Raw genomic sequence first — 57,671 nt, forward strand, 5'->3', positions numbered from 1 at the left:
ATTAGTAAAATCGTTGATGGTGTGGCAGGGACAGCCATGCAGTCGTTTGCCAATCAGTTAACCGATAAAGAAATCGCCGCAGTAATCACTTACCAGCGCAATGCGTGGGGTAACAATACCGGTGATGTGGTTCAGGCATCGGATATCAACAGCTACAAAACTCAGGAAGCGGAGCCAAGCTCCAAGGAGTTATGATGAAAACGGACCCAATGGAAAAAGTGAAAGCATCGGCGGTGACTGATGCGGACATGAGCCGAGCAAATAGCACGGCAGTCATCGAAGACGATCATCATCATGATCACGCGCCATCAGGTTGGCAGCGCTGGGTATACTCCACCAGTCATAAAGACATTGGCACACTCTACCTGTGGTTTAGCTTTATTATGTTCCTAACAGGCGGGGCGATGGCTATGGTCATTCGTGCCGAGCTGTTCCAACCCGGTCTCCAATTGGTCGAACCGAATTTTTTCAACCAAATGACCACAGTTCATGGTTTGATCATGGTATTCGGCGCGGTTATGCCAGCCTTTACGGGATTGGCAAACTGGATGGTACCCTTGATGATTGGCGCGCCAGATATGGCTTTGCCACGAATGAATAACTTAAGCTTCTGGATCTTACCGTTCGCGTTTCTGATCTTAATTGCGTCACTATTTATGCCTGGTGGCGGCCCGAACTTTGGGTGGACATTTTATGCGCCTCTCTCCACGACCTACGCCCCAGACAGTACGGCGCTGTTTGTGTTCTCGGTACATATCATGGGTATTAGCTCCATTATGGGGGCAATCAATGTCATCGTAACTATTTTCAACATGCGCGCGCCGGGCATGACGTTAATGAAAATGCCATTGTTTGTATGGACTTGGCTCATTACTGCTTTCCTACTCATTGCTGTCATGCCTGTGTTGGCGGGGGCGGTGACCATGGTATTGACAGATAAGTACTTTGGAACCAGCTTTTTTGACGCGGCGGGTGGTGGTGACCCAGTGATGTTCCAGCATATTTTCTGGTTCTTTGGGCACCCAGAAGTTTACATTATGATTCTGCCATCCTTCGGTATTGTTTCGGCCATTGTCCCTGCATTTAGTGGCAAAAAACTGTTCGGTTACCATTCGATGGTTTACGCGACGTGCAGTATCGCATTGCTCTCATTCCTCGTGTGGGCACACCACATGTTTACTACAGGTATGCCGGTGTTTGCCGAACTGTTCTTTATGTACTGCACCATGTTGATTGCAGTGCCGACAGGCGTGAAAGTATTTAACTGGGTGGCGACCATGTGGCGCGGTGCGCTCACGTTTGAAACGCCGATGTTGTTTGCTATCGCCTTTATTGTGCTGTTTACCATAGGTGGGTTTTCGGGGCTGATGTTGGCGATTGTGCCGGCGGACTTCCAGTATCACGATACTTACTTTGTAGTTGCGCATTTCCATTATGTATTGGTGTCGGGTGCTGTGTTCTCGATTATGGCAGCGGCCTACTACTGGTTACCGAAGTGGACTGGCAATATGTATGACCACAAGCTCAGTCTGTGGCATTTCTGGTGTTCGGTTATTTCAGTGAATGTGCTGTTCTTCCCTATGCATTTCTTAGGTCTCGCGGGGATGCCGCGCCGTATTCCGGACTACGCTATACAGTTTGCCGACGTGAACCAAATCGTCTCTATCGGTGGCTTTGCGTTTGGATTATCTCAGCTCATTTTTCTTTGGTTGGTCATTAAGTGCATCAAAGGAGGCGACAAAGCCGAAGCTAAGCCTTGGGAGCGTGCAGAAGGCTTAGAGTGGACAGTACCAAGTCCAGCACCACACCATACTTTTACCACACCACCTAAGATTGACTAAAGGTAGGTTGAGATGGATAGCGAAACCAGAAAATCAAACCGCAAACTCGTAGGCTGGCTCGGTGTGGCCGTTGTGGCGATGTTTGGCTTTGGTTTCGCTTTGGTGCCTCTTTACGACATTATGTGCGAAGCGTTAGGCATTAACGGCAAAACCAATACAGAATCAGCGGTTCAACCTATTGGTATGCGGGCAGACATCACGCGCACAATTCGGGTTGAGTTTATGGCGCATGTCAATCCGGATATGCCTTGGTCATTTAAACCAGAGAAAATGTCGTTGGATGTTCACCCTGGTGAGGTTATCCAGACTGTCTACTTTGCACATAACCAATCTAATCAATCACTTATTGGTCAGGCTGTGCCCTCAGTATCTCCGGGAACTGGGGCGACCTATTTCAATAAAATCGAATGTTTCTGTTTTAACCATCAACCATTAGAAGGCAAGGGTAAGGCTGAAATGCCGCTGATCTTTTACATTGAGCCAGACATTCCAGACTCAATTCATACCCTGACCCTTTCTTACACCTTGTATAACATCACGAGCAGCGCCGCTACTGACGGTGCCGTTCTCGATATCTCTCGTGCACAGGTCGGTAGTAGCAGTCGCCCTGCACTCGATTATCCAACATCGGAGATAAGCTATGAGTAAAGCTCAAACTTATTATGTTCCGGCGCAGAGTAGTTGGCCCATCGTTGGGGCTGTGGCGCTGTTTCTTGTCGCAGTCGGCGCGGGGCTGACCGTCCAAAATCTAGATTCTGGCGGGGCAGGCAGTGTCATTGGCGGCGTTGTGCTAGCGCTTGGTGTCGCTGTGCTGATTTATATGTTTTCTGGATGGATGAGCAATGTGATCTCTGAGTCCATGTCTGGACTCTATTCAGACCAACTCTCACGCTCATTCAAACAAGGTATGAGTTGGTTTATTTTCTCTGAAGTGATGTTCTTCGGTGCGTTTTTTGGAGCACTGTTTTATGCACGAATGATTTCAGTTCCTTGGCTCGCTGGCGCCGACAACAATGTGATGACTCATGAAGTTTTGTGGCCGGCTTTTGAAGCGATGTGGCCGCTAACATTAACACCGGATGGAACAACAACTGAAGCAATGCCTTGGCAAGGGCTGCCACTGCAAAACACAGTGATCTTACTTTTGTCTTCTATCACACTGCACATGGCTCATGTCAGTTTAGAGAAAAATCGCCGTACAGCACTCATCGTTTGGCTTGAGCTAACCATAGTGCTTGCTGTGTTTTTCTTGTATTTCCAAGCCGTTGAGTATGCTCATGCCTATCAAGATATGGGGCTAACACTTCAGTCCGGTATCTACGGCAATACCTTCTTTATGCTCACTGGCTTCCACGGACTGCACGTGTTTATTGGAACCGTGTTTTTGATTGTATTGCTGTTCCGAATAGCCAAAGACCATTTCACACCGAAAGATCATTTCGGCTTCCAAGCGGGGAGTTGGTATTGGCACTTCGTTGATGTGGTATGGCTGTGTTTGTTTGTCTTTGTCTACGTATTGTAAAGGCATGAACCCCTGCGCTATATAGCGCTGGGGTAGTAAATACTCACTAATAAGGTCGGGGGTTAGGCGTTAAAAAACCACTTTGAAGCGCGATGATGAGAAGAATAATGACAATCGCGGAGAACAGAACACGGCGGCCAAGATAATAACTCATTGGTTTTTCAGAAGAAGGATCGTCGCGCACCATTCGAATAAGGGCAAGCGCTAAGTTAAAGATGATGAAGAGTAACAGCAGTACTAAAGCAATCTTAAACAACAGTGTGGGTGACATGGATACTCCTCATGTTCGCTTTTACCAAACTACTAAGTTTTGGTTGGGGTTGGTATTAACTGTGGTTGTGTTTTCATCATTGGTCAAATTGGGACTGTGGCAAAAGCAGCGCGGCAATGAAAAAGTAGCGTTAGAACAGTCGCTTGCCTTACGAAATGAGCAGCCTCCTGTCGCTTTATCGTCTCTCGACTTGCCGCTGGCTCACTACGGTGACCATAACTATCAACGTTGGATTGCGATGCCAGTGAGTGCTCACTTAATACCTGAGCCGGTTTTGTTCTTTCTCGATAACCAAATCCTCGATGGAACGGTCGGGTACCTGGTGCTGCAGATGATGCGAGATATTGAGAAGACGAATCAGCGCTATCTGGTAGAGCTCGGTTTTGTGGCAGGCGGTTTAGATCGTCAAACTCTTCCTAGTGTTTCCACCTTATCGGAGCCGGTGACGCTCAGTGGGCGCTTATACAAGAAAATGGAAAGCCCTTTGGGTTCAGAGCTTTACAACGAGCGTTTTGACTTAGAGTCAACACAGCAATATCGAATCCAGCATCTTAATACAGCGCAGATAAGTGCTCTTGTCGATGCCGAGCTATCAGCTTGGGTAGTTCAACCAACGGATACGTTGACGGCTTACCCTCATCCTTGGAAACCAGTATCAATGAACTCAGCCAAACATTTCGGCTATTCATTTCAATGGTTCACTATGGCGACGGTGTTTGCAGTCGTTGTCTCAATGGCATTTTGGCGTAGCAGTTTGCATCGAAATCGTGCTTCTAAAGGAAAGAGAAAGTTGGCTTCAAAGCGTAATTTGTCTTCAAAGCATAAATAGACACATAGCACGACCGGCGAATAAACGAGGTTAGATGATGAGCAGTAAATTAGAGACAACAAGTACAGTATCGTCCAACGCTACACCTAGTGCGTCTTCAGTGAGACGCGGTCGCTTAACTCTCTTGGCGCTAATAGTGTTTTTTGCACTGCCTTTTATCATCGCCAAAGCTATTTTGAGCAACCATTGGTATCAATCGGGGGTAACTAACCATGGTGCGCTAGTTGAGCCAAGGGTGACGTTTGAGTCTCTCGATTTGGTGAACCCACTGCAAACGAAGAGCTGGCAACTTGGATTTATGTTACCCGCGGATTGCAATGATGCGTGTATCAACCGCCTCTACATCATGGGGCAAACCTATTTGGCATTAGGCAAATACAAAGAACGTGTGACACCAGTGGTGTATGTGTTGCCAGATCAAGTGCTGCCAGAGTTACCAGAATCTCTAAGCGTGGTGACGGTCAATGCGGCCTTTGTAGATGTTGTGCCAGAACAAGGATATTTGATTACCGATACTCTTGGTCAGTTGGTGATGTACTTTTCGCCTACCTCAGAAGATAAGCAAGTCGCACACAGTAAGGGGCTGCTTTCGGATCTTAGAAAATTACTGAAATTATCACGAGTCGGTTAGACGCACGAAAGGTGCGCGTTGTTTGCAAATCTAATGGTAGTAATTCGATAGTTACAGCAAGGAGTCGCTATGGGGTTAATCAACTTAGTCAGAGCTTCACTGGTGTTTACGGTCATCGTGATTGCCATGGGTGCTTATACTCGGTTAGCTGATGCCGGGTTAGGTTGCCCGGATTGGCCTGGCTGCTATGGGCAATTGACGGTTCCCAGCTCCAAGGTAGCAGTGGTAGTCGCGAATACGCTTTATCCAGAGAGAGCCGTAGAGCCGTACAAAGCGTGGTTGGAGATGATTCATCGATACTTAGCAGGAGGCTTGGGGTTGATGGTGTTTGCGATCACCGCTATTGGTTTATCAAAGAGGCGTAGGGAGTTAGGCATCGTGCTGCCAATCTCTCTGTCATTAGTGATTGTGTTCCAAGCGGCACTGGGTATGTGGACGGTTACGCTCAAACTCATGCCGATCGTAGTGATGGGGCACCTGCTTGGCGGCTTTACCATGTTCTCTTTGCTGTTTTTTACCTACCTAAAGCTAAGACCTAAGATTGAGGTTCGCCGTGCCAATACTACAGACGAAGCCTGCAACGCTGATATGGCATTTGAACCTAAAGTTGTCGACAAGCCTGCAACACAAACATTGCCGACGCTGGTCAGTTCACGCCTGAAAATACTTGCGTTGGTTGCGCTGTTTGTGACGGTTTTGCAGATCATGTTGGGCGGATGGACATCATCGAATTATGCTGCGGTGGTGTGTACCGCGCTGCCTATCTGTGAAGGGAATTGGGCGCAGTACTTGGATTTCAAAACCGCCTTCACGCCTGTTCATTTCGGGTTTGATGACTATGAGTTTGGAGTACTTGAATATCCTGCAAGGATGACTATTCACGTGACTCATCGAATCGGTGCGATTGTCGTTGCGTTTGTGGTAGGTCTATTGGCATTTCGGTTATGGCGCTATCCACATCCAGCGATACGTAAAGTGGGGGTTACCTTAGCCGTGCTTCTGACACTCCAATTAATGTTGGGGCTGAGCAACGTTGTGTTCCACCTTCCGCTGCCTGTGGCTGTATTACACAACCTTGGCGCGGCCTTTTTACTGCTATCGCTTATTCACACTAACTACGTAGTGCATAGCGCGCGCTATGTGCGAATTGAAAAACCAACATTGACCATTGTTGAAGCCAACAGCCAAGTTACAGCCCTCAAAGTGTCTGGAGACAAGGAGAGTTCTCTATGAGTAAAACGACGATAATCAGCAATCGTGAGGTGAACTCGGCCTCCAAACCTGCAATCAACTGGCGCGTTTATCTGACGTTAACGAAACCGAAAGTAGTCGCCTTGATGATTTTAACTGCCCTAGTAGGGATGTGTCTTGCAGTGCCCGGTGCGTTACCTGTGCAAGCCAGTATCTTGGGTTTAACAGGTATAGCGTTGATGGCGGGTTCTGCAGCCGCGTTCAACCACCTAATTGATCGCCGTATCGACGCAATTATGGCGCGTACCCACAAACGCCCTTTGCCGTCTGGTGACCTAAGTGCGGACAAGGTAATGGCGTTTGCCAGTGGTATAGGTATAGCAGGCTTTGCCGTGTTGGCGCTTGGCGTGAATTGGTTAACGGCTTGGCTAACGTTTGCAAGTTTGCTTGGCTATGCGGTGGTGTATACCTTGTATTTGAAACGGGCAACGCCGCAAAATATCGTTATAGCCGGGATTGCTGGTGCCATGCCGCCGCTATTGGGCTGGACAGCTGTGACCGGAGAGCTGCATGCCAATGCGTGGCTTTTGGTGATGATCATCTTTATTTGGACTCCGCCACATTTTTGGGCACTAGCGATACATCGAAAAGATGACTACGCCAAGGCTGATATTCCAATGCTGCCAGTAACACATGGGGTGGAATACACGAAAACGTCCATCTTGCTGTACACAATTCTATTGGCGTTAGTGTGCTTGATGCCAGCTCTGGTTGGGATGACGGGTTTGGTCTATTTGGCTGGTTCAACCTTTTTGAGTGCTGGGTTTATCTACTATGCGTGGAAGCTTAAAGTCGCCGCAACAGAGAAAACTGCAATGGAGACCTTTAAGTTCTCTATCATTCATTTGATGGTGCTGTTTGTTCTACTGCTTGTTGACCATTACATGCCAGTCTAACCATTAACGATCTACCGTTAACTAGCGAAGCCTATCTCTGCTGGCTTTCAAAGCGTCGAAACAGTAGGGATAGTGCTAGGCAAAGTAAGAAATAGCACAAGCCAACAATGAGCCAGATTTCAAAAATAAGCCCGGAAGAGTTAGCCATTTCAGTGCCGACAAAGGTCATCTCCTGGATGGAGATTAACGAGACGATAGAGGTGTCTTTGACTAGAGAAATCGCTTGTCCTGCCAGTGCTGGCGCGACTGCAGTAAGCACTTGCGGTGCGATGACATCTTTATATTGATACCAAGTTGATAAACCTAACGACTGACCCGCCTCCCACTGCCCTTTTGGGATAGAAGCAAGACCCGCGCGAATGATTTCTGCCACATACGCCGACGATAGAAGACCGATACAGATAACGCCAGAAAGTAGGTTCTCCCATAGCGAGCTAGGACCAAACAAAAACGCCTGCCAAGCTGATATTTCACCGCTATAGCCACGGAGCACATCACTGAGCCCAAGTAATGGGATCAACTGATTCGAAATGAAAAAGTAAAAAATGAAGATAAACACCAGTGGCGGAATATTTCGAACCAACTGGATAAATAGATTGGCGGGGATGCTAAATACGGCCATCGCTGAGTGTTTCGCTAGGCCGAGTAAGGTGCCCAAAGTTACGGCAAGCACCATACCCCACACACTGAGTCTCAGTGTGGCAATGATGCCCTGGACAAAATAGGGTAACCCTCCATTTGCAGTCGGGTTAAACACCAACTCAAACGCCTGACTCCAGCGCCAGTGATAGTTGATTCCAATGGATGAACGGTACGCCAGCCAGACAATAAGTCCCACCACGGCGAGCAGTAATACGCCATCCAGTAGGGTAGGACGCCATCGCTTTGCTGGTGATGATGGTTTTTTATCGGAATTCAATTTGATTGAGTTGGTGTTGCTCATTGTAATTATTGTCCGCCAGCGATTTGGTCTTGCCAATCTAGGGTAGAGAACCAGTATTCATAGCGCTCTTTTAGCCAGCCATCATCGGTTCTTGCTTGGATCCACTCATCGAAGAAGGCTTTTTTGTCCTCTTCACCTAGACGAACAGCGAAAGCTTCGTTTCCTTTAGAGAGACGCTCGCTAAATGGAATAAATAACGCGTCCGCATGTTTAACTGCCTCATGCTCCGGCTTCGGACTTGAGGCGATCACTGCGTGGGCGTTACCGTTCAGTACTTCTTGGAATGCTTGTGCATCATCGTCAAACTGCAGAACTTTTGCCTTCGGGAACGTTTCGCGAGCAACTTGCACGGTGAATGCACCGCGGCGAGCAGCGATTTTAACGCGGCGTGAGTCAAAGTCTTCAATCTTAGAAAAGTCGCCAGCCAGTGCTTTGCTTGCCGCGACTTGAACACCTGAGTGTGAGTAAGGCGAGGTAAACAGCACGCTCTTTGAGCGCTCTGGCGTAACAGACATACCGCCGATAATGACGTCGAATTTTTGAGAAAGCAGAGCAGGGATGATGCCATCCCACGCGGTAGGCACAAACTCAACTTTCCAGCCTGAATCTTCAGCGAGTCGTTTCGCTACATCGATTTCAAAGCCTATCAGTTCGCCCTGTTTGTCACGCATGGCCCACGGTACAAACGTTGACATTCCGACACGCAAAGTGCCGCGCTCGTTTATCTTATCGAGATTAGGTGTCTCACTGGCTGCGGCGCCAAATGAGACCGCAAGGCCAATTGCGACGGAACTGGCTGCTTTTACTAGATGTTTGAGTGTCCTTTTCATGGGGTGACTCCTTGTTAGTAAATCATGGTTAGCATAGAGAGTTATGACCGCTTCTCTTGACTTAAGCGATATTCAAGCCAGGCAGAGAAAGCAGACAAGGTAAGCGTTAACACGAGGTAAATCGCGGCAACAGTAAACCAAATTTCAAATGGCATCGCGGTTTCAGCCACGATGTTACGCCCCTCGGTAGTGAGGTCGAAAATCGCCATCACACTGACGATGGATGAGTTTTTAATTAGCGAGACCACTTCGTTGGTGAGCGGTGGCAGTGTACGTCGTACTACCTGAGGCAATATCACATCATAGTAGGTATAAAAACGAGATAGACCTATTGAACGACAGGCTTCGAATTGACCCTTTGGAACGCTGTTCAGGCCCGCTCGGAGGATTTCAGCCGTGTAGGCGCCTTGGAATAGCGCTAGAGCAAATACAGCGGTAGAAAATCGATCAAGACCGATGATGGGGCCAAAGACAAAATACAGGAGGTAGATCTGCACCAACAGCGGCGTATTTCTTATGGCTTCCACATAGCAATGGGCGATAGCGCGGCCTACGATCGAATTCGAGGTTTTTAACAGCGCAGTGATGAGGCCTAGCAGCAAGGTAAACAGTAACGCCAAAGCGCTCAGCTTTATGGTGACAATCAGGCCTTGTAAAAGCTCTGCAGGCCACCACTCACCATCTTCATAGAATGCTAGATAGTCCGGCACTCGCTCCCATTGCCAGCGATAGCCCATGGCCTCGGCACCACTGTTGAGTAGCCAAGCTAATGCTATCGCAACCAGAGCGATTTGTAGGATTGCTGATAGAACCGGCTTTATAATCTTGAATATCATCAGTGATTTAAGATCTTGTCCAAAAATGCCTTAGTACGCGGGTGCTGAGGGGCGTCGAAGATTTGGCTTGGCGGCGCTGATTCTAAAATTTGCCCTTCATCCATGAAAATAACATTGTGCGCCACTCGCTTGGCAAAGCCCATTTCGTGGGTGACGCATAGCATAGTCATACCTTCTTCAGCCAGCTCAACCATAACGTTGAGCACTTCGCTAATCATCTCAGGATCGAGCGCTGACGTTGGTTCGTCAAAAAGCAGAATATCGGGTTTCATGCATAGAGAGCGGGCAATCGCAACTCGCTGTTGCTGGCCTCCAGAGAGTTGAGAGGGGTACTTGCCAGCTTGTTCGGCAATTTTCACTCGTTCAAGCATCTCCATAGCGCGCGACTCTGCTTGCTGTTTTGAAAGCTTAAGCGTGCGTATTGGCGAAAGTGTTAGATTTTCAAGCACAGTAAGGTGTGGGAAAAGGTTGAAGTGCTGAAAAACCATACCGACTTGACCAGGTTGAATACTCTTGGAGTTCACATCGTGACCGAGTACCTGGATATCACCGGAGTTGTAGGCTTCTAAGCCGTTGATACAACGGATCAGCGTAGATTTACCAGAGCCAGAAGGGCCGCAAATGACGACGATTTCGCCTTGTTTTACTTCCAGTTGGATAGAGTTCAGAGCTTGAAAGTCTCCGAACCATTTATTGACGTCGCTAAATTGTACTGCGTTCACATGGAACCCATTGTTTTTGTTATTTCTCATAACATTAGCAATATCGATACAGCATCTCAATACTCTACTCTAAATAGTAGCAAAGATATCCAATGCTCTCGGATAAACAATTTTAAAATGAAATAGAGTCTTTATGACTCGATGGTTTGTTTTTGATGCGATTTTATGTTGGGTCATTATGACCTTTTATGGTTTGATTTTTTAAATTAGTCCATAAAAAACAGCAAGATAAATTATGGCACAGACTATGCTATAGAGCTGCAGGAAATAATCAGCGCTGGCTACGTACCAAAGCGCGACTTAATATACTGGAGTCCTTATTATGTTCTGTATTCAATGCGAACAAACCATTCAAACCCCTGCTGCTAAGGGTTGTTCATACACACAAGGCATGTGTGGCAAAACATCAGAAGTGTCTGACCTACAAGACGTATTAGTGTATACCCTACAGGGTGTTTCTTTCTGGGCCGATCAAGGTCGTAAATTTGGCATCGTTGACCAAGATATCGATCAATGGGCGCCTAGAGCTTTCTTCTCTACACTGACGAACGTTAACTTCGACCCAGAGCGCATTATTGAGCTCTCTACTCAAGCTGCTGATTATAAAGCGCGACTTCAACAAAAAGTACAAGCGGCATCGCTGGTTAAGGGTATAGCCATTGATGAGCTGTCTCCTGCTGCGAAATTTGAGCTGCCAACAACAAAAGAAGCGTTGTTAGCGTTTGCGCCGACGGCGGCGGTAAACCGTGGTCATGACAGTCTGCATGAAGATGTGATTGGCTTGCGTCTACTTTGCCTATACGGCTTGAAAGGTGCAGCGGCGTATTTAGAGCATGCTCGTGTGCTATCGCAAACGGATGAGGAAGTGTATGGCGAGTATCATCAGATCATGGCGTGGCTCGGTACTGACCCTGTTGACTTAGAGCCGCTTCTAAACACCTCAATGCAGATTGGTCTTATGAACTATAAGATCATGGAGATGCTAGACAAAGGCGAAACGGACACCTTTGGTCACCCAGAGCCAACTCAGGTGAACGTCAAGACTATCAAAGGCAAGTGTATCCTAGTGTCTGGTCACGACCTTCATGATCTTGAGAAGATCCTTCAGCAAACCGAAGGGCTAGGTATCAACGTTTATACCAATGGTGAGATGCTTCCAGCTCACGCTTACCCAGAGCTGAAAAAATACCCACACCTTGCAGGTAACTACGGCAGCGCATGGCAGAATCAACAGAAAGAATTTGCTAATTTCCCTGGCGCCATCGTCATGACTTCAAACTGTTTGCTAAACCCGAATGTTGGTCAATATGCTGATCGTCTATTCACACGTAGCATTGTTGGTTGGCCTGGCGTTGCGCACATCGAGGGTGATGATTTTAAACAAGTGATCGAATGTGCATTGGCTCAAGACGGCTTCCAGCATGATGAGATTGAACAGATGATCACCGTAGGTTTTGGTCGTAATGCATTGATGCAAGCCGCACCTGCGGTTGTGGAGCAAGTGAAAGCAGGCGCAATCAAGCACTTCTTCCTAGTCGGTGGCTGTGATGGCGATAAGTCTGAACGTAGCTACTACACAGACTTTACGGCTCAAGCTCCAGAAGACAGCGTCATCTTGACCCTGGCTTGTGGTAAGTTCCGCTTCAACAAAAATCAGTTTGGTGACATCAACGGCATTCCTCGTCTATTGGATGTTGGCCAATGTAATGATGCTTATTCTGCAATCCAGTTGGCGCTTGCACTGGCAGAGGAATTTGATTGTGGTATCAATGAACTGCCTTTGACTTTAGTCCTGTCTTGGTTTGAGCAAAAAGCGATTGTGATTCTACTTACCCTGTTTGCGCTTGGCGTAAAAGGTATCTACACAGGACCAACGGCGCCGGCTTTCCTAACGGATAACTTGCTAAGTATTCTGCAACAGAAATTCGATATGCGTGGTATCTCCACGGTTGAAAACGATTTAAAAACTATTCTGGCAGCATAATCAGCAGTGATTGAAATGGCGCTTTGGTGCGCCATTTCATGTTTTAGGAGAAGCAGAAAATGGCTTGGTACCATTCAGAAACAATCCAATTAACCTGTACCAAAAAATGGTTTGAGACGCCGGATTCGGTATCGTTTGAGCTGTCGAGTGATTCAGCGAGTGACTCATTTCAATTCAAAGCAGGGCAATTCTCCTCGCTTGGTTTTGATATCGAAGGTAACACAGCGTTTCGTGCCTACTCAATTAGTTCTATCCCGGGTGACAGTCGACTGAAATTTACCGTTAAGCGCGTCCCCGATGGTCTGGTATCAAATCACATTGTCGATACGTTGTCGGTTGGCCAAAAAGTGCAAGCTCAAGCGCCTGTGGGTCAGTTCAATAATGTCGATTGTACGCCAAAGCAAAAAGTGCTGATGATCAGCGCTGGTTGTGGTGTGACGCCTGTGATGTCAATGGTTGACCAATGGCTAGCTGAGGGGGCAAATATCGATATTGAGTTTTTGCATCTGGCGAAAAGCAAACTCGATGCGATTTACTTTGATAGGTTGATGGAGCTAAATCAGAGCGTAGAGAGTTTTCATCTCAATATGTTGCTTGAAGACAATGCGGGAACAGATTTTCCTCAAGGTTTGATCAGTCTTGAGTGGTTAAAAGCTTTGGTTTCAGACTTTCAGCAGCGCACAATTTATTTGTGTGGACCAACTGGTTTTATGGAAGCGGTTAAGTCGGCTCTGGAAGAGGTGCAGTTTGACATGTCTCAGTTTCACCAAGAGAGCTTTACGCCAGCTCAAGTTGCAGCAGAAGCGGGTGAGGGAACAGTCAAAATAGCTGTGCCAGACTTTGGCGTAGAAGTCGAAGCAGACGAAGGTAGCTTGCTCATTGATGCTTTAGAGAAAGGCGGCGTGCCAGTCATTGCAGCTTGTCGAAGTGGCATCTGTGGCTCTTGTAAATGTAAGGTAAAAGTTGGCCAAGTAGAGTCGTCGAGCTATGAAACTCTGTCTGATGAAGAGAGAGAAAGCGGTTATGTTCTTGCTTGCTCTAGCACCATCAAGTCTGATGTAGAAGTGAGCCTAAACTGAGTCGCAATGGATGGGTAGCTCATCTTCCTAAAGAGGCACAATCAGGCAAAAAAACGGAACAACCAAAAAGGCGCGATGTGCGCCTTTTGTGTTCTTGTATCCGATTTAGCTTCGCCAGCCATTATCGAAAGTTAAACAGCTCAGCATGGAAAGCGGTTGTTTTCATGTTGAGTGCCTTCAACTGACCTTGTAGAGCATTTTTGAATCCGACGGGGCCACAAAACCAGATGCTGTGTTCTGACAGATCTGGATGTTGCTGCAAGATCTGCTCAATCGATAAAAACGGGGTAAGCCTATTATCGATAAGGTGAAACTCTATATTAGCGCTCAGTGCGGCTAGCTTCATTTCCTGTATTAGTAACGGTGACGGCGCTTGAGTACAGTAATAAAACACCACTTTTTGATCTCTTGGTTGTTTTGCTAACTGCTCCAGTCTGGCCTTAAACGCTGCGCAACCAATACCTCCGGCAATCCACACTTGTTTCTTGTTGTCCTCGAAATCGAATTGGCCATAAGGTCCTTCTACTTCAACGGCCTGACCTACTGTCACGCGGTTTTGGATATCGGCAGTAAAATCCCCAAGTGCTTTGATAAGAAAGCTAACTTGGTGACTATGGTCATCGTATGAGGCAATGGTAAATGGATGAGGTTCTTCATCACCAAGCTTGAGAAACGCGAATTGCCCAGCCTTGTGTCCACGCCAATTAGGAAGCTCAGCCACAACTTTGGTTGTCTGGTTTTCTTTGTTGTATTCAACACTAGTCACTACGCCTGTGTGTTTGCGGCGATGACCAATCCTGCCTACAAGACTCCAAACGGCCGCGATAATACCTGCGACAACGACGATCACCGTGACGGGTGTGATTAAGTTGCCCCAGTAAGCGTGTTTGAGCAGCACCAAAGAGTGGTAACCAATCGCAACAAAAGCGATAGCCATGAGCTTGTGTGTCCACTTAAATAGCTTGTACTTAATTGGGACAAAAAGCGCTAGCAGTGTTAGGCCGATAAACAGATACAGCGTCCACTCCCCTAAGCTTTCTGCACCACTTCTAAGTGGCTGAATGATTGCGTAAAGCGAGTCCGGATCGATAGGTACACCTACCCCTCGTTGTGGGCGTTCCATAACACCGGCACTAACCAGTTGTTTTGGGACAATTGCAAGTAACCAATGGATCGCACCAATAACGACGCCATAAATGGCCGTCCATTTATGTAAGCGATAAGATTTGTCCAGACCTCGAGTAAGACGCTCAAACAGCGGCAATCTCATTGCCAGAAGCATGGTCATCGTTAACAGCAACACAGACACAATGCCCGTCAGTTGAAGTAAAGCACTGCGCCAAGGCATAAAGGTCTCATAAGTAAACAATGGGGGTTCGGCTTGAAGCCATATCAAGATGACAGCCAGTACGAGGGTGAGCACCATAAAATAGAGTTTTTTCATCATAACGCTCCTATTGAGCTTTAACTCTACTCCTTGCAATGTAACCTTACGTCAGTGTTAGTAAATCAATGTAAATTCATGAGCCAGTTTGGGTTTTCACCAAGCTTATACGCCATATCGTACTCAGTCGGGTAGGATAGAGTGATATCAATGAATGTGCATAATAATGAAAAAACTGATTTCAATTCAAAGCGCCATGATTGTCGGCTGCTTATCGCTTACTTTGATCCCGTTATTCTACAAAGTCGATGTACCAGGAATGAAGATCCCAGACTGCACGATGGAAGAGGTGATCGAAACCCCTATTTTCTTCTTCGTTTCCAAAATGGTTGTAGATAAATATGGCCTTGAAGAGGTCAATACTGAGTTAGATAAGTCGGTTCGTAAAAGCAATGTGATAATGAGAAACTCGTGCATTCCCATGAAGCGAACATTGGCGACGGTAGAAACCGTCGATTTTAACTCGGCGTCGTTGTTTGATATCGACCAAATAAGACGCCAACTGACGAAGCGCGTTGGTGAAGAAAAGGTACGCAACATTGAACGGCTTCCTAATCAGTTTTATGGCGTGATCCTCGCCGATGAGGATGGCTATTTTGAATATGACACTATTGGTACCACCAACCCGGATGAAAATAGTCAATTCTTTATGCTGTCTGAGTATGCCGATGAATACACGTTAGAGCATGAATTAGGCCATCTTTCTTGGGCTTGGCATGACGATCGCTCATGGTTCAAAGTTCTTGATGAAACGTTAGAGCAGCATACTTCGGAAATGAACAAAGATAGGCTCAAACCTTATGCGAGAGGTTATCAGTGCGGCGGTGCAGGTACTATTATGAGTTACGAATCAGAACTGCTGTCGATTTATTCGAGCCCTGATATAACCAATAACGGTAGAGTTTGCGGCGATGAGCAGTATGCTGATAACGCGCGGCAGCTTCGAGAGTTTGCTCGTGATCTCAAACGGAAAATGCAGCTACAGAAAGCCGCTACCCTTTGATATTTGTTACCGTCAACAAAAAGTGGTGAGTGACGCTAGGCCAACCCACCACTTCTCCGAACTACGCTTGATGCAACCTGAAAGGCGAGTTACACCAACTGGCTAAGCGCTTCCAATGCAGAGGCTCTATTTTCAGCCGCTGGTTCATCACCCATGTTCAGCGCTTCCGCATAGACAAACTCTACGTCTGTCATACCCAAGAAGCCAAGAATCGTCGCTAAGTAATCATGCATGCTATCTCTTTGCGTATCTTTGTGAATGCCACCGCGAGTAGTCAAAACAACGACTTTTTTGTTGTCGATAAGACCAACAGGGCCTGTCTCTGTGTATTTAAAGGTGACGCCTGCACGAGCAATAAGATCGAAGTAATTCTTAAGCTGCGTTGGGATCATGAAGTTATACATTGGCGCAGCAATCACGACGGTATCTGCCTGCTTAAGCTCAGTAATCAATGAATCAGACAGTTCAACGATCTGTTTTAGCTCGTCTGATAGATCGTCACCGGCGCTGCGAAGGGCTGTTGCTACTGCCATGTCCAAAACCGGCACTGGCTCAGCAGCAAGATCGCGTGTTGTTACGTTTGGCTTACCTTCGATTGCTTGTGCAATGATTTGATTAGACTGTGAATAGTCGCCAAGAATGCTGGATTTTAAAACAAGTGTATTCGACATGGGGTTATCCTCTCTATCAGAAGCAACGTCTGCTTCTCAATCTATGGGGTCAGTTTAGACACTGGGGTGATGTTGTATAAGGCGGTTTGTTTGAGCATCTAGTTCGAAAAATTTGAACACATCTATGCCCATACAAAAAGTGGCACTATTTGTGCTCGGTTACACATAGCATTTGTAACTTAATTCAACTTTTTGGAGGTTCCCATGACGAAATGGTTTCCACTTATTACCGTGATTTCTTTGAGCCTAGCTTTAATTCTAGGAGTGATGATCTACTTTTTTGGTATGCAAGCTATTGTAATTACGGCATCTGAATGGAAAAACGCATGGTTCGTGATCATGATGCACGTACTCTGGTTTTTCTCATGTTTGTTTGTCGCGATCTATAGCATTGAGTCATTCCTTACCAAGGTGAAGATGCACTTCACCCGTGCAGTGTGACCATTTTAGGGCAACGATGCTGTGTGGTACGTCTGTTAGAAGCGCTTTGATGGAATGGATTACGACTCCTCGTTCGATTGCGCGAGACGCATTTTAATGTAATCGAGAAACAGTTTGGTTCGCGTGTGGTCGTAGTCGAGTTTGGGGTAGTAGGCGTAGACTGTCGAGTCCATGGCTTGGATCTCTGGCAGTACGCGAATCAAGGCGCCAGATTTGACATCTTCTTTGATCATGATGTCATTGCTAATGAGCACACCCATGCCGCTTTTGGCCGCGTAAAACAGCGCTTCTGGATTGGTGGTCGCAAAGTTTCCAGAAAGCATGATGCGCTGGTTCTTGGAAATTTTGTATTCTCGTTGCGGGCGCTCTCCCCAAATCAAAATGTTGTGCTGCTTGAGTGATTCCACCGTTTGTGGCTCACCAAACTTAGCAATGTAGGAAGGGGCGGCGTAAAAGCCAATTCTTTGCTCAAACAGTGGGGTTTGTTTAATACTGAGAGTATTGAGGGTGTCGAGCTCTCGGCTGATGAATACATCCAGGTTGCTGTCAGGCATCGCACCAGGAACCGTAGTGGTGAGCTGGATCCGAATGTCTGGATATTGGATAAGAAAATCGTTGAGATATTGAACTAGGAATTTAGATCCAACGGCAATGGTTGCGCCGATTTTTAGAAGTCCTGCTGGCGTCTCATTGACGGATCGAGTTTCATCGATAATGGACTGAAATCGGTCAAGCGAGTCCTTGGCGCGCTGGTAGAAAAGGGCACCCGCTTCGGTTTGGGTCACTGAGCGAGTAGTGCGTTTGAGAAGCTGTACCCCAATGCGTTCTTCAAGCCAGTGGACCCGCTTGCTGATGGCTGAGCTGGTGGTATTGAGACGGCGAGCTGCGCCGTTGAAGCTTCCTTCTTCGACTACTCGAATGTAAGTGTTGATACACGAAATCCAATCCATATTCAGCCTCTTATTATTTCCTAACAGGACGTATTCTGTTTCCTTTATGGTGTATTATCAATGATTCATACGCAATATAGAATGTGTGTATGAATAAAACAAAGCCAAAATCATTCAATAAAACACCAATGCTGCTTGCGATGATGATCATTGCAACGGGGCAAGTTGGTGTCAGTATTTATCTGCCTTCACTGCCTCTCATTAGTGAGTCACTTGCGGTGGGTCATGCCGACGTTCAAATGCTGGTGACCTTGTTTTTGGTCGGGTTTGGTCTGTCACAACTCTTCTATGGGCCTTTGTCAGATGCTATCGGCCGACGCCCAGTCTTCATTCTGGGGCAAGGTGTTTATTTGCTGGGTACCTTGCTGTGTATCGTCTTCAGTGATCACTTCGCTGTGCTTGAGTTTGGTAGGCTGTTGCAAGGCTTAGGTGCAGGCAGTGCCTCGGTGCTAGGGCGGAGTGTGCTGCGTGATAGTTATGACGGAAAGCAGCTCACCAAAGCTTTGTCTTACATCTCAGTAACGGCGTCGGTGATGCCTATTATTGCCCCAATGTTTGGCGGTTGGATCGCATTTCATTTAGATTGGGAAGCGGTGTTTGTCTTTGTGTTGGTGTACTTGGTGGCAATCTTTAGTTTGGGCTGGTTTATCCTGCCAGAAACCTTACCTTATGCACCGCGTGCCTTTAAACCTAAACAAGTCATGCAGACGTACGCTAAATTGATTGTAAACCCTCAAGTCATTGGAAGTGCGAGCTATAACTGGATCAGCTACCTTACTGCCGTGGTATCACTCAGCCTGTTTCCGTTTTTAATGCAGCACGAACTGGGTCTGACTGCAGCGGAATATGGGTCGATCATGATTATCCCATCGGCAGGCTTAATGATGGGAAGTGTCTCGCTCAATATTCTGAACCGTTACTTTTCAAACAGCTGGATCTTATTTCTAGCGATTGCCTTGTCCGCAATGGCTGGGCTTTGGCTGCTAATGGTAGAGATGACCGTATTCAATCTACTGCTATCATTCACTGTGTTGACAATTGCTCAAGGATTGTCGTTTCCAATCTCTATTGCTCTGTTACTAGGCCCACATAAGACTCAGGCGGGTTCGGTTTCGGCACTTTCAGGATCGATACAAATGGTTGTTGCAGGCGTGCTTGGTGGATTTTTAGTGGAGTATTGGGTTACTAATCAGCTGGCATTGGGACGTTTCTATCTAATGTCTGCGTTACTAATGGCGGTAGTATTGCTGATGAGCCAGGTTCGACGTTTTGGACGCAGCGTTACACCCTTAGACAACTAGCTTTGCCAGTGAGCCTCTAGGTTACAGAGCTTCTATGTCACAGAGCTTCGATGTCGCAGAGATTTGTGGTCTTTGCTCAAACCTGTCATTGAACCATTAAAGCGAAAGCGGGCCTAAATTGTTCATTTGCGTTACTACCCAGTGCGTTCGTTTGTTCACGTAATCAGACATAGGGGTAGGGCGAATTCGATAAGGGTTTGGCAGTACAACAGCAAGCTGTGCTGCCTGAATCGCGGTTAATTGAGAAGACGGTACTTTGAAAAATTGCTGACTAGCGGCCTCCACGCCATAGATCCCAGGGCCGAATTCAATGACATTAAGATACACCTCCATAATGCGCTGCTTGCCCCAAATCACTTCTAACAGTAGCGCGATATACAGTTCATAGGCTTTTCGGATATACGTTTGACTCGGAAACAGGAATACGTTTTTGGCCGTTTGTTGGGTAATGGTACTTGCCCCACGACTCGGACCTGCCGCACCGCTGTTAGATATGACATTCCACAGTGCAACAACATCGATACCGTTGTGATCGGGAAATCGTTGGTCTTCGGATGCTATCACCGCTTTAGGCATATTCGATGAGATGTTTTCTAGTGGCGTCCATGTTTGATGGACTTGAGCGGGGTAACCCTCCGGTGGTGACACAGTACGGGCAATCTTCCATCCCCAAATAGGTGGGTTTATGAACTTAAAGAAGATCACCAATAGCAGCGGTACGCCAAGCAGAATGCAGGTGATATTGACTAATAGCTTCTTTATCATAGTTTTCATTATGTTATGAATTGTCTAGGCTATTGCTTAGTGTAGAGCTGATTCTTGTTGGGTGCAAAAGAGCGGCTTCAATTTGTGGTGCCGAGTTGAACTAACCGCAAGGCATGTCGTCTAAAAACTCAGTTTAGCTTTGACGTAATACCGACCTTAAACAAGGAAATCATATGTTAGTAAAGGCCACACCCTATTTTCTTGCCGCCTGTTTGGCACTCTCCCCTAACGCATTTGCAGCAGAAGAAACGACCTCAGAGGAAAAAGCACAAGATACAAGTCATGACAGCAATTCAAAGGGTGCTGAATCAAGTAGCAAATATGAGGCGACACTCAATAAGTTCAAACAAGCCCCAGCAACCTTACCATTTTTTGAAAACGCTTACGGCTACGCGGTATTCCCGACTGTCGGCAAGGGCGGCTTCGGTATTGGCGGTTCCTATGGTGAAGGGCAAGTGTACCAACAAGGTATGCATGTGGGCGATTCAACATTGGCGCAGCTAAGTATTGGATTGCAACTTGGAGCCCAGGCTTACAGCGAAATTATTTTCTTTGAGAGCAAGGCGGATTACTACGCATTCACCAGCGGCAGCTTTGAATTTGGCGCGCAAGCTTCCGCTGTGGCTCTGACATTAGGCGCGAGTGCGCAAGCGGGTTCTACTGGTGCTGGAGCACAAGCGGGCGATAAGCAAAGTCAGGCGACTTACATTAATGGGATGGCGGTGTTTACTATGACCAAGGGCGGTCTAATGTATGAAGCATCTATTGGCGGTCAGGGCTTCTCGTTTGCCCCAAACAACAATTACGACGCTAACTAGTTAAACGTTGATCAACGGCGCCGCATTTCTCTAATGGCAAAGTGCAATGGGAAAGCGGCGTCGGTATCAAAAAAAAGGATTAGTGAGCAGTAAGCTGCTCAGCACCGCGCAACATCGCTTCAATCAGTTCGCCCGCGTTAAATTTCACTAATGCTTCATGAGCACCCACCTGATGAGCACGTTCGGTACACATTTCACTAGATAACGACGTATGCAGTATGCGATATGCATGTCCCAATTTGGGGTCATTTTGTACTTCAAATGCTAACTCATAGCCATCTAACCCTGGCATTTCAATATCGCTCACAAGAATGTCGATAGCATCGTTTTGCTCAGCTTTATTGCGCATAAAGGTGAGCGCGCTGTTGCCGTCTTTGCAAATATCGAACGGAATATTAATTTGGTTAAGTGCATCGCCAAGCTGCTTCCGGGCAATAGAAGAGTCATCAACCAGCAAGATGTTGAGTGCTTTAATTCGCTCCCTCTGCACATCGGTGAGCATAGGAATTTTGGTATCGGCGTATTGTGGGTAAATCTTAGATAGCAACAGCTCCACATCCAGCAGTTGGACGATTTGGTCGTTGAAGCGTGTCACGCCAGTGACAAACACATTTTTGCCGCTGCTCTCGGGGGCGGGTTCAATCGACTTCCAATCACATTCGATGATTTTGTCTATCTCTCGCACCATGAAGGCTACGACGGTACGTAGGCAGTCTGTAACGACTAGATAGGTACTACTGTACTCTTCTGGCGCAATAGGACGAAAACCGATAGCCGCTGCCATATCAATCACGGGCACCGTCAGGCCGCGAATACTCACCGTTCCTACCACGTGTTGATGTGAGTAGGGGATCTGTGTTGTCGGCATGAAAGGAACGATCTCACGTACCTTGAGTGTGCCGATGGCAAAGCGCTGCTTTTGCATGTTGAGGGTAAACAACAACATGCCCTGTGATTGATTTGCCTTACTGATGGTTGCTTTCATTATATCGCTTTCTCTATTTGCCAATAGATTGATTTTATAAACTTTCCTAGCAAATGTTAATGCGGCAGTTGCTCGAAAAACTTTAGTTGCGCGAAAAGTAAACGTGATTTGCATCTCATTTTGAATTACACTCAGCGCCACTTATCATCCCATAGTCGAATAAAGATCGAGGCAACCCATGGCGAGAACTGCGGCAGCACTTCACATTTTGGTTAAACACAAAGAGCAAGCTGAAGATATTATCAAACAGCTGAAGAAAGGTGCTAAGTTCCAAACACTTGCGAAAAAGTACTCTACTTGCCCATCAGGCAAAAAAGGCGGCGACTTAGGCGAGTTCCGTAAAGGCCAAATGGTACCTCAATTTGATAAGGTTTGCTTCACGGGCGAGACGTTAGTACCACACTTGGTGAAGACTAAGTTTGGTTGGCATGTGGTGAAGGTTCTGTATAGAACTTAAGTCCTTCGAGCATTCTCGCTAAACAGAGACGTTCAAATACAAAATAGCCCGCGTATTAAGCGCGGGCTATTACTTTCTATACTACCTTGCTATGCAAACCATGCAGGCATTGAAGCTACTTCACTTTTCGACCATTGACCCAAACCGATGAAATCGCCGGTTCGGTGGTGTGCACAATGATTTTCTCTAAGATGTCTTGCTCGCTATCGAGATCATCATAAACGCGAACTTGGCTACCTTGGGTGTTGCTATCAACCACAAGTGCGTCGAAGCAGTATCCGGGCTTGAATACGCCAACAGGTAAATCAAGCGTCAGGCCACCGCCATGAGTCGCAAGCCAGAATGCTTCCACGAATGACACGCGCGTGTTTGCTTCGCCGCGCTGTTCCATGATATGGGTATTCGTGCCCGCTTCGCGCACGCGAGAGTGACTCACTGCATCTAAGGCCGCATGGAAGATTGAAGGCAGTGGTCCGCCGGATAAATCGGAGCCTAGACCGACATGAAGGTCTTTATCGAGAGCTTCTCTTAGTGGAAATGCTGCATCGGCAAAGTACATGTTGGAGAGTGGGCAGTGCGCAATGCCTGCGCCAACAGATTTGATGGTCTCTTTATCACTTTCACTGAGAAAGATTGAGTGGGCGAGCACCGTTTTACGAGTCAGTAGTCCTGTTTCGTTGTACAACTCAACATCCGTTTTTTGATAGGCTTGTTCTGTGAAATCTCGAGCCCAATCGCTTTCTGAGGCGTGAGTTTGCACGTGGCATTGATAGTGGGAAACCAGTTTGCCCAAACCTTCTAGTAGTGCTTTGGTTGATGTCGGTACAAAGCGAGGTGTGACGACGGGATAAACCAGTCCTTGCTGTGCATCTATTTCATTCACATTTTGGATGAAAGCTTCTGCGTCAGAGAGCGCTTGCTGCGTTGATGATTCAACGTAGTAATCCGGACACATCGACTTTTCATCCATAGAGATTTTTCCGACCAGCGCGCGCTGTCCTTTCTCTTTACACACACGCGCAAGGTATTCTGATGGTGCACTGTCAATTGTGGCAAAGTACATGGCGGTTGTGGTGCCATGTGCAAGCAGTGTGTCTACTAATTCTGGGTAAATTCGAGCGGCAAATGTGAGATCACTGTAGCTGCTCTCTAGTGGAAAAGTGTACTGGTTTAGCCAATCATGCAGCGGAAGATCCAGCCCTTTGCCTGCTTGAGGCCATTGCGGTGCGTGAGTATGAAGATCAACGAGACCCGGCAGCAAGTATTGATGGTCGGCTAAGCGCGTTAAGCTACTATTATTTTCGTGTTGTTCGACGAGCTGCGTGTAGTCTGAATGATTGGGTGATAATACTTGGGTAATCATTCCCAAACCATCAATTTCAATACACGCCTGTTCGATATAGTCGAATGTCCCTTTGATTGGGGCATGATAAAGATTGGCAACAAAGGCTTGATTTGTCATCTCAGTTCCTAAAACCGTATGGCTAAAATACGACTTATCTAAAAAGTGGCTTTTCAATAGCGAGCCATTAAAAAGCCCAGCCAAATGCTGGGCTTGATAATGATTACAGCGTCAACGCGGTTTTTAGCGCCACGTTAATCATTTCGTGCAGCTCTGTGCGACGTTCATCAGCGGTGAGGTGTTCACCTTTAGTGATGTGGTCGGTCACTGTGCACATTGCAATTGCTTTACAGCCATTTTCAGCAGCACATGAGTAAAGCGCGTTCACTTCCATTTCTACACCTAGTACGCCGTACTTAGCCATAAGCTCGTACATATCGAAATCTGGGCGATAGAATAGATCAGAAGAGAACACCTGACCCACACGGTAGCTCATGTCGGTTTCGCTTAGCACGGATACACAGTTTTGCAGCATGTTGAAGTCAGCGAGCGCGGCGTAGTCGTGATCACGAAAACGAATACGGTTGATTTTAGAGTCGGTCGATGCACCCATCGCGACGATAACGTCTTTCAGTTTTACATCGTCGTGAATGGCACCACAGCTGCCGATTCGAATGAAGTTTTTAACGCCGAACTCAGTCATTAACTCATGAAAGTAGATCGTTGCTGAAGGTCCACCCATACCGTGAGCCATAACAGAGATCTCTTTACCTTGGTAAGTGCCGGTATAGCCGTATACGTTGCGAACATCGCTCACCAAACGCGGATTTTCTAGGTAAGTTTCAGCAATCAACTTAGCGCGAAGTGGGTCACCTGGCATTAGAATCGTTTCTGCAAAGTCACCTTTGTTCGCATTAATATGTGGAGTAGGCATGGAGTTTTTCCTTAAGACAGAGTGATAAGCAGGCCAGCGATAGTGCCTGACATTAAGTTCGCTAGAATGGCGCCAAATAGTACACGTGGGCCAATTTCAACAAGCAGAGGACGACGCTCTGGGTTCATAGCGCCAATACCGCCAATCACCATGGCGAGCGAGCCAATGTTGGCAAAGCCGCACAGGCTAAAGGCAATGATAGCTTGAGTCTTTGCTGACAAGGTTTCGCTGACTTCAACAAAGCTCATGTAAGCAACAAATTCGTTTACAGCAATCTTCTTACCAATAAGAGCGCCTGCGGTAACCGCTTCGCTCCATGGCACACCCATTAGGAATGTAAGTGGTGACAGGATGTAGCCAATAATCAGTTCAAGGCTCGCATTCTCGAAGCCAGCAAGGCCACCAAGACCGGAGATAATACCGTTAAGTAGTGCCACTAACGCAACAAAAGAAATGACGAGTGCGGTTACGGTTGCTGCTTGGTGCATACCGACCAGAGAGCCCTCAGTAATGGCATCGAGAAGCGATTTTGGAGCGTCTTTGTCATCAACTTTAATGGCTTTGTCAGTGGTAACTTCCTCTGTTTGTGGACACAGTAGCTTTGCAAACAGCAGGCCTGCGGGCGCAGTCATAAAACATGCAGTAATAATGTACTTTGGATCCACCCCTAAGCTGATATAACCAATCATGGTGCCGCCAGCGACACTTGCTAGACCGCCTGTCATCACAGCGAATAGCTCTGAACGAGTCATATTTTTGACGAGTGGACGAATCATAGATGGCGCTTCAATAGGACCAACGAAGATGTTTGCGGTTGCGCTAAGTGATTCTGCTTTTGACGTGCCAAGTACCTTGGTTAGTACACCACCAATTACGTTGATCAGCGTTTGCATGATGTTGAGGTAATACAATGCCGAAATAAGTGCCGAAATAAAGATGATGACGCAAAGTACGTTGATAACGAAAATGAAGCCCATTTCGAACTTACCTAAGCCGCCAAAAGCGAACGCTAGACCTTCATTAGCGTAGGAAATAACGTGATTGACGCCATTCGACATGCCTTGCAAAATTTGCTCACCAAGGGGGACAAACATAACGAAGGCACCAAAACTAATTTGTGCAGTTAGGGCAAGTAGGACAGTACGTTTATTGATGGCTTGACGGTTTTCAGAGAAAAGAAAACCAACGGATAGCAGTGCGATGATTCCGACAATGCTCATAAGTAGTGACATGATACAACTCTTTCATGTGTTACCTAGCAATGTCCGTATTAAATAGGTAGTAATAAATCTAAGTGGCGCACTTGTCTCAGCGATTAAGTGCGTGTGTAAAAATTACACTCACTGATCAGACTTATTGGCATAAGAGCAGATATGGATTCGAGTCATTTTATAGCGGAGCATTATTGGTGCTCTGTAGAAACGCTTCACCCTATCTGAAGCTTATACAAAATGCCTGACAGTAAGTCCCCAATTTGGGGTGAGCGGATTCTATAGAAAGGTTTTTGCGATTGCAACCGTTTGCTTTTTTCTATTTCAACGGTTTGAGAAATTTCTGCGTTCAACTCTGGCATTCTTGAATCGTAAACTTTATGATGCGCGACCAAGATACGGGATCGTGCGCGCTGATGTCAGTTATGCAGATTGGCTGCGGATAAGTTAGACTCTGAATATCCAGCGTTTGTCCCCATCATTTACCATAAAAAGGTCCATGCCATGAGCTCGAAACAAGAACTCCAGAAACTGAAAAACCGCCTAGATAAGTGCAAGCATAAGCTAAATGGAGCAAAAGCTCGTGGTGACAATGAGTTGATTTCACGTTTTACCGATGAAATTGACAAGCTAACTAAGAAATTGGCTCAGTTAAACCATAAGCAAAGCTACGACATGAACAAAGAGCGTAAGAGTTTGCTGGACATGCCTTTCTCTCGTGAAATCACCAAAGCAGAGCAGGCGGATATGGGTAAGCTGAAAAAGTCTGTGAAAGGCTTAGTTGTCGTTCACCCAATGACGAAAATTGGTAAAGAGCTGAAGCTAAAGGTAATGACAGGTTACGCACCAAAACCATTTTAATGTTGTTTTAGCCAAGAAGGCGTACGTGAATAACGTGCGCCTTTTTTGTTTGTGTTTCATATAGATGGAATATTATACCTTCCTCACACGCTGTGATGTTGCTCACGGCTTCACGATAAAGCGATCTCGGTTAACAACTTGGGTTGTTGCACAATGTTTCTTGTTTAGTCTTTTTAATTCAATGGTTTATCGTCGTATTTAAGTGATTGGCACGATTTTCAAGGGTTAATTGTCTTCTACGCCTACCGCCTAAACCAACAGAAACTAAGTTGAGGATGAGCCGCGGTTTTCCTCAATCACTATAATTTTATCAACTGAAGTAATTCCAAGTAATAAAGGCGATCCTAATGTCTATCAAAACCACCAGTCAAAGTAACGTGATCCTTCATGCGTTCGATTGGCCCTACGCTTTAGTGACTGAGCGCGCTCAGGAAATCAAAGCCTCTGGGTACAAGACAGTGCTTGTTTCCCCACCGATGAAGTCCTACCGTGGCGAGAAGGAAGTATTGTGGTGGCAGTTATACCAGCCTCAAGACTATCGCGTTATCGATAATAAACTCGGTAATACTGAAGATTTTAAAGCCATGATGGCGGCACTGAATGAACTCGATATTTGGGTATACATAGATGTGGTTTTCAACCACATGGCGAATGAGTCGAGTCAGCGTCTCGATCTTCAATACCCGGGTAAATCAGACATAACGTGCTATCAGGAGCATCCTAGCTACTTTGAGCAGCAAAAGTTATTTGGTGACTTGAGCAAACCTCTGTTCACAGAAGAGGATTTTGTTGAAGCGTTTGGTATCGAGAACTGGAAAGATCGTTGGGAAGTGCAAAATGGCCGCCTGACCGGTGGACCAGAGGATCCAGGGTTGCCGACATTGCGCACAAGCGAGCACGTTATTGCTCAGCAGCAAGCGTATCTATTGGCGATGAAAGATCTTGGTGTGCGTGGTTATCGCATTGATGCAGCAAAACACCTTACTCTTGAGCACATCAAAAAGGTGTTCACTGATGAGATCACTGAAGGCATGCATGTGTTCGGCGAAATCATTACTGATGGCGGTGCAACTGAGGAAGAGTACGAGCTGTTCCTTCAACCATATCTTGAAGAGACTAGACTGGCGGCGTACGACTTTCCGCTGTTCAAAACCATTTTTGAAGCCTTTTCATCCAAAGACGGAAGCTTAACGTCATTGATTGATCCTTATTGTTTTGGTCTGGCTCTGACTCATGAGCGTTCAATTACCTTTGTGACAACTCATGATATTCCAAATAACGATGTGTTTAGTGACATGGTCATGGAGGAGCAGGATGAGTGGTTGGCGTATGTGTACATCCTTACACGCGGCGAAGGGGTTCCTCTCATATACAGTGACCTTGATCCAAGTGGTATCACCAATAAACGAGGTTTACCAAGATGGGTGGATGGTTGGAAAGATCCTAAACTTGCTAAGTTGATTCGTTTCTACCATACCGTTCACGAAGCGACCGTTGAGATCATTGAGGCGAATGAAGATCTGTTGGCATTTAGCCGAGGTGACAAAGGTGTCGTAGTGATCAACAAGTCATCACGCAGTAAAGTAGTGGCTCTCAATCAAACTAACACACTGAGTTCGATCTTTTCTGATGCTGTGGTTGAGGCTGATGGCGCGCTGCATATCGAACCGATGAGTGCTGAGGTTTTAGTATCGGTTTAAGTCGCTAACTTTAAACATACTGAGCTGATACAAAAAGCCCTCGCAAAATATTGCGAGGGCTTTTTTATTGAAGCTAGCTATTACTCCGTGTAGCGGGTAAGCAGCTCAATGGCATAGTGCATACGCTCGTGGTCGATCTCTTGCTGTGGCAATAATCGGTTAGTGCCGTCTTTTACTTCATAAAGACCGTTACCTTTGAGTGAGAAGATCTTATCTTCGGACACAACGGCGTAGTCGCCGTAGTCTGCAACGATGGTGTATGGGCGGTCAACAAACTCACCGTAGAGATCTTCACCAACCGCGTAGTCTTCGATGTCGTTGGTCACACCTAGGTAGTTTTTCATGATGGTCGGCACAAAGTCATAGTGTGTGGTCATCTTGCCTTGTGGCCACTGGCTGGCTTCTTTGTCGACGCCAGCACCAATCATAATAAACGGTACTTTGATTTGAGCTTCGGTGAAGTTGCCGTTGTGACCCCAGAAGTTTTGACCATTGTCATTGAGCTCTTCACCGTGGTCACCAGTAATAACGATCAATGTATCGTCATAGGTGCCTTCCGCTTTTAGTTTGGCAATCACTTCTTTGATTTTGCTATCAACAAAGTGAGTACTTGTACGGTAGCGGTTGAAGATAGGCTCCGGATCGGAATCGTTACTGCGTACGAACGGGTTGTTTGGTCCAGACATTGGCTCAAACTTCGGCTCATAATCCGCAGGGAAAACGAATCCATGTGGCGCATCAAAGAACAAGAACGAGAAGGTTGGTTTTGACTTATTGACGTCATACCAAACCATCCAATCGTCGACGAGTTCGATATCACGATCAGCAGAATTACCTTTACTCTTACCACGAATACGTAGATCCGGGATGTTGGCGAAGATAGTACGGTTGAACTCTGGTGACTCGATGTGTGCTGATGTAAACACACCAATCTCGTAGTTAAGCTCTTGCAAGCGATCCATCAACACTGTTGGACGCTGGTTTGCTAGCATTGGATGCCAGTAAGGACCAGGTAGACCGTAGAATAGACCAAATGTACCCATTCGAGTCGCGTTACCAGAGGCATAGTGTTTATCGAATGATAAGCCTTCGTTATACAGATCGTAAACGGTTGGCATGTACTCGGGTGTCACCGTATCTGGGCGCCATGAGTCGATCAGAATTAACATGATGTTCTTCGGCTGTGACGGTGCCTCACCGACAATTGGATTTAGGGGGTAGTTAAGACCACCTTGTACTTTTGGTGCTTTAGCTTGATTTCTCTCTAACTCTTCGCGGTCTAGCCAGCCCTTTTTAATTAGGAAGGAGTTTGCGATAGTTGGATAGAACATCGGTAGATACTGGTTCACAAACATGACAGGCTGGTAGGTTTTCGCCGCTGCCCAAATGTGAATACCGTGGCTTGCCAATGTGGTGGCAATAAATAATGGGAAAAATACTTTGCGAAGTTTTTTGGTCAACGTGAAACTGCGAAGCTCCATTTTACTTAGCGCCCACCATTGAAGTGCAAACACAGAGCCAAGACCAACCACAAGCATAAGCCATGCAGACCATGGAAACTCAACGATTTGTCCCGACATTACCATAGAGAGTACTGGGTAATTTAGGTGGAATCGGTAGAAGCCAAATACCATGGTATCGACAAACAAAAAGCCCAGCGCGATGGTGGCTACCAGTGCCAAAATAGGACGCTTTATCTTTAATGGTAAGAAACAAACCACCAAACCCACAAGCCAGAAGACTAACGCGAGTAGCGCCATATGGCTGAACAAACTGGTCACAGCAAACGAGAACTGAAGTCCATCGAAGGGCAAGTCTGGGAAATAAAGGAAATAGCGGGCGCCAATTAGCGTCGCAAGCAATGCATTGAGGATCCAAAACTCATAGTAAGGACTCAGCTTTGATTTTAAAAACTTAAGCATATTCAATAGACCAAAATGTAAAATCTAGGTTTGCCGCACATCGACAAGGGCGCATATTGTACGTGAGCTCGAAGGAGATTGAAACTTTTGCAGACAGAGGGATGTAGAATGTTACAAAATACTGACATTAATAAAGTCACCTACACCATGTTAATTAATTGATTTGGTGTAGGTAATTCTATTAGTTCTTAGCTGTTAGGCCAATGAAACCAGCTTACTTACCAGCTTGTCTATGCCACTCGCCGCTTCTGAGATACTGCTTGCGAGCATATAGGCTGGCGTTGAGAGGACTTTATTGCTCTCATCATAGACAAAATCGTTTACGGCACACTCAATATGGCGTCCACCAAGCGCATTAAAGCCTTCAGCCGTACCTGTATCGCTGCCGATGGTACCGGACACAGATTCGGGGTAAATCATCGGGATAATAACAGGGGCAATGCACAAGTAACCCGCAGGCTTATTCGCTTGCTTGAAAGCTCGGCAAGCAGATGCAACACCTGCGTTAATGGAACACTCAGCACCATTGATGGCAAAGTCGGTCAGGTTTTTGGCTGCGCCGAAGCCGCCTGGTACAAGCAGCGCGTCGTAGTCGTCAACATTCAGTTTTTCGACATCTTCAATACTGCCACGTGCAATTCGCGCCGCTTCAACCAAGACATTGCGCGACTCTTCCATTTCTTCGCCAGTGATATGGTTAATAACATGATATTGCTCTACGTTTGGCGCAAAACAATGCCACGTCGCTCCAGCCTTCTCAATGGCGTGTAAGGCCAATACAGACTCGTGAATCTCGGCACCATCAAAGACGCCGGAACCGCTCAGAATAACCGCTATTTTCTTCATAATTTTGACCTCAGATGACTGTCAACTATGTGCTCAAACTATCTCGATGACTCTACGCTTAAACGTGACTCGAGCACAGCTATACTAGTAGATTTTACAGCGAGTTGGACGAAGCCCAGTCAATAATGTGCTCCGCTAGACAAAAGTGCGATCGAAGGAGATAAAAAGTAGCGAGCGCTGTCTATTTCTTTGCACTGGCTGTCTGTTCGTAATGATGTTCACTGTTCATAACGGTGTCAATAATCTCAGACATTTGGTTGAAGTAGGGGTTAAATGTTAAACGAGAGTGGATCTTTCCTAGCTCTTGATAGCCGTATGAGGAATACCACATTGGTTCTCCATTTAGGCAAGCTGTATAGGCCTCTTCGGATTGACCATTGTCACAAATGCGCACTGTTCCTTGAGTCCCATAGTATGGATTTTCTGGGCTAAACAACATTCCCATGTGCGATCCATTGGAGACACGAAACTTAGGGAGGCGCATGGTTTGAGCGATCGTTCCGCTAACTTGTGGCGCATTGTCGCCCTGCCAAATCAGCTTGTTATTTGGATTTGAAAAATGGCTATTGAACCAACCTACCGCGGCTTTTGTGTCAACAACGCTATCGCCTTCGCTCAACACCATCACTGTGGGTTTATCGAACTGGTGTTTATCTAATTGCTTTTGTACTTGGCTAACGGTTTCGTAATAGACTGCTGCGCCATTCATCGGCAGAGAGTTGTAACGAAGCATGTTGTCTTCTGGGTCTTTATCCGCCCACTGTACAAACACGCTTACAAAGCCGGCATATTTGGCGGCGCTAGAGCTAGGCTCAAACGCTGGGGAAAATAGCAGAAGTCCAGAGATACGGTTATCTTGCAGTGCTTTGCTGGTCACTAGGTTAGCGCCGGTAGAGTAGCCACCGAGCCAAATAGATGGGTAATCTTCTAATAAGAGGGCAGTGTGGTGCTCTACGACACCATGCCAATCTTCATAGCTTGGCAGAATGAGATCGCCCACTTTACTGCCGTGGCCAGGAAGTAATATCGCTCTAACGAGATAACCTTGTTTGGCAAGATGATTAGCGATATCACGAAAAGAGTAGGGAGAATCGCCAAGGCCGTGTACTAATAGTACGGCCTCGCCGTTTGGGTTTTCAGGAACAACTTCGAAAGGGCTGTTGAGTGCCACTTCTAGCGTGTGATCATCAGTCTTGTAGACGCGATGCTCGGCTAGCCACTGCTGAGTTTCGTCAACATAGTCTTGGTAATTTGACTGTTGGTAGCTAGGTAGGCTTGGCGCATGAGAAAACGAAGGGTTTTCGTTTTTCGTTGAGCAGCCAATGATACCGGCAGTGATAAAAGCAGACAGATAGAACGCTAACGCCACCAGCTTTCGCTTGTGACGCGATCGTTTTTCGCGTTTGGATTCACTTGGACGAAACTTCTTCATATTCACCCTCGATAGTATTGCCGTTTGCGGTTTGGCCTTGTGCCTCACGCTGACGAGCAAATTCCTTGTCTAACTGCTTTTTAATACGGTTGCCGCTGATGAATGCAGCAATGGCCATTGGGATTGCCATTAGTAAGCTGAACATCATTGCGACAAAACCGATAAATAGTGCGCTAATGGTTAGGAGTGCTTGTTTCATAATGACCTCTTTGTAATAAACCGAATGCAAAAATGGACGAGTCTTTATGGGCATCCTTTACTGGTATCGCTCCTTTATATCGAAATACTACGCTAAGGAATATGAACCAAACATGAACATTGGTTCAAAAATATGTTCATGTTTGGTAAGGAGGGTGTTTGAAGTAGCAATTAGTCGCCTAATGGTTGGCGATCGCTTCCCGTTCTGTGTGTATCTAAGGCTAGCTTTAAGCGGCGAAGGCGGTCGCGGGAGCGGCGCTTATGGTTTACTGCGAGCTCCATAGCGATGACGTCAACTAAGGCAAGCATAGCATAGCGTGACGCAGATGGTTTGTAGATAAAATCGGTTTCTTTGTGAACGATAGGCAGAACTAGATCGCTCAGATTCGCCAGTGGTGAGCCTGAAGGGGCAATCGCAATCACGGGTACGCCATATTGCTTTGCAGTTTCAGCGGTTTCGACCACGATTGGTGTATGACCCGTTGCGGATATCACCACCATAACGTCGTTGGCATCGGCTGTTGCCGCGACCATGCGAGTGAGCAACCCATCATTGTATGACACCACTGGGTAGCCCAGTCTAAACAGACGATGCTGCAGCTCTTGTGATGTGATGGTTGAGCCACCACCGACGCCAATTGCAATGATTTGCCTTGCTGAGTGAAGTAGTTCCGCCGCTTTGCTGATGTCTGCTTCGTTAATGAGCGCTCGGTTGATGTCCAAAGCTTGTTTGATGGACTCGTAAATACCTTGATGTCCGGTTTGAACTGGGGGCTCAATAATAAAGCGCTGACCAACCGCGAGTGATTGTGCCAGTTTAATTTTGAGGTCGCGAACATTTTTGCACCCCACGGCTTTTGCAAAGCGAGTGATGGTAGCTTCGCTCACGCTCGCTTGCTCTGCGAGTTCGGTAATACTGGCGTTGGCAGCGCTGCTCACATCATCTGTGATAAGGTCAGCGACCTTTTTTTCTGCGTCACGAAGCGCACTGTAGCGCTCCGTGATTTGAGAAATAATGTCTATTTCTACGCTCAAAATGTTCCCTCTAGAATGCTGTCTCGATCCAATGTTCGACATTATGCTGGTCATCGCTAATGGCAATGTAGCGCCATTTATCAAAGGTTAGGCAAGGGTGCGATGTTGAAAAGGCAATCATATCACCAACTTGGAGATCGCAGTCCTCTGGAACCGACAAAAATGTGTGTTGATCCATCACATCCGTCGCCACAAGGCCTGCTGTATCTATTTGTTCACCATCGCGATAGATTCGCTCAGGAATAGGAAGCCCTGCGTCGAATGCGACATCGCGCTTGCCTAAACCTATGATGGCTTTTGTGGCTTCAGGGCGAGAAATGACATACGCCCAAACCTCTAAAGCGGAAGAGAGATCGCCGCCAAGCTCACAAGCAAAACCCTGGTTTTTCTCAGCACGTCGCATCACTTTATGCTGGGCATCTAGATAGATACCAGTGTCATGAATGACGTAGCAACCAGGGCGTAAAATGGCATCAAAGGCGTCGAGGTGGGCAAATTCTTCCGCGACCACGTCGTACCATGCTGAGCCAGCACCTGTGACGATCGGTTTTTCAGGCAGTAGATTGTCTGCAACTAACTGACCGGCTAACTCAAGAGTATTGGCAAGAAACTGACGGACACGGGCTTCTTCATCGCCACCGTGGATCACGCCCTCATAGACTTCAATCCCCACCAAATTAACGTTTGGCATATCGGTTATAAACTGAGCAAGCGCGACGACTTCATCGACTGTGCGGCAGCCGCAGCGACCGCCTGCAACGCCATATTCAATCAGAACGTCGATTGAGCTGTTAGCGTGTTCAAAATAGTGCTGCAACTTCTGAATATTTTGTTTTGAATCTACACATACCATCACGCGAGCATCGGTATCTCGTCGTACTCGATGAATCATGGCCATGTTGGCTTTGCCTACGAGTTGGTTGGCCATCATGATGTTGGTGATACCACAGTGAGCGGCCACTTCAACTTGTGGGGCGGTGGCGACCGTCACACCCCAAGCACCACACTCCTGCTGCTGACGGAAAAATTCCGGAGTCATGGTTGTTTTGCCATGTGGACAAAGTTTAACGCCGTGATGGTTGGCAAATTTTTGCATCCACTGCATGTTATTTTCTAAATGACTGCGCTTAATCACGGCTGCAGGCAAGCTAATTTCTTCTTTAGGTAAGCTGTAACTGGGCACTTCTTGGTCGCAGCACGCCATTCCTTTTTGACCAATTGCATATCCCAACGCATGGGTTCTGTGATTGTTTCTATCTTTTTTAAATAGATTATTCATTTTAATCCTCACACTAACATGATTTAAGTTGTTGATTAATAATGGTTGATGGTATTTATGATACTTACCATGTTAGAAACTATCAAACTTTATTGATGTTTTTGTGTAATTTGTCACTGAGTTTTATGGGGGTAATTTCTAACATAGGTGTCATGGAAAGCGTGAAGACGAGAGATAAGGTCATGTTGTTCGACACTATTATAAAAAATGTAGAAATCGTCGATGGAACCAATGAGGCGTCCTACCATGCCGATCTGGCTATTAAGCAAGATCGCATCGCTAAAATTGGTGATCTTGCTGGCTTTGAGGCGAGCACGATCATCGACGGCCAGGGTCAGGTGCTCAGTCCTGGTTTTATTGATGTTCACACTCACGATGATACCAATGTTATTCGCTACCCAGATTGCTTGCCGAAAATCAGTCAAGGCGTGACAACGGTGATTGTTGGTAACTGCGGCATAAGTGCATCACCGGCAACGTTACACGTTGCACCGCCAGACCCGATGAATCTATTGGGCAAGCAAGAAGACTTTAAGTACCCAACGTTTGCTGAATACGCGACTGCGGTTGAGCAAGCGGAGCCTGCGGTGAATGTTGCTGCCTTGATAGGGCACACCACACTTCGCAATAACGTGATGGATGAGCTGCTTCGTGAAGCCTCAGAAGATGAGCTTCAGGCGATGCAAACTGCCTTAGCTCAAGCGATGTCCGAAGGTGCGCTGGGATTGAGCTCTGGCTTGGCCTATGCCAGCGCTAAGCAGGCAACCGCCAGTGAAGTGATGCGACTAGCAGAGGTATTGGCTGAGTTTGGCGGCATCTATACCACTCATATGCGCACTGAATTTGAAGAAATATTGAGTGCGATGGAAGAGGCTTTTGAAACGGGGCAACATGCCCGTGTCCCTGTGGTTATTTCTCACTTGAAATGTGCAGGCGCTGGTAACTGGGGAAGAACCGTTGAAGTTCTCGATTTGCTCGAAAAAACGGCTCAGCACCAAGATGTTTCCTGTGATTGTTACCCCTATTCAGCAAGCTCATCAACGCTTGATTTAAAACAAGTGACCGATGACTTCGATATTTTCATCACTTGGTCTGAAACAAAACCTGAGTATGCGGGGCAGCTCCTTGCTGACATCGCTAACCAAATGGAACTGCCATTGATGGAAGCGGCTAAAGCCATTCAACCAGCCGGTGCTGTGTATCACTGTATGGATGAAGCAGATGTCGAGCGAGTGCTTAAGCATAAGCTCACTATGGTGGGATCAGATGGGTTGCCAAACGATCCTCATCCACACCCAAGGCTTTGGGGCACTTTCCCGAAAGTTCTTAACCATTACTGCAAAGATCGCGGCCTATTTCCTCTTGAGGAAGCAGTGTACAAAATGACGGGAATGTCGGCGAAGCGCTATAACCTGGCAAATAGAGGCGTTATTAAAGAGGGCGCGTTTGCTGATTTGGTTTTATTTAATAAACATAACGTTCGCGATACCGCGACGTTTGAATCACCAATTTCCGTCGCAGACGGAATTGAATGTGTATTCGTAAACGGAAATATCAGCTATCAGAATAAATTAGTCGCCAACAAAAGATTTGGTCGATTTATATATAGAGATGGCACTAATTGCTCTTGAATAAACACTATTCGAGATGTGTAACATTTAAATAAGAAGTAACAAACTGGAGTAAACAATGACAATTAAACGCTATGGTGTAGAAGGTGGAACCGGTACTGGCGGACAACATTTACCCTTTGCTCGTGCAACAGAAGCCGGTGGCTTTCTCTATGTGTCGGGTCAAACACCGATGACAGATGGCGAAGTTGTTGAAGGTGGTATTGTTGATCAGTCGCGTTTAGCGATTCAAAACTGTGTCGACATTATGGAAGAAGCGGGTTACGGCCTTGAAGATGTCGTGCATGTGAAAGTAGTGCTAACAGACTCACGCTATTTCCAATCTTTCAACAAAGTGTTCAAAGAGTTCTTCGGTGCTAACCCGCCAGCGCGAATTTGCATGGTGTGTGACCTTGTGGTCGATGTAAAGGTTGAAGTCGATGTAACCTGCTATCGCGAAGATCGCCGATAAAATAAATATTCAACAGTAAGCAACATTATTAAGGGCATTTTGCGATGCCCTTATCAATAAAAATAACAATGACATTCTGATTACATAATGTAATTACTTTTCGATATAAATAACGTAAAAGTAAGCAGTGTCTTATCTGCTTATATCTCTGGAGGTAGTTCAATGAACAGTACACTATTTTTATCCAGTTTTGGGGTATATGTGTGTTTCCTTATTTGGTTAGGGTGGTTTGTATCCCGCAACCAAAAGTCAGGTGAAGATTTTCTACTTGGTGGGCGTGGTCTACCACTGTTCCTAGTGTTGGGTACGACCGTCGCGACCATGGTGGGTACTGGCTCTAGTATGGGCGCGGTTGGCTTTGGCTACGCGAACGGCTGGGCTGGTGCTTTGTATGGTATTGGTGGCGCACTTGGTATTCTGCTTCTTGCTCTATGGTTTGCCCCTGTACGTCGTCTCAATTTTATGACCATGAGTGAAGAGCTGTCTTATTACGTGGGTGCAAACCGCGTAGTAAAAAACCTAGTTGGAGTGCTGATTTTTATCGCTTCCATTGGTTGGTTAGGTGCCCACATTCTTGGTGGCGGCATGTACCTCGCCTGGATTGCTGACATTGATCTCAATGTGGCTAAGGTCATTATTGCTGCGGCATTCACTATCTACGTGGTGATCGGTGGTTATACTGCGGTGGTTTGGACTGACACGATTCAAGCTGTCATCCTGTTCGTTGGTTTCATTCTGATGGCGGTGCTATCGGTTCAGCACATTGGTGGACTGGATAACTTATATGCGGCAATGGATCCAGCAGCAACCAGCTTCCTGGCTATCGAGAAGCTAGGCATTATCCCTGCGATTTCACTCGCTGTTGTGGTTGGTGTGGGAGTGTTAGCAACGCCTTCTTTCCGCCAACGTATCTACTCTGGTAAGGATGTTTCAACGATTCGTCGCTCGTTTGTGCTCTCTGGCGTGCTGTATCTGTTCTTCTCTATCATTCCAGCCATCATTGGTATGGCGGCACATGCGATTGACCCAAGCCTTGATAATCCAAACTTTGCGTTCCCATACATTGCGGCAACGGTATTGCCTGTGGGTATCGGCATGATTGTTCTGATTGCGGGTCTGTCTGCAACCATGTCAAGTGCGAGCTCTGATGCCATTGCTGGTGTGTCGATTCTGCTGCGTGATGTCTACGTGATGTTCACAGGGCGCGTACCAAACAAAGAATCGATGATGAACTACTCAAGACTCGCTTTGGTCGTGGTGATTGGCTTTGCTCTACTATTCGCACTGACGTCGAATGACATCATTGGCTACATCACCAAGATGATCTCTACCGTGATGTCAGGCATGTTCGTCTGCGGCATGCTAGGACGTTTCTGGAAGCGTTACACCTGGCAAGGTGCTATCGCAACCTTGGTGGGTGCATCGGCGGCCTCGTTCACTGTCATCCTTAGCCCAAGCTTGTCCGCTTATTGGGGTAACCCTGTGATTCCATCTGTAGCGGTTGCAACACTAGCGGGCGTTGCTGTGAGCTTATTCACCCCAAGAAACATGGTTTCTCCAGAAGAAGCGCAAGCCATCTTAGATGCAGAGCGTGCGCAAATGGAACAAGGCGGCGAATCGGGCAGTACAACGACGACTACGCCAGTTACCGAGTAATCACACTCTAAGTCAGGGTGTAGCCCAAGACACCCTGACTCTAAAACATTTCTCCCCCATTAAGACAAAAAAATAATGAAAAAACAGTGTATCTACCCTTTGTTAGTACTGATGTCTTCATCAGCTTTGGCATCCACTACCTATTTAGACTTACGCCACGAATATAGAGACCCGTCTGATAGACATCGCAGCCGAGTCATTCTTGGTCATCATTTTGATAACGGCTATGGCATTGAAATGCTGACCAATATTAACCACGGCACTTACGCTGATAGCTTTGGTAGTAACCTACGTCTATCTAATACTGAGGTGACCAACTACTACACTTACGGTGTGAATGACAACTTCACTTTGAACCCAGGTATTACACTTAACTTCCTAAGTTCAAACACCTTTTACATGCCGTATCTAAAGCTGAACTACAACTTCGATAACGGCTTCTTTATTCACGGTCGATATCGCTATGACTTCTCCAGTGCCGAAGCTCAAAATGCAGCAGGCGAGTTGGAGACCATCAAACGAAATCGTTACGACGTGTGGACAGGATACAGCAACGACAAATTTACGCTGTCGTATGCCTATACCTACTTTGACCAGATCACTAATCATCCAGGCGAACTTGCCAACGGTGAGCAAACGGCTCGCGAACATACAGTGAAGTTTATGTACAAATACTCAAGCTTTATGCGCCCATATGCGGAAATTGTCGACGCTGATAAGAACATTTATATCCCCGAACCCAACAAAGGCGCGACAGAGTGGCGCTATCGCATTGGTCTAAATTTTGTTTTCTAAGGAAGTAGTCATGAACAAAAAACTCGTCTCTCTATTAATTGCAGGCACACTAACATCAACGGCATGGGCTATGGCACCGAATACAGATCTGAATCTAATGCCTTATCCACAAACTGTGGAGCTAAGACAGGGCGCTGTCGTCATCGACAAAGACTTTAGTATTTTCATCAAAGGTTTTAACTCTGAGCGCGTGGAAGCGACCGCAAAACGTTTTGTTAATCGTATTGAGCGTCAAACGGGTCTTCCGACACTGAACTGGCAAGCGGAAAGCGCTAGTGAAGCAACCTTAGTGATTGATATCGACCAAGCACCAAAATCGGCAGTGCAAGATATCAATGCTGATGAGTCCTATACGCTGGATGTTCAGAATGGTCAGATCGTGCTTAAAGCCAACCGCCCTTATGGTGCGATTCGTGGTATCGAGACTATCCTTCAGCTAGTAAAAACAGACGCCATCGGATACTCAGTACCGGCTATCTATGTAGAAGACGAACCACGTTTTCGCTGGCGTGGGGTCTCTTATGACACATCACGTCACTTTATTGAGATGGAAGTGATTTTGCGTCAGTTGGATGCTATGGCGTCTGCGAAGATGAACGTGTTCCACTGGCATATTTGGGACGACCAAGGCATTCGCATTCAGCTTGATAACTACACTAAGCTGTGGGAGAAAACCACAGATGGTGACTACTACACCAAAGATCAGATTCGCTATGTTGTTGATTATGCTCGTGAGTTGGGTATCCGTGTAGTGCCGGAAATCTCGCTACCTGGTCACGCATCAGCGGTTGCACATGCTTATCCAGAGCTGATGTCTGGTTTAGGCGAACAAAGCTATCCACAGCAGCGCGAATGGGGTGTATTTGAACCGCTTATGGATCCGACGAATCCAGAGCTCTATACCATGCTGAGCAGCGTGTTTGATGAAGTGGTTGAGTTATTCCCTGATGACTACTTCCACATTGGTGGTGATGAGCCGAACTACAAACAGTGGCAAAATAATCCAGAAATTCAGGCGTTTATTAAGGAAAACAACTTAGATGGCGAGCGCGGCCTTCAGTCCTACTTGAATGCGAAAGTAGAGAAAATGCTCGAAGAGCGTGGCAAGAAGATGTCTGGTTGGGATGAGATATGGCACAAAGACCTGCCTAAATCTATCGTTATTCAAAGCTGGCGCGGCCACGATAGTATTGGCCGAGCAGCGCAAGAGGGATATCAGGGACTGCTTTCGACGGGTTACTACCTAGACCAACCTCAACCGACTAGCTACCACTACCGCAATGACCCTATGCCTCACGGTATTACTGTTGACGATCAACTGCATGAAGGCGAGCGATTTGTCAGTTACCAGTGGGAGAAGCCACGTACCAAAGGTGGCCCTCGCAAAGGCTTGCTAACGATCATCCAAGCTAAAGACGGCAGCGTTCGAGCCTTCACTGATTACAACGGCAAATCTCGTACTGAAGTTGAAATCCTTGAGTACACCCCAGGTGAAAGCTTCAAGGGTCACTTTGATAACTTCATGTCTTACACCGAGTTCAACTTGAAGCTTGCTGGCGACAAGTTGGCAGAGGGCAGTTATCAGCTTATTGGTAACGTGCGTTGGCCGACCACGGGTGAAATTGTTGCCTCTTCAGCTAAGCCGGGCTCGGTGATGCCTGAACCAACTGGTGGTTATCCTGCGGAACTTACAGAACAGGAGCAGTCGCTGATTCTCGGTGGTGAAATTACTGTTTGGGCGGAAAACATCAATACTCAAACCATGGAAAATCGCATTTGGCCACGCAGCTATGCAATTGCTGAGCGTTTCTGGTCTTCTGAAGAGCTAACCGATGAAGCAAGCATGTATAAACGTATGCGTGCTATCGATAATTGGTCTGAGATTTCTTTAGGGATGCGCCATCATGCGGACTCTAGAGTGATGATGCAACGCTTAGCAAATGGCGCAGATATCACGCCGCTACTAGCTTTAGCGCGATATACTGAGCCTGCGCAGTACTATGCTCGTAACTGGGAAAAATGGATTCAAACGGAAAACCATGGCGACCTTTACAATCAGCATGAGCGTTTGAATCGTTTTGCTGATGCCCTTCCGGTTGAGAGCTACGCCGTTTATGAAATGAATGATTTGGTGGAGCAGTTCGAGAAAGGGGATAAGCAAGCATTAACAGCGTTAGAACAGCACTACCAAACTGTTTTGAACGCTGCAGCGGCTGCAGAGCCTGTATTTGCCGCCAACGTGGCGTCTGTCGATACAGTGGCACTGACCAAAGCTACCAAGCAGGTTGCTGAAATAGGCTTAACCTTGGTATCAAAGGCGAAATCTGGTGATAGCGTGAGCAAAGCGGATGCACAGGCGTATCAAGCAATGATTAACGAGTCTGCGATTATCATTGATGAAACGATCGTCGCTATCGTTAAGCCGACAGAAATGCTACTGAAAACGTTCACTAAGTAACGATTGTTCAAGAACGACAAGCCGGGAATTACTTAAGGATACAAAATTCAAAGTAATACCCGGCTTTTTTTAATTGCGGTTTGAGACGAACATTTTTAGCCGAACTGATAACTCCTGCTTATCAGGCTAATAACGGCAAGTGAATTCCCTGAAGCACATTGAAACAGTATTCTTTCTCTCGTAGACACAACCACTGCGAGAAACCCGTTATGACACTATCTCAAAACTCTGTTAAATCACTTTTTGCTGCTGCAACCCTAGCTCTTCTTGCTGGTTGCGCTTCACCTGCTTTCGATAAGGACAATGAGAACGCAGCACGTAATAGAGGCGCAGCGGGAGGTGCTTTACTTGGTGCCACAATGGGCGTACTGACAGGTGAACCTGAGCTGGCTGTAAAAGGCGCGGTTGCTGGTGGTGTTGCTGGTGGCGTTGCTGGCTCTATGAAAGACTTGGATGATTCCCGTGAAACAGGGCGTACAGAAACGCTAGCTGATGGGATAAAGCAAGACAATCGCAGTGATGCGGAGAAGCGCGCTGACGAGCTAGAGGCTGAAATTCGTATCCGCGAGTTAGAGCAAAAGTTGGCTGAAATGGAGAAGGCTCAACAGGTGGAGTCTAGCCAAGAAGGCTAATCACATTGTCTAGGCAAGCATTGGCTTAGATTTTGAGATAAAGAAAAGGCCGATTGATAAATCAATCGGCCGAAAACAGTGTGAACAAATCGGTTCACTAACAACGTCAGTTGGCTAGGTGACTTCATTGCTGAAGTCATAATATATGTAGCATGATGTGTGCCAACTTTGCCGAAAGCTATTTACCGACTTTTTGTGCGTCATTACACATAAAAGGTTCGATGCGTTCTTATATTGCAAATGCAAACCGCAATATATTTGCAATATGCAACCTACTAACACTCTTCTCAATAAGCTCTGCCGAATTTTCATTTCAATTTACGTTAAGAATGTGATGCTTTTGTGGCATGCCCACGTGATCTTGACTAATTTTAGAAGCGGACACTTTAAATTTAAACTCAAAAGCGCATCGAGAGTGATGAAAGGTGTCAGTACGCAGTCCAAATTTGTCTAGTACGTCTATGCTAAGGAACTCTCACACATGCAGCCAGCTCCTATACCCATCGATGATGATTACCGTTTGAAAGTTGTTAGGCAGCTTAATATCGACAGTGTGCCAGAGGAGCGTTTTGATCGGGTTACGCGATTAGCAAAACGGATGTTTGATGTAGATATTGCTTTGTTAACCATCGTTGACAGAGACACACAGTGGTTCAAATCCAATGTAGGACTCGCTGCGAATCAAACGGGTCGTGGAGAATCATTTTGTGGCCATGCTATTTTAGGTGACGAGCCATTCATTATTCACGATGCGTCTATTGATGAACGTTTTCGCGATAATCCATTGGTGACGGGTGACCCCAACATCCGTTTTTATGCTGGCGTGCCTATCAAAATAGAGGGCGGTGTCAAGGTCGGTACCTTGTGTGTTATAGACAGTAAACCGAGACTGTTTACCGATCAGCAAGTTCATGACCTGATAGATCTCGCGAAGTTAGCCGAATCTGAGCTGGTGGCGAACTTAAACTCTACCCTTGATGAGTTAACTCAAATCTCCAATCGACGTGGTTATCGATTGCTTGCCGACAAAGTGATTCAAAAATGTCGCTTTTCTACGGAGCCATACACAGTAGCCCTGTTTGATCTCAATAACTTCAAAGCCATCAACGATACATTCGGGCATTCTGTTGGCGACGAGGCACTACGCCAATTTGCCAAATTGTTAAAATCGAGTTTTAGAGACTCTGACGTGATAGCCAGAGTAGGGGGAGATGAGTTTGTTGTCTTGATGTCCGGAACCACAGGAAACGACTCCAAGTTCCCAATGACACGGTTTAATGACAATGTCGCGTCGTTCAATCGCAATCATCAAGCAGTTTACGCCTTGAGTTATTGCGTTGGCATTGTTTGTTGCACTCCGCTCGATAATGTTGATCACGATGAGCTGCTCGACCTGGCTGACAAAGCGCTTTACTTAAATAAAGCCTCTCAAGGGCAAGGTTAAAGGTTACTCTTTCTGTGAATCGCTTTCTAAAGACAGCTTTTCTACAAATGGCTTTTGTGCAAATAGCTTTTTCGTAAATAGTTTTTTTGCAAATAGGCAAGAAGCCCATCCAGTGATGAATAATGCAGATCTGCACCGAAGGTGTCTGGCTCGTGGCTTGAGTTGGAAATAAAGCAGCTTAAACAGCCAGCGTTTTGCGCTGTGAGAATGTCGTATTGATGGTCGCCCACATAAAGAACGTTGTGTTGCTCTAGCTGCCATTTGTCCACAAGGTGTAGCAGAGCACTGGGATCAGGTTTGGCGGGGAAGTCTTCTCTAGTGATAAGCTCTTCTATTGTTAGTGCATGAGCGCTTAACTTCTTTGTCGCGGCCTCACGACAATTTCTGGTGATGATGCCAAATCTTAAGCCTTCGTTTGATAACCAATCTGTCAGCGAACGTGCACCTGCCATTAAATCACTGGCTTCGGCATCGTCGAGTTCATGCGTGAGTATGGTCTCAATACGTTGCTGCCGTTCGTTATCACAAAAGGTTTCATCGACATGGGTCAATAAATCCTTATCAGCAGGGCAAGCAAGTTCTAGTTTTAGCTGCTGAAAGTTGATGTTTGATGTCACCAGTGTGTTGTCTAAATCAAATACTACCGCTTTAATCATTGAAATGAGTTAGTCCTTGCTACGTCATGCTACTGATACGTTTACCTAGAGAGTTTAGACGACTTTAACACTGACTGATTTCGCGTATCGCGATATTTATCCAGAATTCGAACTGCTTCATGGATATTGACCTCAAGTAGATTTACTAGTGACTGCATCTCCTCTAGCGCAGGCCAAATTTCGCTATCGAGTGTGGTTTGAAGTGATCGCATTTTTTCTGTTACGCGAGATAGACCAACTGCACTGCATTCGGTATCTAATAGTTTCATAGTACTTGAAAGCGTTGCTTTGTCTTTGCTTGAGTAGCTAGTGATTAGTGTGGTGAGCGCATCTTCACTGGTTTGTTTAAACTGTTTTGTTCTATCTTCAGACAGCAGTGACTTTCCGTTGTTAGGACTCACTTTAAGCTCTGCTTCGGTCGTGTTTGATATCGACATCTGAGACAAGTCGTGTCGGATCAACTCGACGACCTTGTTATTGGATTCGTGTTTGGGTGGCATTACCAGCAGATGGCGATACTGTTGTAATGCGTCAATAAAGCTTTCTTTTTGAAGTGGTTTGGTCAGGATATGATTAGCGCCAGCGGCGATGAAATTGTCATGAGCTTCTTTAAAGACATCGGCGGTACAACCGAATATGACCGTTTTTGAATGCAGTTCTTCGCGTATTATTCGCGTCGCTTCGATACCATCCATAACAGGCATGTGGTTATCCATAATGATTAAATCGTAGTGACCTTGTTTTACTTTTTCTACTGCCTCTTGACCGTTCACCGCAACTTCTACTTTGTGTCCCTGCTTAATACAGAAGGTTTTTGCAACGAGCGCATTTACCTTGTTGTCTTCTACAAGCAAGATATTGAGTGACTGAGCGAGGGCTTGATCATCAAGCGAAACATGCGCTTTCTGTTGTTTTTTGACAGCTTCTGCCGGACTAAGCTGCATGGTAACAACAAACTCGCTTCCAACGCCGGGTTCGCTTGTTACGCTTGCGTCACCATTCATGATGTTGGCCAGTTTTTTAACGATGGCCAGTCCAAGCCCTGTGCCGCCAAATTTACGCGTTGTCGAAGCTTCGGCTTGAGTAAAGGGATCGAAGATAGTGCTTCGCCTTTCTGAAGGAATGCCGACGCCAGTATCTTTTACAGAGATAGTTAGGGTTTCGTCCTTACCGTTTTCTGTTTTGGTGCTGCTGAGCGTGAGGGTAACTTTGCCATCACGGGTAAATTTCACAGCATTGCCGAGTAGATTGAAAATAACTTGGCGAATGCGGGATTTATCCCCCCGATAGGATTTACCGCTTTCGAGCTGGTTGTCGAGAACAAACTCGACGCCTTTTTCTGCACAGATAGAAGAGTAGGTCGTGACGATGGGCGAACAGAGATCGCTGATAGCAAAATCAATGGCCTCAAGTTCAAGTTTGCCTTCTTCAATTTTTGAGATATCGAGAATATCGTTAAGCAACGAAAGTAAGTGATTGCCAGACTCAAGCAAAATGTTGAGCTGCTCTTTATGCTGAGTTTCGGTGACTGAAGACTCGAGAATCTGTGCCATTCCAAGAATGCCGTTGAGCGGCGTGCGTAGCTCATGGCTCATGGTGGCAAGGAAAGTGGACTTTGCTTTGTTAGAAGCATCTGCATTATCAACCGCAAGTCTTAAATCTCGCTCTAGGTTTTTTCGAACACTGCTGTCGCGCTCTACGGCAATGAACTGCTCGACTTCTTGTTGATAGTTCCTGATGGGTGTTATCGCGATGTCTATCCAATATGGTGCTCCATCTTTGTGATAGTTAATCAGCTCAGACTGAACAGGCTCACCTTTTCTCAGATGTGCTGCAATGTTCGCAACTTCCTGTTGTGACGTTTCTTTCCCTTGTAAAAAACTACCTGGCTTAAGTCCGATGACTTCTTTCACTTGGTAGCCTGAGAGTCGCTCGAATGCCGTATTTGCCCAAGTAACAAAGCCGTGTTTATCTGTGATGATAATGGCATCGCTTGCATGCTCGACCACTAAGGCTAAATGAGAACGTTCTTTTTCTTTAGTGAAAAGCTCACGATTGAGTTTGGCTTCGCGATATTGCTGTATCCATTGACGCCAGTAGATATATCCACCAAGAAACACAAACAGCATGACGCCGGAAAAAACGACGTGTCCTTGAAGGTTGGATGTTCTCGTCATCCAATAGGTGTTGACGTCATTGAGTAAGGTGTGAATTTCACTGCCAAGAAGTGCTTGCTTCTCTTGGTCTATTTCATTTTTAACTCGGCTGTTAAGCCGAATGTAGCTGTCGATTGCGAGGATAGTGCTGTTGGTTTGAGCATCACTAGTCAGCGCTTGACGTGCTATTTGATTGTCGAAGTATTGATAGAGTTTGAGTTTGTCGGTATCGGAAGTTGATGCTGATAGCAGTCCTCGCTGAAGCTCCTCTAGGGTACTGGTGGAGTATTCAAAGGATACTTTAGCGCTGAGCAAGCGTTCCAATCTTTGGGTGAAACCGAGTACTTGGTTTTTGATATGACGTCCAAACTGTACGCCTTGCTCGGGTATCGGGCTGATAAGAGAGAGGTAGCTTTGTTGGTTCTGCAGCAGGTTGTCATAGAGGTTCCCAGCTTCGAGTTCTATGGTGACTAACTCATTAGAGAAATTGTCATAGGACTGTTCATTGTTGTAGTCAAAGGTGTAGATGTCCTCAAGGGACTGAGTGATTTGATGAGATAGAGCAAGGTAAGCTTGCTGATAGGTATCACTAACTCGGCTGTAAGAGACACTGATTACTAGCCATAGCGCTGATAGCACGATAGCCATTTGATAAAGTGTTTCAACACGCTTTTTGGTAAGTATCCGCCGAGTCATGGTATTAGCTCCTTGAGTACGGGAGGTGGTGGTGCAGAGAGGGCATTGAGAAACGCTTTTAGCTCTAAGATAGTGGCAGGCTCAAGCTCTCGGCCTAGCTGAACGTAGGCCATAGTAACAATGGCAGCTTCCAAGGTCTCTGCACGTCCATCGTGAAAGTAGGGGGCGGTATTCGCCACGTTTCGTAGACTGGGAACGCGGAAAACTCCCATATCAGACTCTAATCCTGTGACGTTGTAACGACCAAGGTCTGACTCTTTCTTATCGGTAGCGTTCAAGTTACCAAACTTCTGAAATAGGTTGCCCCCAATATTTGTCCCCTGATGACAAGCTATGCAGCCTAGTATTTTAAATTGCTGCCAGCCATTTATGGCCGCTTGGGAGATAGCCGTTTCATTGCCTTTCAAAAACAAATCAAAGGGTGAGTCTGGTGTATCTAACGCCGTCATGAAACTTATCAAGGACTCTTTGATGGTGGATTCATTAATGGTGCCGTTCAATTGGGCATTGAATTGCTGTTTATAGGTTGGAACAGAGGCGACATAGCGTGTGATTTTTTGCCAGTTGGTGTTCATTTCTAACGGATTGTGAACCGGACCATCCATTTGTGTTTCCAGGCTAGAAGCTCTCCCGTCCCAAAAAAAACGCGAATTGTGGGAAACGTTGAAGACTGTAGGAGAGTTCCTAGCGCCAAGGCCTTGTACCCCTAAAGAGACCTGTCTATTTTCTGCGCCATTATCGAATATATGATGGCAAGACTCACAACTAACGCGATTATTTGAGGATAAGTTAGGGTCTAAAAAGATCTGCATCCCCAGTTTCGCAATGTTCAGTTCGCGGCTACTCAGTGTTGGTTCTGGTATCGGCTGAATGAGTTGAGCGCTTATATCTTTGAGATTGATAGTGGTTTCTGAACGGGTGCTATTTGCCGGCTTTTCTGGTGCCGAAAAACTAAAAAATAGGTATGTTGTCAATGTGATAAGAGCACCTAGAGCGGCTAACCACCTTATAACTACAATGTTCATAATATGTATCATTCGTATTGATTATACGTATCATTATGGGATACTTATTTGCTGTTTCAATTTAAGATAAAAAAACGAAAAAAATAATGAACTTGTCTCTAATTGGCGGTCTTAACAAGAGTTTTTTTATTCCATAAGTTCTAGCTGGCATAGAACATTCATTTGTGCGTTATAGTTTTGTGTAAGGTTTGTTGCTTTTTGCTACGCTTAATGTAACTTGTGAAATAGCGTTCATTTGATCTCGTTAACCAAATAGTGTGTTGGTTTTTATAAATTTTTATTGGGTGGTTGTTATGAAAACTCATTTACGTGCTCTTACTCTGGCAGCAGCAATTGGTGTTGCGTTGACAGGATGTAGTCCAGAGCCAGAACAGACAGTGGAAGCACCGGTAGTAAGGCCTGTGAAGACGGTTGTTATTGGGCTAGAAAACCAAAGCATGATTCGCGAATTCCCTGCAAGAGTTCTTGCATCGGATCGTGCAGATATGGCGTTCCGCGTTTCTGGCAAAGTAAACAGTATTCCTGTTAAAGAAGGCGACAACGTTAAGAAAGGAACGGTACTAGCAACGCTCGATGATACGAGCTTTAAACTGGCGGTTCGTGATACTCGCGCAACGTTGCAACGTACTCAAGCTGATTTCAAACGTGCTCAAGAACTGATTAAAGATAATTTTATCTCTCAGAAAGATTTCGAGCAGCTACGTGCAAATTTAACACGAGCTAAAGCGGCATATGATAAAGCGAATACAGAGCTAGGCTACACCAAACTTCTTGCCCCTTTTGATGGCTTTGTCGCACAGCGTGATATTCAAAACTTTGAGAACGTTGAAGCTAAACAGGTTGTGTTTACTTTCCAAAACCTCAACACGCTTGAACTTAAATTCAACGTACCTGAGAAACTGGTTCGTCAGATCCGTGATGAACAAGCAGAAGAACCGGTAGAAATTCCTGTTTTCGCTTACTTTGATACCGCGCGTGAAAAGCCGTATCCAGTAACGGTGACAGAAGTATCTTCTAAAGCAGATTCGGATACTCAAACGTTCGAAGTGACGGTGTCGATGGAAGCACCAACCGATCAAAACATCCTTCCTGGGATGACGGGTTATGTGACGGCAGACTTCTCTAAGCTGCAAGAAACGTCTGGTTCTATTCAAGTTCCTGCGACGGCTGTTGTGAGCGACAACGCACACAATGCGACAGTTTGGGTTGTTACAGGTGACAATACGGTAGAGCCTAAATCTGTTGAAGTTTCAAATATGTCAGGCGATCGCATTACCATTCTTTCAGGTCTTGAAATGGGTGAGCGCATTGTGACTGTTGGTGTTCCATTCCTGATTGAAGGTATGGAAGTGAGCCTGATGCCAGAGATCGATCAAGCGCAATAACCCACTGTGACTCAGCAAGAAGAGAAGTTATATGAATTTAGGTGAGTATTCAGTAAAGAATAAAGTCAACAGCTGGCTGCTAGTGCTGCTGATGACGATTGGCGGTGTATTAGCTTACTTTGAAATGGGTAAACTCGAAGATCCAGCATTCACAATCAAAGAAGCGAAAATCATTACAGCCTACCCAGGTGCGTCACCACGAGAGGTGTACGACGAAGTCACATATCACATTGAAGATGCGGTTCGCCTCTTAGGGCAAGTAAAACGCATCAAACGCTCAGTTACACGTGAAGGTCTGTCCGACATCACGATTGAGTTTAAAGATGAGTACAGTTCTGCCGAAATGCCGGGTATTTACGATGAACTACGTCGTAAAATTGCGGATAACAAGCATAAGCTGCCTCCAGGTGCCGGTGAACCACAAATTGTCGACGACTTTGCCGATGTTTATGGTGGTTTCCTAGCACTTAATGGTGAAGGTTACACATACCGTGAACTTAAAGATGTTGCTGACAATCTGAAGAAGCAACTGGTCTTGGTGCCTGGTGTGCGTAAGGTGTCGATTGATGGCGACCAAAAAGAAGTGGTCTACGTGCAAATGTCTCGCTCGAAAATGGCGGAGCTTGGCATCGACATGGCAACGATTGAGAATTTGCTTCAGTCGCAAAACTTGGTGTCTGACTCTGGCCGGTTCCGAGTTGGTCCTGAGTACATTCGTATTGAACCGACTGGCTCCTTTAAGCACGTAAGTGAAATCGAAGACCTACTTATCTCTAGTACTGATAAGAAGCTTATCCGTCTGGGTGATGTTGCAAGGGTTACTCGTGAATACAGCGACGAGCCAAGCAAGCTCATTTATTTCAATGGTAAACCGTCGCTAACGGTTGGTATTTCGATGCTAAGTGGGCGTAATGTGGTTGAAGTAGGCGGCCTTATTGAAGATAAGCTAGCCAGCCTTGAGAACCAGATCCCACTAGGGATGAACCTAGATATCATCTACAACCAACCAAACGAAGTTGATCAGTCGGTTGCAGGCTTTGTTACCAACACAGTCGAAGCGTTGATCATTGTAGTTGTTGTTTTACTTGCGTTTATGGGACTGCGCGTAGGTCTTATCATCGGTGCGGTTCTAATGATTACTGTTGCTGGTACGCTAGCACTCATGCACCTTTATGGTATCGAGCTACAACGTATCTCTCTTGGTGCCCTGATCATCGCCCTTGGTATGTTGGTGGATAACGCCATCGTTGTCGCCGAAGGGATGATGATACGGATCAAGCGCGGTATGCCTGCTATGAAAGCAGCGGGTGAAGTTGTTGGCGCTAACGGCTTGGCACTTCTTGGTGGTACCGCCGTAGGTATCCTTGCGTTTGCCGCGATTGGTATGTCGCAAAGTAACACGGGTGAATTCACGCGCTCTCTTTTCTACGTTATCTTGATTTCACTCTCTTTGAGCTGGGTGACAGCAGTGTCAACAACACCGCTGTTGTGTGCGATGCTTCTTAAGAAAGAAGACAAGAAAGAAGAGGAAGAAGAGAAAGACCCTTATGCGGGGGCTGGCTTTGTTATTTATAAAGGTATTCTTCAGTTCGCACTTAAACAGCGTGTATTGACTATTGGTGTCATTCTAGCGATGTTTGTGTCGGCTGTTTGGGGCTTTGGCTTTGTTAAGAACGCCTTCTTCCCGAACGCGAACACACCAATGTTCTTTGTGGATATTTGGGAAGTAGAAGGCACGGATATTCGTCAAACTCGTGATGATACACTGAAGGTAGCTGAGTTTATTCGTGGCCAAGAGGGCGTAGAGTGGACGGCAAGCTTTATCGGTGGCGGTGCTTCTCGTTTCTCTTTGGTATACACACCGCAAGATTCGACCAAGGCGTATGGCCAGATTATTATTCGTACTGAAAATCGAGACGTGATTGCACCACTGCAAGCTAAGATCGATCAGTTCATGACGGAGAATATCGAAAGCATTGAACCTAAGATCAAAGGCTTACGTATCGGTCCAGGACGTGACTCCAAGATTGAAGCGCGCTTTGCAGGTCCAGATCCAGAAGTCTTGCGCGATCTGTCATCTCAAGCTGAAGCGATCATGCATGCCGATCCGGGTACCAAAGAAGTTCGTAACGACTGGCGCCAACCAGTTAAGCTGATCAAACCTATCTTCAACGAGCAAGTTGCGCGTCAATTAGGCGTGACGAGAACGGAGCTTACAGCGTCACTTCGAGCAGCAAGTGAAGGTACCCAAGTAGGTATTTACCGTGACGGTGTGCGCCTGTTGCCAATTTACTTCCGTGCTGATGCTAGCGAGCGCCAAGATGTGTCTCAGTTGATGGATGCACAAGTGTATAGCCCTGTGCTGCAGCGCACAGTGCCGATTGCGCAGGTTGTTGTTGGTTTTGAAACCGTTTGGGAAGATGCGATGATTCGTGGACGAGACCGTCTAACGACTATTATTGCCTCTGCGAACCCAACTGGTGAACTTGCAGCACCACTATTCGAGCGTTTGAAGCCACAAATTGAAGCTATCGAACTTCCACCTGGCTACACGATGGACTGGGGTGGTGAGTACGAAGATTCAGCGGAAGCGCAAGGTGCACTGTTTAGCGCGATTCCGGTATCGTTTATCATGATGATCATCGTGGTGGTACTTCTATTTGGTAAAGTGCGTCAGCCGCTAATCATCTGGATCACCGTACCTTTGGCTATCATTGGTATTACCGCAGGTCTATTGTTACTTGATGGTGCGTTTGACTTTATGGCACTTCTAGGTGCATTAAGTTTGATAGGTCTACTCATCAAGAATGCTATCGTTCTCCTCGAAGAGATCGACATGCAAGCGGAAGAGAAACCGATTTACGATGCGATCATTGACTCCTCGATCTCTCGTATGCGACCAGTAATGCTGGCAGCATGTACGACAATCTTGGGCATGATCCCGCTGCTTGGTGATGTGTTCTTCGTGAACATGTCTATCACGGTTATGTTTGGTCTTGGTTTTGCAACCGTATTGACCTTGGTGTTTATCCCAGTGATGTACGCAATTTTGTTCAAGGCAAAGAATCCAAGCTAATCGAAAACCGTAAGCTGTAAAACGAAAGCTAAAAACCCAGGTCTTAATACCTGGGTTTTTTTATTGCCTAGTCAAGCTGTTACATTTATACCCTGCATCTAGCGGTTTGCTTAGCTTCCTGTGGTCTCTTTCAAGAAAGTAGAGAAGGCAGTCCATGATTTCTTATCCGCATCTTCTCGATAACGGTCAGAGCCAAACACAGTGAATGCGTGAGGTGCTCCGCTGTAGGTTATCATTTCGTGGTTTACGCCATTTTCTTCAAGCTCAACCGCAAGTCCAGCGAACTCAGACATAGGAATGGCTGAATCAGCGGTGCCATGGAGCACCATAATTGGCGCTTTTGTTTGGGCGTAGCTTTGGCCTTCTGGTGTTTTTAGTCCTCCATGAAAGGTCACAAAGCCGCGAACAGGCATGCCGGCTCTCGCTGACTCTAACGTAGCTGCACCTCCAAAGCAGTAGCCCATCACCACAGTGTTATCGAGATTGCCGCCGAGCTTGCCAGCTTCTGCTAGCCCAGCATTCATCAATGCTTGTAACTTGGCGCGATCTTTATACAGTTCACCGGTATGCTGACGTTTATCTTCGACCTTTGTCGGCCTTACATCTTGCCCAAAGAGGTCAACAGCAAAGACGTTGTAGCCCATTTCATTGAGCATTTCCGCGCGCTTTTCTTCGTATTCGGTTAAGCCATCCCAATCATGTACTAGGAGTACTAACGGCGCGGTGTTGTTTACTTTTGCCCAGTAGCCTTCATACGACTGGCCATTTAGTTCATAAATGACGTGCTCACCAGCGATCGCTGTTGGAGCTAGGATAGCCGCGCACAGTGTTAGTCCTTTAAGTGTCGTTTTCATTGTTGTCCCTTCTGTCTGACTTTGTCACCAAAAGCTTAGTACGGGAAAGATAAACATGAGGATGTATGTATATGAATTTTTTGCCAGAGTTTTATCGATTATTTGCTAACCTCCCCAAGACATGGCTTAGATCTTAGGGATAACTTGTATGTATACTAGAGGTTCTATCGATACAGGGATGTTGTAAATGGTTCACCGTGAGTTCAGTTTTAAAGCTACTCCTAGTAAGTCTCTTGTGTTGGCATTAACGTTGGCGCTGAGTACTTTTCCCGCCTGGTCGGCCGAGTATAAAGACCACGTTGATGACAAGAAGTCTAAAGTGGATAGCACCAGTAAAAGTAATGAAGAAAAGCAGGGTTTCATTGCGTTGCCGATTCCAATGTCAAATCCCACCCTAGGAACAGGTGTTCAACTGGTAGGGCTGTATATGCATGCCAAAGAGCCAGACTCTAAGGCGCACAACGATACGTCGGGTATCGTCGGCATGTACACGTCGACAGAGAGCTGGTTGATTGGTGCGTTCCATGATGGCGCGTTAAAAGATGATTCAGTGCGCTATACCGGTGGCATCTTTCATGGCGATCTAAAGCTTAAGTATTACGGAGACGGAAACGATCCTATTTTTGCGGATGATCCGCTTAAGTATGACATGACAATGAGTGGTGTCATGCTCAGAGCCTTGTTCCAAGTTGCTGGGTCGCATTGGTACATTGGCCCTCAATATAACTACATGCAAACCGACATTTCGTTCCGAGAACTTAACGATTTTTGGCCGGGAACCGAGCAAGTGAAGTCGGCTGGACTTGGCGCGGTTGTTCACTACGACACGCGTGATGACAACTACTATCCGACAGAAGGTTGGTACACTCAGTTTAGCTATATGGATTATGGCCAAAACTGGGGAGGTGATGGTGATTACAACATTGGTAAGCTGTCGACGAGTAACTACTGGAGCGTCAGAAATGACCTAGTGTTTGCCTCAAAACTGACCGCAATGACCAGCGGAGGTGATGTGCCTTTCTATGAAAAACCGACGCTACAAATGCGTGGCTTTAACCATGGTCGCTATCGAAATGACAACATTGTTCAGGCGCAGTTTGAGGGGCGTTGGACATTTATGCCACGTTTTGGCGCGGTTGGCTTTGTGGGACTTGGGAAAACGGCAGAAGCGGAACAAGATATCTTACGTCAAAGTACGGTTGTCACGAAAGGTATAGGCCTTAGGTGGCAACCAGTAGAGCAGAAGAAGATGAACATTCGACTCGATATAGCGCGCGGGCCAGAAGAAAGTACGTTGCACTTATCGGTTGGTGAGGCGTTTTAAACAAGGGGAGCTTAGTTAGCTCCCCTTGTTTTGATGAAGCTGTGTTTTGACGACGCTATGTTTTAATTAAGCGCTCATTGGTACAAGAACCAGTGTACCAATGATGACAGTGACAAGGCCAGCGATGACTGGAACAGACGTACGTTTGACAACTTCAAACGGAGAAATCTGCGCCATACCCGATGTTGCAACAATAACGCCAGATACTGGTGAAATGGTGCGACCTAAGTTCGATGCTTGCAGCATTGGAATGATAAGGAATGCTGGGTTTAGTCCCATCTTAGCGGCCAAAGATGGCGCAAGCTCAACGAAGGCATAGAACGGTGCGTTACCAGAGCCTGTTGCGATTGCGGCTGCGACCGTTAATCCGGTTAGGATAAGCATTAGAGCGATACCGCCAGCACCCGCTTTGTCGGCCAAGTGAAGCAAATTATCAATTGCGCCAATTGACATCAAACCTTGTGCGAACACGCCTGCGGCAACCAATAGCATTACCACACCTTTAAACGCGTCGGCCATGCCTTGATAGCAAGACTCTAGGTCTTCTAAGGTCTTCTTACCGTTGAAACGCTTAACCATAAAGTCAATCACAGCACCTAGGAAGATCGACCCAACAACAATGGTATAGATATCCAATGACAGCCCCGGAATTGTACGGCCATTGAAGAGGAAAACACCAATGATTGGTAAGAACGGTAGAATGCAGTAGAACGCCGGAGCGTCTACCTTGATTTCTGAAACGTCAACACGCTCCATTGGCGTATTTTCTTTTTTGTCCAAGTACTTATTCCAGAAAAATGCCGCTGCTGCCATAACAATTATCGCGCAGATAGAAACGGGTAACACCGTTTGCACCGCGAACACATCCAAAGCCAAACCAGACTTTTCTGCTGCAATCACAACGTCTCCAGATGTTGGAGAAAGAATAATTGCTGCAGGTGAAGCACAGACAGCCACTGCTGCTGGGCGAGAAATACCCATTGCCGTCATCATTGGGAACAAAGTAGCCATCAATAGCACACCAAGCCCAGTAGCCGAGCTAACGGCCAGTGACATCAGACAGGCTACGATGTACGCCGCAACCAACAAAACATATGGAGAGGTAATGAAAGACAGTGGCCTAGAGAACTGTTTTACCACCACGTTGTTAGCGCCGATATGCGTCATGTAAGAGGCAAAACCACACAGCAGCATGATCTGCATACCTAGGCCGCCGCCACGATACTGAAGCATGTATTTCACATACTCTAGCGAATCCGTCACCATGTTGCCTGTTGATGTCAGTTTCGCTGGCAACACAGTGTGACCTAATACACCGGTCAAAAGCAGTAATAAAATACCGGCGGTAAGCAACACACCTGCTGGCTTGTAGCCTTTAACGATAAAGTAGCCAACGGTGATGGTCACCACTAAGCCGATCATCAGTTCTAACATAAATCTCCCCTGATACTGTTAAAATACATGTCTATTTATTTCTAAATGTGTCAATGACTCTACCTTTTAATAGCCTGTGGCACGACACTAATACGCCATATTGCTGATCTAGAACAAACATTATCTATCGGTGATAACAGGGTGTTTAATATTGGTTAATCGGCAGGTGGGTAGATGTAAATATTGTATTTTCGGTAAGCTATGATTGTTTTAACTGAATCACTTTTGGCTATTTATTGTGCGAAGTGTAAATATTGCGCTGAAAACTTACATTTGGTACTGAATGCGTCAAAAGCACTCTTGAAAAGGTTGAGCACACAACAAACATGTCAACGTTGAGGTGCAATGCAAGTGTTGCAATTCGTGGGATTGTAGACAAAATAAACCTACCACTCACAAAGGTGCGAAGCCATGTATCACTCTTCCATTAATCTTCTCGATGTTCGAGCGTTCGTCCTTGTTGCGAACTTGGGGAACTTCACTAAGGCTGCAGAAGCATTGGGCGTATCACGTTCTCATGTCTCTAGACAAATACAGTCACTGGAAAAGCAGATGGGTGTAAGCTTGATCATTCGCACTACACGTTCAATGAAACTGACCACGGCCGGAAGGGCGTTTCTAGCCTCGTGTGACCAAGCATTAAATAGTATCGATAAAGCCGTACATACTGCGGTTGATGATATTGAGACGATTCGCGGAAACATCAAAATTAATTGTGTAGGCGGTTATATTGGCGAGGAGATGGTTTCGGAGTTCATTGCTGCCTTT

General features: G+C 46.3%; 52 protein-coding genes and 1 riboswitch (2 of these 53 cut by a window edge). Of the genes, 28 read left to right on the forward strand and 24 right to left on the reverse strand.

The window, feature by feature from the left end:
• The 4 genes in view from coxB to L4C42_RS15265 are tightly spaced (at most 12 nt apart) and all read left to right on the forward strand, a layout consistent with a single transcriptional unit that may run on beyond the window.
• Positions 1 to 195, forward strand: the end of a protein-coding gene (coxB, locus tag L4C42_RS15250; RefSeq protein ID WP_418642537.1) for a cytochrome c oxidase subunit II. It extends 975 nt beyond the left edge of the window; 195 of the gene's 1,170 nt are visible here — the last part of the coding sequence; the start codon falls outside the window, past its left edge; the stop codon is at positions 193 to 195.
• Positions 195 to 1,841, forward strand: coding sequence for a cytochrome c oxidase subunit I (gene ctaD, locus L4C42_RS15255; protein WP_353500179.1), 1,647 nt, complete (start codon positions 195 to 197; stop codon positions 1,839 to 1,841). Before coxB ends, ctaD begins: the two co-directional genes overlap by 1 nt.
• A gap of 12 nt (positions 1,842 to 1,853) precedes the next feature.
• Positions 1,854 to 2,489, forward strand: a complete 636-nt coding sequence (locus L4C42_RS15260) for a cytochrome c oxidase assembly protein (protein WP_353498918.1) — start codon at positions 1,854 to 1,856, stop codon at positions 2,487 to 2,489.
• Positions 2,482 to 3,363, forward strand: a complete 882-nt coding sequence (locus L4C42_RS15265) for a cytochrome c oxidase subunit 3 (RefSeq protein ID WP_353498919.1) — start codon at positions 2,482 to 2,484, stop codon at positions 3,361 to 3,363. Before L4C42_RS15260 ends, L4C42_RS15265 begins: the two co-directional genes overlap by 8 nt.
• A gap of 46 nt (positions 3,364 to 3,409) precedes the next feature.
• Here L4C42_RS15265 and L4C42_RS15270 read toward each other — a convergent pair whose 3' ends face one another.
• The gene (locus tag L4C42_RS15270) at positions 3,410 to 3,634 is read right to left on the reverse strand and encodes a DUF2909 family protein (RefSeq protein WP_042501704.1); all 225 of its coding nucleotides are present in this window, start codon (positions 3,632 to 3,634) and stop codon (positions 3,410 to 3,412) included.
• Here L4C42_RS15270 and L4C42_RS15275 point away from each other — a divergent pair.
• The 4 genes from L4C42_RS15275 (at position 3,633) to cyoE (ending at position 7,241) form a co-directional block, all read left to right on the forward strand.
• Positions 3,633 to 4,463 (forward strand): SURF1 family protein, encoded by an 831-nt coding sequence (locus tag L4C42_RS15275; protein WP_418642536.1) that lies wholly within the window; start codon positions 3,633 to 3,635, stop codon positions 4,461 to 4,463. The two genes, L4C42_RS15270 and L4C42_RS15275, sit on opposite strands and share 2 nt — an antisense overlap.
• Positions 4,464 to 4,500: 37 nt before the next feature.
• Complete coding sequence (locus L4C42_RS15280; RefSeq protein WP_429761106.1) at positions 4,501 to 5,094, forward strand: hypothetical protein; 594 nt, start codon at positions 4,501 to 4,503, stop codon at positions 5,092 to 5,094.
• A 69-nt stretch (positions 5,095 to 5,163) separates the two neighbouring features.
• Positions 5,164 to 6,327 (forward strand): COX15/CtaA family protein, encoded by a 1,164-nt coding sequence (locus L4C42_RS15285; protein WP_353498922.1) that lies wholly within the window; start codon positions 5,164 to 5,166, stop codon positions 6,325 to 6,327.
• On the forward strand, positions 6,324 to 7,241 hold the full coding sequence (cyoE, locus tag L4C42_RS15290; protein ID WP_353498923.1) for a heme o synthase: 918 nt from the start codon (positions 6,324 to 6,326) through the stop codon (positions 7,239 to 7,241). Before L4C42_RS15285 ends, cyoE begins: the two co-directional genes overlap by 4 nt.
• 31 nt (positions 7,242 to 7,272) lie before the next feature.
• Here cyoE and L4C42_RS15295 read toward each other — a convergent pair whose 3' ends face one another.
• From L4C42_RS15295 to L4C42_RS15310, 4 genes are read right to left on the reverse strand one after another with little or no spacing between them, the layout of a single operon-like run.
• A complete protein-coding gene (locus L4C42_RS15295; RefSeq protein ID WP_429761108.1) occupies positions 7,273 to 8,184 on the reverse strand; it encodes an amino acid ABC transporter permease in 912 nt (303 codons plus the stop codon).
• Between the two features lie 5 nt (positions 8,185 to 8,189).
• On the reverse strand, positions 8,190 to 9,014 hold the full coding sequence (locus tag L4C42_RS15300; protein WP_353498925.1) for a transporter substrate-binding domain-containing protein: 825 nt from the start codon (positions 9,012 to 9,014) through the stop codon (positions 8,190 to 8,192).
• Positions 9,015 to 9,055: 41 nt separating this feature from the next.
• Positions 9,056 to 9,850: an amino acid ABC transporter permease gene (locus tag L4C42_RS15305; RefSeq protein WP_353498926.1), complete on the reverse strand. Its 795-nt coding sequence runs from the start codon at positions 9,848 to 9,850 to the stop codon at positions 9,056 to 9,058.
• Positions 9,850 to 10,602, reverse strand: a complete 753-nt coding sequence (locus tag L4C42_RS15310; RefSeq protein WP_418642533.1) for an amino acid ABC transporter ATP-binding protein — start codon at positions 10,600 to 10,602, stop codon at positions 9,850 to 9,852. The genes L4C42_RS15305 and L4C42_RS15310 overlap by 1 nt, the downstream gene beginning before the upstream one ends.
• Before the next feature lie 292 nt (positions 10,603 to 10,894).
• Here L4C42_RS15310 and hcp point away from each other — a divergent pair, with 292 nt between their 5' ends.
• A complete protein-coding gene (hcp, locus tag L4C42_RS15315; protein ID WP_353498928.1) occupies positions 10,895 to 12,556 on the forward strand; it encodes a hydroxylamine reductase in 1,662 nt (553 codons plus the stop codon).
• Positions 12,557 to 12,615: 59 nt separating this feature from the next.
• Entirely contained in the window at positions 12,616 to 13,635 is a 1,020-nt protein-coding gene (locus tag L4C42_RS15320) for an FAD-binding oxidoreductase (protein ID WP_418642531.1), read from the forward strand.
• Positions 13,636 to 13,756: 121 nt separating this feature from the next.
• On the opposite strand, the gene L4C42_RS15325 is transcribed toward L4C42_RS15320, so the two are convergent.
• Positions 13,757 to 15,079 (reverse strand): ferredoxin reductase family protein, encoded by a 1,323-nt coding sequence (locus L4C42_RS15325; protein WP_429761111.1) that lies wholly within the window; start codon positions 15,077 to 15,079, stop codon positions 13,757 to 13,759.
• A gap of 166 nt (positions 15,080 to 15,245) precedes the next feature.
• Here L4C42_RS15325 and L4C42_RS15330 point away from each other — a divergent pair, with 166 nt between their 5' ends.
• A complete protein-coding gene (locus L4C42_RS15330) occupies positions 15,246 to 16,082 on the forward strand; it encodes a hypothetical protein (RefSeq protein WP_429761113.1) in 837 nt (278 codons plus the stop codon).
• An 89-nt stretch (positions 16,083 to 16,171) separates the two neighbouring features.
• Here L4C42_RS15330 and L4C42_RS15335 read toward each other — a convergent pair whose 3' ends face one another.
• A complete protein-coding gene (locus L4C42_RS15335) occupies positions 16,172 to 16,753 on the reverse strand; it encodes an FMN-dependent NADH-azoreductase (protein ID WP_418642528.1) in 582 nt (193 codons plus the stop codon).
• 204 nt (positions 16,754 to 16,957) lie between these two features.
• Between L4C42_RS15335 and L4C42_RS15340 the strand changes: the two genes are divergently transcribed.
• Positions 16,958 to 17,194, forward strand: coding sequence for a hypothetical protein (locus L4C42_RS15340; protein WP_353498933.1), 237 nt, complete (start codon positions 16,958 to 16,960; stop codon positions 17,192 to 17,194).
• 59 nt (positions 17,195 to 17,253) lie between these two features.
• On the opposite strand, the gene L4C42_RS15345 is transcribed toward L4C42_RS15340, so the two are convergent.
• A complete protein-coding gene (locus tag L4C42_RS15345; RefSeq protein ID WP_353498934.1) occupies positions 17,254 to 18,144 on the reverse strand; it encodes a LysR family transcriptional regulator in 891 nt (296 codons plus the stop codon).
• Positions 18,145 to 18,233: 89 nt separating this feature from the next.
• On the opposite strand from L4C42_RS15345, the gene L4C42_RS15350 reads away from it, so the two are divergent.
• The gene (locus tag L4C42_RS15350; RefSeq protein ID WP_429761116.1) at positions 18,234 to 19,445 is read left to right on the forward strand and encodes a multidrug effflux MFS transporter; all 1,212 of its coding nucleotides are present in this window, start codon (positions 18,234 to 18,236) and stop codon (positions 19,443 to 19,445) included.
• Between the two features lie 96 nt (positions 19,446 to 19,541).
• Here the strand turns inward: L4C42_RS15350 and mtgA are convergent, their stop codons facing one another.
• On the reverse strand, positions 19,542 to 20,219 hold the full coding sequence (gene mtgA, locus L4C42_RS15355; protein ID WP_418642526.1) for a monofunctional biosynthetic peptidoglycan transglycosylase: 678 nt from the start codon (positions 20,217 to 20,219) through the stop codon (positions 19,542 to 19,544).
• Positions 20,220 to 20,383: 164 nt separating this feature from the next.
• Here mtgA and L4C42_RS15360 point away from each other — a divergent pair, with 164 nt between their 5' ends.
• Positions 20,384 to 21,028, forward strand: coding sequence for a lipid-binding SYLF domain-containing protein (locus L4C42_RS15360; RefSeq protein WP_353498937.1), 645 nt, complete (start codon positions 20,384 to 20,386; stop codon positions 21,026 to 21,028).
• Between the two features lie 79 nt (positions 21,029 to 21,107).
• Here the strand turns inward: L4C42_RS15360 and L4C42_RS15365 are convergent, their stop codons facing one another.
• On the reverse strand, positions 21,108 to 22,013 hold the full coding sequence (locus L4C42_RS15365) for a chemotaxis protein (RefSeq protein ID WP_353498938.1): 906 nt from the start codon (positions 22,011 to 22,013) through the stop codon (positions 21,108 to 21,110).
• A 178-nt stretch (positions 22,014 to 22,191) separates the two neighbouring features.
• Here L4C42_RS15365 and ppiC point away from each other — a divergent pair, with 178 nt between their 5' ends.
• Positions 22,192 to 22,470, forward strand: a complete 279-nt coding sequence (ppiC, locus tag L4C42_RS15370; RefSeq protein ID WP_353498939.1) for a peptidylprolyl isomerase PpiC — start codon at positions 22,192 to 22,194, stop codon at positions 22,468 to 22,470.
• Between the two features lie 115 nt (positions 22,471 to 22,585).
• On the opposite strand, the gene guaD is transcribed toward ppiC, so the two are convergent.
• The 3 genes from guaD to L4C42_RS15385 form a co-directional block, all read right to left on the reverse strand.
• On the reverse strand, positions 22,586 to 23,932 hold the full coding sequence (guaD, locus tag L4C42_RS15375; RefSeq protein ID WP_353498940.1) for a guanine deaminase: 1,347 nt from the start codon (positions 23,930 to 23,932) through the stop codon (positions 22,586 to 22,588).
• 103 nt (positions 23,933 to 24,035) lie between these two features.
• Positions 24,036 to 24,746: a purine-nucleoside phosphorylase gene (gene deoD / locus L4C42_RS15380; RefSeq protein WP_112463061.1), complete on the reverse strand. Its 711-nt coding sequence runs from the start codon at positions 24,744 to 24,746 to the stop codon at positions 24,036 to 24,038.
• An 11-nt stretch (positions 24,747 to 24,757) separates the two neighbouring features.
• Positions 24,758 to 25,978 (reverse strand): NupC/NupG family nucleoside CNT transporter, encoded by a 1,221-nt coding sequence (locus L4C42_RS15385; RefSeq protein ID WP_418642504.1) that lies wholly within the window; start codon positions 25,976 to 25,978, stop codon positions 24,758 to 24,760.
• A 140-nt stretch (positions 25,979 to 26,118) separates the two neighbouring features.
• Positions 26,119 to 26,216: riboswitch (purine riboswitch) on the reverse strand.
• A 245-nt stretch (positions 26,217 to 26,461) separates the two neighbouring features.
• Between L4C42_RS15385 and L4C42_RS15390 the strand changes: the two genes are divergently transcribed.
• Entirely contained in the window at positions 26,462 to 26,818 is a 357-nt protein-coding gene (locus L4C42_RS15390) for a YibL family ribosome-associated protein (protein WP_353498942.1), read from the forward strand.
• A 347-nt stretch (positions 26,819 to 27,165) separates the two neighbouring features.
• Complete coding sequence (locus L4C42_RS15395) at positions 27,166 to 28,518, forward strand: alpha-amylase family glycosyl hydrolase (protein ID WP_418642503.1); 1,353 nt, start codon at positions 27,166 to 27,168, stop codon at positions 28,516 to 28,518.
• Between the two features lie 80 nt (positions 28,519 to 28,598).
• Here the strand turns inward: L4C42_RS15395 and L4C42_RS15400 are convergent, their stop codons facing one another.
• The 6 genes from L4C42_RS15400 to L4C42_RS15425 all read right to left on the reverse strand — a co-directional run bounded on the left by L4C42_RS15400 (position 28,599) and on the right by L4C42_RS15425 (position 35,230).
• Entirely contained in the window at positions 28,599 to 30,440 is a 1,842-nt protein-coding gene (locus L4C42_RS15400) for a DUF3413 domain-containing protein (RefSeq protein WP_353498944.1), read from the reverse strand.
• Positions 30,441 to 30,635: 195 nt separating this feature from the next.
• Positions 30,636 to 31,286: an isoprenoid biosynthesis glyoxalase ElbB gene (elbB, locus tag L4C42_RS15405; protein WP_418642501.1), complete on the reverse strand. Its 651-nt coding sequence runs from the start codon at positions 31,284 to 31,286 to the stop codon at positions 30,636 to 30,638.
• Positions 31,287 to 31,467: 181 nt separating this feature from the next.
• The gene (locus L4C42_RS15410) at positions 31,468 to 32,718 is read right to left on the reverse strand and encodes an alpha/beta hydrolase (RefSeq protein WP_429761122.1); all 1,251 of its coding nucleotides are present in this window, start codon (positions 32,716 to 32,718) and stop codon (positions 31,468 to 31,470) included.
• Positions 32,696 to 32,917, reverse strand: a complete 222-nt coding sequence (locus tag L4C42_RS15415) for a hypothetical protein (RefSeq protein WP_429761124.1) — start codon at positions 32,915 to 32,917, stop codon at positions 32,696 to 32,698. Before L4C42_RS15415 ends, L4C42_RS15410 begins: the two co-directional genes overlap by 23 nt.
• Before the next feature lie 170 nt (positions 32,918 to 33,087).
• Complete coding sequence (locus tag L4C42_RS15420) at positions 33,088 to 33,951, reverse strand: MurR/RpiR family transcriptional regulator (RefSeq protein ID WP_418642499.1); 864 nt, start codon at positions 33,949 to 33,951, stop codon at positions 33,088 to 33,090.
• 10 nt (positions 33,952 to 33,961) lie between these two features.
• Positions 33,962 to 35,230 (reverse strand): amino acid deaminase, encoded by a 1,269-nt coding sequence (locus L4C42_RS15425; protein WP_429761126.1) that lies wholly within the window; start codon positions 35,228 to 35,230, stop codon positions 33,962 to 33,964.
• A 182-nt stretch (positions 35,231 to 35,412) separates the two neighbouring features.
• On the opposite strand from L4C42_RS15425, the gene L4C42_RS15430 reads away from it, so the two are divergent.
• The 7 genes from L4C42_RS15430 (at position 35,413) to L4C42_RS15460 (ending at position 44,297) form a co-directional block, all read left to right on the forward strand.
• Complete coding sequence (locus tag L4C42_RS15430) at positions 35,413 to 36,861, forward strand: N-acyl-D-amino-acid deacylase family protein (protein WP_353500181.1); 1,449 nt, start codon at positions 35,413 to 35,415, stop codon at positions 36,859 to 36,861.
• Positions 36,862 to 36,919: 58 nt separating this feature from the next.
• Positions 36,920 to 37,312, forward strand: coding sequence for a RidA family protein (locus L4C42_RS15435; RefSeq protein WP_042501660.1), 393 nt, complete (start codon positions 36,920 to 36,922; stop codon positions 37,310 to 37,312).
• 162 nt (positions 37,313 to 37,474) lie between these two features.
• On the forward strand, positions 37,475 to 38,968 hold the full coding sequence (locus tag L4C42_RS15440) for a sodium:solute symporter family protein (RefSeq protein WP_353498947.1): 1,494 nt from the start codon (positions 37,475 to 37,477) through the stop codon (positions 38,966 to 38,968).
• Between the two features lie 75 nt (positions 38,969 to 39,043).
• Positions 39,044 to 39,763 carry an oligogalacturonate-specific porin KdgM family protein gene (locus L4C42_RS15445; RefSeq protein WP_353498948.1) on the forward strand — a complete coding sequence of 240 codons (720 nt, stop codon included), beginning with the start codon at positions 39,044 to 39,046 and terminating at the stop codon, positions 39,761 to 39,763.
• A 10-nt stretch (positions 39,764 to 39,773) separates the two neighbouring features.
• Complete coding sequence (locus tag L4C42_RS15450) at positions 39,774 to 42,221, forward strand: family 20 glycosylhydrolase (RefSeq protein ID WP_429761129.1); 2,448 nt, start codon at positions 39,774 to 39,776, stop codon at positions 42,219 to 42,221.
• Positions 42,222 to 42,430: 209 nt separating this feature from the next.
• Positions 42,431 to 42,853 carry a YMGG-like glycine zipper-containing protein gene (locus L4C42_RS15455; RefSeq protein ID WP_353498950.1) on the forward strand — a complete coding sequence of 141 codons (423 nt, stop codon included), beginning with the start codon at positions 42,431 to 42,433 and terminating at the stop codon, positions 42,851 to 42,853.
• A 481-nt stretch (positions 42,854 to 43,334) separates the two neighbouring features.
• Positions 43,335 to 44,297 (forward strand): sensor domain-containing diguanylate cyclase, encoded by a 963-nt coding sequence (locus tag L4C42_RS15460; protein ID WP_429761132.1) that lies wholly within the window; start codon positions 43,335 to 43,337, stop codon positions 44,295 to 44,297.
• Between the two features lie 41 nt (positions 44,298 to 44,338).
• On the opposite strand, the gene L4C42_RS15465 is transcribed toward L4C42_RS15460, so the two are convergent.
• Genes L4C42_RS15465 through L4C42_RS15475 form a run of 3 tightly spaced genes read right to left on the reverse strand, consistent with a single transcriptional unit; the run spans position 44,339 to position 48,842 of the window.
• The gene (locus L4C42_RS15465) at positions 44,339 to 44,953 is read right to left on the reverse strand and encodes an HAD family hydrolase (protein ID WP_429761134.1); all 615 of its coding nucleotides are present in this window, start codon (positions 44,951 to 44,953) and stop codon (positions 44,339 to 44,341) included.
• Positions 44,954 to 44,994: 41 nt separating this feature from the next.
• The gene (locus L4C42_RS15470) at positions 44,995 to 47,805 is read right to left on the reverse strand and encodes a PAS domain-containing hybrid sensor histidine kinase/response regulator (protein ID WP_429761136.1); all 2,811 of its coding nucleotides are present in this window, start codon (positions 47,803 to 47,805) and stop codon (positions 44,995 to 44,997) included.
• Entirely contained in the window at positions 47,802 to 48,842 is a 1,041-nt protein-coding gene (locus tag L4C42_RS15475) for a cytochrome-c peroxidase (protein ID WP_429761138.1), read from the reverse strand. Before L4C42_RS15475 ends, L4C42_RS15470 begins: the two co-directional genes overlap by 4 nt.
• A 281-nt stretch (positions 48,843 to 49,123) precedes the next feature.
• Here L4C42_RS15475 and L4C42_RS15480 point away from each other — a divergent pair, with 281 nt between their 5' ends.
• Both L4C42_RS15480 and L4C42_RS15485 read left to right on the forward strand, forming a co-directional pair.
• Complete coding sequence (locus L4C42_RS15480; RefSeq protein WP_353498955.1) at positions 49,124 to 50,215, forward strand: efflux RND transporter periplasmic adaptor subunit; 1,092 nt, start codon at positions 49,124 to 49,126, stop codon at positions 50,213 to 50,215.
• 31 nt (positions 50,216 to 50,246) lie between these two features.
• On the forward strand, positions 50,247 to 53,291 hold the full coding sequence (locus L4C42_RS15485; RefSeq protein WP_429761141.1) for an efflux RND transporter permease subunit: 3,045 nt from the start codon (positions 50,247 to 50,249) through the stop codon (positions 53,289 to 53,291).
• Positions 53,292 to 53,401: 110 nt separating this feature from the next.
• On the opposite strand, the gene L4C42_RS15490 is transcribed toward L4C42_RS15485, so the two are convergent.
• Positions 53,402 to 54,145, reverse strand: a complete 744-nt coding sequence (locus L4C42_RS15490; RefSeq protein WP_353498957.1) for a dienelactone hydrolase family protein — start codon at positions 54,143 to 54,145, stop codon at positions 53,402 to 53,404.
• Positions 54,146 to 54,332: 187 nt separating this feature from the next.
• On the opposite strand from L4C42_RS15490, the gene L4C42_RS15495 reads away from it, so the two are divergent.
• Complete coding sequence (locus L4C42_RS15495) at positions 54,333 to 55,469, forward strand: BamA/TamA family outer membrane protein (protein WP_353498958.1); 1,137 nt, start codon at positions 54,333 to 54,335, stop codon at positions 55,467 to 55,469.
• Positions 55,470 to 55,535: 66 nt separating this feature from the next.
• Here L4C42_RS15495 and dcuC read toward each other — a convergent pair whose 3' ends face one another.
• The gene (gene dcuC, locus L4C42_RS15500) at positions 55,536 to 56,903 is read right to left on the reverse strand and encodes an anaerobic C4-dicarboxylate transporter DcuC (protein ID WP_353498959.1); all 1,368 of its coding nucleotides are present in this window, start codon (positions 56,901 to 56,903) and stop codon (positions 55,536 to 55,538) included.
• A 411-nt stretch (positions 56,904 to 57,314) separates the two neighbouring features.
• On the opposite strand from dcuC, the gene L4C42_RS15505 reads away from it, so the two are divergent.
• Positions 57,315 to 57,671: the start of a LysR family transcriptional regulator gene (locus L4C42_RS15505; RefSeq protein ID WP_353498960.1), read on the forward strand. 540 nt of this gene lie beyond the right edge of the window; the window shows 357 of its 897 coding nt (coding positions 1–357); it begins with the start codon at positions 57,315 to 57,317; the stop codon falls past the right edge of the window.

The sequence above is a fragment of the Vibrio wakamikoensis genome (genome assembly GCF_050337275.1).
GTDB lineage: Bacteria > Pseudomonadota > Gammaproteobacteria > Enterobacterales > Vibrionaceae > Vibrio > Vibrio chaetopteri.

What these genes read in the sequence shown, in the direction of transcription:
- ctaD (WP_353500179.1), top strand. Translation starts at nt 195, where the DNA reads ATGAAAACGGACCCAATGGAAAAAGTGAAAGCATCGGCGGTGACTGAT.
- L4C42_RS15260 (WP_353498918.1), top strand. Translation starts at nt 1,854, where the DNA reads ATGGATAGCGAAACCAGAAAATCAAACCGCAAACTCGTAGGCTGGCTC.
- L4C42_RS15265 (WP_353498919.1), top strand. Translation starts at nt 2,482, where the DNA reads ATGAGTAAAGCTCAAACTTATTATGTTCCGGCGCAGAGTAGTTGGCCC.
- L4C42_RS15275 (WP_418642536.1), top strand. Translation starts at nt 3,633, where the DNA reads ATGGATACTCCTCATGTTCGCTTTTACCAAACTACTAAGTTTTGGTTG.
- L4C42_RS15270 (WP_042501704.1), bottom strand. Translation starts at nt 3,634, where the DNA reads ATGTCACCCACACTGTTGTTTAAGATTGCTTTAGTACTGCTGTTACTC.
- L4C42_RS15280 (WP_429761106.1), top strand. Translation starts at nt 4,501, where the DNA reads ATGAGCAGTAAATTAGAGACAACAAGTACAGTATCGTCCAACGCTACA.
- L4C42_RS15285 (WP_353498922.1), top strand. Translation starts at nt 5,164, where the DNA reads ATGGGGTTAATCAACTTAGTCAGAGCTTCACTGGTGTTTACGGTCATC.
- cyoE (WP_353498923.1), top strand. Translation starts at nt 6,324, where the DNA reads ATGAGTAAAACGACGATAATCAGCAATCGTGAGGTGAACTCGGCCTCC.
- L4C42_RS15295 (WP_429761108.1), bottom strand. Translation starts at nt 8,184, where the DNA reads ATGAGCAACACCAACTCAATCAAATTGAATTCCGATAAAAAACCATCA.
- L4C42_RS15300 (WP_353498925.1), bottom strand. Translation starts at nt 9,014, where the DNA reads ATGAAAAGGACACTCAAACATCTAGTAAAAGCAGCCAGTTCCGTCGCA.
- L4C42_RS15305 (WP_353498926.1), bottom strand. Translation starts at nt 9,850, where the DNA reads ATGATATTCAAGATTATAAAGCCGGTTCTATCAGCAATCCTACAAATC.
- L4C42_RS15310 (WP_418642533.1), bottom strand. Translation starts at nt 10,602, where the DNA reads ATGAGAAATAACAAAAACAATGGGTTCCATGTGAACGCAGTACAATTT.
- hcp (WP_353498928.1), top strand. Translation starts at nt 10,895, where the DNA reads ATGTTCTGTATTCAATGCGAACAAACCATTCAAACCCCTGCTGCTAAG.
- L4C42_RS15320 (WP_418642531.1), top strand. Translation starts at nt 12,616, where the DNA reads ATGGCTTGGTACCATTCAGAAACAATCCAATTAACCTGTACCAAAAAA.
- L4C42_RS15325 (WP_429761111.1), bottom strand. Translation starts at nt 15,079, where the DNA reads ATGAAAAAACTCTATTTTATGGTGCTCACCCTCGTACTGGCTGTCATC.
- L4C42_RS15330 (WP_429761113.1), top strand. Translation starts at nt 15,246, where the DNA reads ATGAAAAAACTGATTTCAATTCAAAGCGCCATGATTGTCGGCTGCTTA.
- L4C42_RS15335 (WP_418642528.1), bottom strand. Translation starts at nt 16,753, where the DNA reads ATGTCGAATACACTTGTTTTAAAATCCAGCATTCTTGGCGACTATTCA.
- L4C42_RS15340 (WP_353498933.1), top strand. Translation starts at nt 16,958, where the DNA reads ATGACGAAATGGTTTCCACTTATTACCGTGATTTCTTTGAGCCTAGCT.
- L4C42_RS15345 (WP_353498934.1), bottom strand. Translation starts at nt 18,144, where the DNA reads ATGGATTGGATTTCGTGTATCAACACTTACATTCGAGTAGTCGAAGAA.
- L4C42_RS15350 (WP_429761116.1), top strand. Translation starts at nt 18,234, where the DNA reads ATGAATAAAACAAAGCCAAAATCATTCAATAAAACACCAATGCTGCTT.
- mtgA (WP_418642526.1), bottom strand. Translation starts at nt 20,219, where the DNA reads ATGAAAACTATGATAAAGAAGCTATTAGTCAATATCACCTGCATTCTG.
- L4C42_RS15360 (WP_353498937.1), top strand. Translation starts at nt 20,384, where the DNA reads ATGTTAGTAAAGGCCACACCCTATTTTCTTGCCGCCTGTTTGGCACTC.
- L4C42_RS15365 (WP_353498938.1), bottom strand. Translation starts at nt 22,013, where the DNA reads ATGAAAGCAACCATCAGTAAGGCAAATCAATCACAGGGCATGTTGTTG.
- ppiC (WP_353498939.1), top strand. Translation starts at nt 22,192, where the DNA reads ATGGCGAGAACTGCGGCAGCACTTCACATTTTGGTTAAACACAAAGAG.
- guaD (WP_353498940.1), bottom strand. Translation starts at nt 23,932, where the DNA reads ATGACAAATCAAGCCTTTGTTGCCAATCTTTATCATGCCCCAATCAAA.
- deoD (WP_112463061.1), bottom strand. Translation starts at nt 24,746, where the DNA reads ATGCCTACTCCACATATTAATGCGAACAAAGGTGACTTTGCAGAAACG.
- L4C42_RS15385 (WP_418642504.1), bottom strand. Translation starts at nt 25,978, where the DNA reads ATGTCACTACTTATGAGCATTGTCGGAATCATCGCACTGCTATCCGTT.
- L4C42_RS15390 (WP_353498942.1), top strand. Translation starts at nt 26,462, where the DNA reads ATGAGCTCGAAACAAGAACTCCAGAAACTGAAAAACCGCCTAGATAAG.
- L4C42_RS15395 (WP_418642503.1), top strand. Translation starts at nt 27,166, where the DNA reads ATGTCTATCAAAACCACCAGTCAAAGTAACGTGATCCTTCATGCGTTC.
- L4C42_RS15400 (WP_353498944.1), bottom strand. Translation starts at nt 30,440, where the DNA reads ATGCTTAAGTTTTTAAAATCAAAGCTGAGTCCTTACTATGAGTTTTGG.
- elbB (WP_418642501.1), bottom strand. Translation starts at nt 31,286, where the DNA reads ATGAAGAAAATAGCGGTTATTCTGAGCGGTTCCGGCGTCTTTGATGGT.
- L4C42_RS15410 (WP_429761122.1), bottom strand. Translation starts at nt 32,718, where the DNA reads ATGAAGAAGTTTCGTCCAAGTGAATCCAAACGCGAAAAACGATCGCGT.
- L4C42_RS15415 (WP_429761124.1), bottom strand. Translation starts at nt 32,917, where the DNA reads ATGAAACAAGCACTCCTAACCATTAGCGCACTATTTATCGGTTTTGTC.
- L4C42_RS15425 (WP_429761126.1), bottom strand. Translation starts at nt 35,230, where the DNA reads ATGAATAATCTATTTAAAAAAGATAGAAACAATCACAGAACCCATGCG.
- L4C42_RS15430 (WP_353500181.1), top strand. Translation starts at nt 35,413, where the DNA reads ATGTTGTTCGACACTATTATAAAAAATGTAGAAATCGTCGATGGAACC.
- L4C42_RS15435 (WP_042501660.1), top strand. Translation starts at nt 36,920, where the DNA reads ATGACAATTAAACGCTATGGTGTAGAAGGTGGAACCGGTACTGGCGGA.
- L4C42_RS15440 (WP_353498947.1), top strand. Translation starts at nt 37,475, where the DNA reads ATGAACAGTACACTATTTTTATCCAGTTTTGGGGTATATGTGTGTTTC.
- L4C42_RS15445 (WP_353498948.1), top strand. Translation starts at nt 39,044, where the DNA reads ATGAAAAAACAGTGTATCTACCCTTTGTTAGTACTGATGTCTTCATCA.
- L4C42_RS15450 (WP_429761129.1), top strand. Translation starts at nt 39,774, where the DNA reads ATGAACAAAAAACTCGTCTCTCTATTAATTGCAGGCACACTAACATCA.
- L4C42_RS15455 (WP_353498950.1), top strand. Translation starts at nt 42,431, where the DNA reads ATGACACTATCTCAAAACTCTGTTAAATCACTTTTTGCTGCTGCAACC.
- L4C42_RS15460 (WP_429761132.1), top strand. Translation starts at nt 43,335, where the DNA reads ATGCAGCCAGCTCCTATACCCATCGATGATGATTACCGTTTGAAAGTT.
- L4C42_RS15465 (WP_429761134.1), bottom strand. Translation starts at nt 44,953, where the DNA reads ATGATTAAAGCGGTAGTATTTGATTTAGACAACACACTGGTGACATCA.
- L4C42_RS15470 (WP_429761136.1), bottom strand. Translation starts at nt 47,805, where the DNA reads ATGACTCGGCGGATACTTACCAAAAAGCGTGTTGAAACACTTTATCAA.
- L4C42_RS15475 (WP_429761138.1), bottom strand. Translation starts at nt 48,842, where the DNA reads ATGATACATATTATGAACATTGTAGTTATAAGGTGGTTAGCCGCTCTA.
- L4C42_RS15480 (WP_353498955.1), top strand. Translation starts at nt 49,124, where the DNA reads ATGAAAACTCATTTACGTGCTCTTACTCTGGCAGCAGCAATTGGTGTT.
- L4C42_RS15485 (WP_429761141.1), top strand. Translation starts at nt 50,247, where the DNA reads ATGAATTTAGGTGAGTATTCAGTAAAGAATAAAGTCAACAGCTGGCTG.
- L4C42_RS15490 (WP_353498957.1), bottom strand. Translation starts at nt 54,145, where the DNA reads ATGAAAACGACACTTAAAGGACTAACACTGTGCGCGGCTATCCTAGCT.
- L4C42_RS15495 (WP_353498958.1), top strand. Translation starts at nt 54,333, where the DNA reads ATGGTTCACCGTGAGTTCAGTTTTAAAGCTACTCCTAGTAAGTCTCTT.
- dcuC (WP_353498959.1), bottom strand. Translation starts at nt 56,903, where the DNA reads ATGTTAGAACTGATGATCGGCTTAGTGGTGACCATCACCGTTGGCTAC.